The 57671-nt window shown below is 63.8% G+C and carries 48 protein-coding genes, 1 tRNA gene and 2 pseudogenes (1 of these 51 running past the window's edge); 24 read left to right on the top strand and 27 right to left on the bottom strand.

Features of this window, described 5'->3' with window-relative positions:
- The 5 genes and pseudogenes from CV102_RS14885 to CV102_RS14910 all read right to left on the bottom strand — a co-directional run.
- Window positions 1–458: pseudogene (locus CV102_RS14885) on the bottom strand (hypothetical protein); the annotation flags it as partial.
- A gap of 605 nt (window positions 459–1063) precedes the next feature.
- Window positions 1064–2560: a S8 family peptidase gene (locus CV102_RS14890; RefSeq protein WP_233710707.1), complete on the bottom strand. Its 1497-nt coding sequence runs from the start codon at window positions 2558–2560 to the stop codon at window positions 1064–1066.
- A 755-nt stretch (window positions 2561–3315) separates the two neighbouring features.
- Window positions 3316–4791, bottom strand: coding sequence for a hypothetical protein (locus CV102_RS14895; RefSeq protein ID WP_148858807.1), 1476 nt, complete (start codon window positions 4789–4791; stop codon window positions 3316–3318).
- A gap of 1077 nt (window positions 4792–5868) precedes the next feature.
- Window positions 5869–6483, bottom strand: coding sequence for a hypothetical protein (locus tag CV102_RS14900; RefSeq protein ID WP_148858808.1), 615 nt, complete (start codon window positions 6481–6483; stop codon window positions 5869–5871).
- A 354-nt stretch (window positions 6484–6837) separates the two neighbouring features.
- Window positions 6838–7287 (bottom strand): dCTP deaminase, encoded by a 450-nt coding sequence (locus CV102_RS14910; RefSeq protein WP_148858809.1) that lies wholly within the window; start codon window positions 7285–7287, stop codon window positions 6838–6840.
- A gap of 108 nt (window positions 7288–7395) precedes the next feature.
- On the opposite strand from CV102_RS14910, the gene CV102_RS14915 reads away from it, so the two are divergent.
- Complete coding sequence (locus CV102_RS14915; protein WP_148858810.1) at window positions 7396–8646, top strand: Zn-dependent hydrolase; 1251 nt, start codon at window positions 7396–7398, stop codon at window positions 8644–8646.
- A 34-nt stretch (window positions 8647–8680) separates the two neighbouring features.
- Here the strand turns inward: CV102_RS14915 and CV102_RS14920 are convergent, their stop codons facing one another.
- Window positions 8681–10153 (bottom strand): amidase, encoded by a 1473-nt coding sequence (locus tag CV102_RS14920; protein ID WP_148858811.1) that lies wholly within the window; start codon window positions 10151–10153, stop codon window positions 8681–8683.
- 77 nt (window positions 10154–10230) lie between these two features.
- Here CV102_RS14920 and CV102_RS14925 point away from each other — a divergent pair, with 77 nt between their 5' ends.
- Window positions 10231–10899, top strand: coding sequence for an O-methyltransferase (locus tag CV102_RS14925; protein ID WP_148858812.1), 669 nt, complete (start codon window positions 10231–10233; stop codon window positions 10897–10899).
- On the opposite strand, the gene CV102_RS14930 is transcribed toward CV102_RS14925, so the two are convergent.
- From CV102_RS14930 to CV102_RS14940, 3 genes and pseudogenes are all read right to left on the bottom strand, one after another.
- A complete protein-coding gene (locus CV102_RS14930; protein WP_148858813.1) occupies window positions 10884–11342 on the bottom strand; it encodes a hypothetical protein in 459 nt (152 codons plus the stop codon). The genes CV102_RS14925 and CV102_RS14930 overlap by 16 nt on opposite strands.
- Window positions 11343–11398: 56 nt before the next feature.
- Window positions 11399–11527 (bottom strand): annotated as a pseudogene (locus CV102_RS26645) (DUF1467 domain-containing protein); the annotation flags it as partial.
- A gap of 86 nt (window positions 11528–11613) precedes the next feature.
- Complete coding sequence (locus tag CV102_RS14940) at window positions 11614–12405, bottom strand: creatininase family protein (protein ID WP_148858814.1); 792 nt, start codon at window positions 12403–12405, stop codon at window positions 11614–11616.
- 145 nt (window positions 12406–12550) lie between these two features.
- Here CV102_RS14940 and nikR point away from each other — a divergent pair, with 145 nt between their 5' ends.
- The 4 genes from nikR to CV102_RS14960 all read left to right on the top strand — a co-directional run bounded on the left by nikR (window position 12551) and on the right by CV102_RS14960 (window position 15467).
- Complete coding sequence (gene nikR, locus CV102_RS14945; protein WP_148858815.1) at window positions 12551–12988, top strand: nickel-responsive transcriptional regulator NikR; 438 nt, start codon at window positions 12551–12553, stop codon at window positions 12986–12988.
- 348 nt (window positions 12989–13336) lie between these two features.
- Window positions 13337–13714 (top strand): cupin domain-containing protein, encoded by a 378-nt coding sequence (locus CV102_RS14950; RefSeq protein WP_148858816.1) that lies wholly within the window; start codon window positions 13337–13339, stop codon window positions 13712–13714.
- Window positions 13715–13877: 163 nt separating this feature from the next.
- Window positions 13878–14228: a hypothetical protein gene (locus tag CV102_RS14955; RefSeq protein ID WP_233710708.1), complete on the top strand. Its 351-nt coding sequence runs from the start codon at window positions 13878–13880 to the stop codon at window positions 14226–14228.
- Between the two features lie 87 nt (window positions 14229–14315).
- Window positions 14316–15467 carry an acyl-CoA dehydrogenase family protein gene (locus CV102_RS14960; RefSeq protein WP_148858818.1) on the top strand — a complete coding sequence of 384 codons (1152 nt, stop codon included), beginning with the start codon at window positions 14316–14318 and terminating at the stop codon, window positions 15465–15467.
- Between the two features lie 7 nt (window positions 15468–15474).
- On the opposite strand, the gene CV102_RS14965 is transcribed toward CV102_RS14960, so the two are convergent.
- Together CV102_RS14965 and CV102_RS14970 are read right to left on the bottom strand one after the other, a co-directional pair.
- A complete protein-coding gene (locus CV102_RS14965) occupies window positions 15475–16047 on the bottom strand; it encodes a HalX domain-containing protein (RefSeq protein WP_148858819.1) in 573 nt (190 codons plus the stop codon).
- Between the two features lie 199 nt (window positions 16048–16246).
- Window positions 16247–18226 (bottom strand): 3-hydroxyacyl-CoA dehydrogenase/enoyl-CoA hydratase family protein, encoded by a 1980-nt coding sequence (locus tag CV102_RS14970; RefSeq protein ID WP_148858820.1) that lies wholly within the window; start codon window positions 18224–18226, stop codon window positions 16247–16249.
- Window positions 18227–18341: 115 nt separating this feature from the next.
- On the opposite strand from CV102_RS14970, the gene CV102_RS14975 reads away from it, so the two are divergent.
- A complete protein-coding gene (locus tag CV102_RS14975; RefSeq protein ID WP_148858821.1) occupies window positions 18342–19493 on the top strand; it encodes an acyl-CoA dehydrogenase family protein in 1152 nt (383 codons plus the stop codon).
- 324 nt (window positions 19494–19817) lie between these two features.
- Here CV102_RS14975 and CV102_RS14980 read toward each other — a convergent pair whose 3' ends face one another.
- The 3 genes from CV102_RS14980 to CV102_RS14990 all read right to left on the bottom strand — a co-directional run bounded on the left by CV102_RS14980 (window position 19818) and on the right by CV102_RS14990 (window position 21809).
- Window positions 19818–20360 (bottom strand): hypothetical protein, encoded by a 543-nt coding sequence (locus tag CV102_RS14980; protein ID WP_148858822.1) that lies wholly within the window; start codon window positions 20358–20360, stop codon window positions 19818–19820.
- 85 nt (window positions 20361–20445) lie between these two features.
- Window positions 20446–21420, bottom strand: coding sequence for a hypothetical protein (locus tag CV102_RS14985; protein ID WP_148858823.1), 975 nt, complete (start codon window positions 21418–21420; stop codon window positions 20446–20448).
- The gene (locus tag CV102_RS14990) at window positions 21417–21809 is read right to left on the bottom strand and encodes a hypothetical protein (RefSeq protein ID WP_148858824.1); all 393 of its coding nucleotides are present in this window, start codon (window positions 21807–21809) and stop codon (window positions 21417–21419) included. The genes CV102_RS14985 and CV102_RS14990 overlap by 4 nt, the downstream gene beginning before the upstream one ends.
- A 139-nt stretch (window positions 21810–21948) precedes the next feature.
- Between CV102_RS14990 and CV102_RS14995 the strand changes: the two genes are divergently transcribed.
- The gene (locus CV102_RS14995) at window positions 21949–22710 is read left to right on the top strand and encodes a helix-turn-helix domain-containing protein (RefSeq protein ID WP_148858825.1); all 762 of its coding nucleotides are present in this window, start codon (window positions 21949–21951) and stop codon (window positions 22708–22710) included.
- A 58-nt stretch (window positions 22711–22768) separates the two neighbouring features.
- On the top strand, window positions 22769–25291 hold the full coding sequence (locus CV102_RS15000) for a heavy metal translocating P-type ATPase (RefSeq protein WP_148858826.1): 2523 nt from the start codon (window positions 22769–22771) through the stop codon (window positions 25289–25291).
- Window positions 25292–25306: 15 nt separating this feature from the next.
- On the opposite strand, the gene CV102_RS15005 is transcribed toward CV102_RS15000, so the two are convergent.
- Window positions 25307–26506 carry an MFS transporter gene (locus CV102_RS15005; RefSeq protein WP_148858827.1) on the bottom strand — a complete coding sequence of 400 codons (1200 nt, stop codon included), beginning with the start codon at window positions 26504–26506 and terminating at the stop codon, window positions 25307–25309.
- Between the two features lie 83 nt (window positions 26507–26589).
- Window positions 26590–27114 carry a metal-dependent hydrolase gene (locus CV102_RS15010; RefSeq protein WP_148858828.1) on the bottom strand — a complete coding sequence of 175 codons (525 nt, stop codon included), beginning with the start codon at window positions 27112–27114 and terminating at the stop codon, window positions 26590–26592.
- 215 nt (window positions 27115–27329) lie between these two features.
- On the opposite strand from CV102_RS15010, the gene CV102_RS15015 reads away from it, so the two are divergent.
- Window positions 27330–29186: an L-aspartate oxidase gene (locus CV102_RS15015; RefSeq protein WP_148858829.1), complete on the top strand. Its 1857-nt coding sequence runs from the start codon at window positions 27330–27332 to the stop codon at window positions 29184–29186.
- 15 nt (window positions 29187–29201) lie between these two features.
- Here CV102_RS15015 and CV102_RS15020 read toward each other — a convergent pair whose 3' ends face one another.
- On the bottom strand, window positions 29202–31283 hold the full coding sequence (locus CV102_RS15020; RefSeq protein ID WP_148858830.1) for a hypothetical protein: 2082 nt from the start codon (window positions 31281–31283) through the stop codon (window positions 29202–29204).
- Between the two features lie 222 nt (window positions 31284–31505).
- On the opposite strand from CV102_RS15020, the gene CV102_RS15025 reads away from it, so the two are divergent.
- Window positions 31506–32096, top strand: a complete 591-nt coding sequence (locus CV102_RS15025) for a DNA-3-methyladenine glycosylase family protein (protein WP_148858831.1) — start codon at window positions 31506–31508, stop codon at window positions 32094–32096.
- Between the two features lie 181 nt (window positions 32097–32277).
- Entirely contained in the window at window positions 32278–33609 is a 1332-nt protein-coding gene (locus tag CV102_RS15030) for a hypothetical protein (RefSeq protein WP_148858832.1), read from the top strand.
- 191 nt (window positions 33610–33800) lie between these two features.
- Here the strand turns inward: CV102_RS15030 and katG are convergent, their stop codons facing one another.
- From katG to CV102_RS15050, 4 genes are all read right to left on the bottom strand, one after another.
- Window positions 33801–36005, bottom strand: a complete 2205-nt coding sequence (gene katG, locus CV102_RS15035) for a catalase/peroxidase HPI (RefSeq protein WP_306438852.1) — start codon at window positions 36003–36005, stop codon at window positions 33801–33803.
- A 317-nt stretch (window positions 36006–36322) separates the two neighbouring features.
- Window positions 36323–37666: a RimK family alpha-L-glutamate ligase gene (locus CV102_RS15040; protein ID WP_148858834.1), complete on the bottom strand. Its 1344-nt coding sequence runs from the start codon at window positions 37664–37666 to the stop codon at window positions 36323–36325.
- A 70-nt stretch (window positions 37667–37736) separates the two neighbouring features.
- Complete coding sequence (locus tag CV102_RS15045) at window positions 37737–39206, bottom strand: oligosaccharide flippase family protein (protein WP_148858835.1); 1470 nt, start codon at window positions 39204–39206, stop codon at window positions 37737–37739.
- Window positions 39207–39661: 455 nt separating this feature from the next.
- Complete coding sequence (locus CV102_RS15050) at window positions 39662–40414, bottom strand: GNAT family N-acetyltransferase (protein ID WP_148858836.1); 753 nt, start codon at window positions 40412–40414, stop codon at window positions 39662–39664.
- A 137-nt stretch (window positions 40415–40551) separates the two neighbouring features.
- On the opposite strand from CV102_RS15050, the gene CV102_RS15055 reads away from it, so the two are divergent.
- From CV102_RS15055 to CV102_RS15085, 7 genes are all read left to right on the top strand, one after another.
- Complete coding sequence (locus CV102_RS15055) at window positions 40552–41643, top strand: succinylglutamate desuccinylase/aspartoacylase family protein (protein WP_394349489.1); 1092 nt, start codon at window positions 40552–40554, stop codon at window positions 41641–41643.
- A gap of 116 nt (window positions 41644–41759) precedes the next feature.
- Window positions 41760–42188 (top strand): succinate dehydrogenase, cytochrome b556 subunit, encoded by a 429-nt coding sequence (sdhC, locus tag CV102_RS15060; RefSeq protein ID WP_148858837.1) that lies wholly within the window; start codon window positions 41760–41762, stop codon window positions 42186–42188.
- The gene (locus CV102_RS15065) at window positions 42188–42553 is read left to right on the top strand and encodes a succinate dehydrogenase hydrophobic membrane anchor subunit (RefSeq protein WP_148858838.1); all 366 of its coding nucleotides are present in this window, start codon (window positions 42188–42190) and stop codon (window positions 42551–42553) included. Before sdhC ends, CV102_RS15065 begins: the two co-directional genes overlap by 1 nt.
- A gap of 1 nt (window position 42554) precedes the next feature.
- Window positions 42555–43445: a succinate dehydrogenase/fumarate reductase iron-sulfur subunit gene (locus CV102_RS15070; protein ID WP_148858839.1), complete on the top strand. Its 891-nt coding sequence runs from the start codon at window positions 42555–42557 to the stop codon at window positions 43443–43445.
- 1 nt (window position 43446) lies between these two features.
- Window positions 43447–45282 (top strand): FAD-binding protein, encoded by a 1836-nt coding sequence (locus tag CV102_RS15075; protein ID WP_148858840.1) that lies wholly within the window; start codon window positions 43447–43449, stop codon window positions 45280–45282.
- Window positions 45283–45367: 85 nt separating this feature from the next.
- Complete coding sequence (locus CV102_RS15080) at window positions 45368–45556, top strand: hypothetical protein (protein ID WP_148858841.1); 189 nt, start codon at window positions 45368–45370, stop codon at window positions 45554–45556.
- Window positions 45557–45658: 102 nt separating this feature from the next.
- The gene (locus CV102_RS15085; RefSeq protein ID WP_148858842.1) at window positions 45659–46963 is read left to right on the top strand and encodes a 5'-deoxyadenosine deaminase; all 1305 of its coding nucleotides are present in this window, start codon (window positions 45659–45661) and stop codon (window positions 46961–46963) included.
- Window positions 46964–46987: 24 nt separating this feature from the next.
- On the opposite strand, the gene CV102_RS15090 is transcribed toward CV102_RS15085, so the two are convergent.
- Window positions 46988–47182 carry a XapX domain-containing protein gene (locus CV102_RS15090; RefSeq protein ID WP_148858843.1) on the bottom strand — a complete coding sequence of 65 codons (195 nt, stop codon included), beginning with the start codon at window positions 47180–47182 and terminating at the stop codon, window positions 46988–46990.
- Between the two features lie 176 nt (window positions 47183–47358).
- Here CV102_RS15090 and CV102_RS15095 point away from each other — a divergent pair, with 176 nt between their 5' ends.
- The gene (locus tag CV102_RS15095; RefSeq protein ID WP_148858844.1) at window positions 47359–47583 is read left to right on the top strand and encodes a helix-turn-helix domain-containing protein; all 225 of its coding nucleotides are present in this window, start codon (window positions 47359–47361) and stop codon (window positions 47581–47583) included.
- A gap of 48 nt (window positions 47584–47631) precedes the next feature.
- Here the strand turns inward: CV102_RS15095 and CV102_RS15100 are convergent, their stop codons facing one another.
- A complete protein-coding gene (locus tag CV102_RS15100; RefSeq protein WP_148858845.1) occupies window positions 47632–48447 on the bottom strand; it encodes an HD domain-containing protein in 816 nt (271 codons plus the stop codon).
- A gap of 42 nt (window positions 48448–48489) precedes the next feature.
- Window positions 48490–48969 (bottom strand): redoxin domain-containing protein, encoded by a 480-nt coding sequence (locus tag CV102_RS15105; protein ID WP_148858846.1) that lies wholly within the window; start codon window positions 48967–48969, stop codon window positions 48490–48492.
- Window positions 48970–49125: 156 nt separating this feature from the next.
- Between CV102_RS15105 and tatA the strand changes: the two genes are divergently transcribed.
- Both tatA and CV102_RS15115 read left to right on the top strand, forming a co-directional pair.
- Window positions 49126–49455: a twin-arginine translocase TatA/TatE family subunit gene (gene tatA, locus CV102_RS15110; protein ID WP_148858847.1), complete on the top strand. Its 330-nt coding sequence runs from the start codon at window positions 49126–49128 to the stop codon at window positions 49453–49455.
- A 14-nt stretch (window positions 49456–49469) separates the two neighbouring features.
- A tRNA-Arg gene (locus CV102_RS15115) sits at window positions 49470–49542 on the top strand.
- Window positions 49543–49591: 49 nt separating this feature from the next.
- Here the strand turns inward: CV102_RS15115 and CV102_RS15120 are convergent.
- From CV102_RS15120 to CV102_RS15130, 3 genes are all read right to left on the bottom strand, one after another.
- Window positions 49592–49783, bottom strand: a complete 192-nt coding sequence (locus CV102_RS15120) for a hypothetical protein (RefSeq protein WP_148858848.1) — start codon at window positions 49781–49783, stop codon at window positions 49592–49594.
- A 112-nt stretch (window positions 49784–49895) separates the two neighbouring features.
- Window positions 49896–51212, bottom strand: a complete 1317-nt coding sequence (locus CV102_RS15125) for an MFS transporter (RefSeq protein ID WP_148858849.1) — start codon at window positions 51210–51212, stop codon at window positions 49896–49898.
- A 238-nt stretch (window positions 51213–51450) separates the two neighbouring features.
- A complete protein-coding gene (locus CV102_RS15130) occupies window positions 51451–52218 on the bottom strand; it encodes an SDR family NAD(P)-dependent oxidoreductase (protein ID WP_148858850.1) in 768 nt (255 codons plus the stop codon).
- 373 nt (window positions 52219–52591) lie between these two features.
- On the opposite strand from CV102_RS15130, the gene CV102_RS15135 reads away from it, so the two are divergent.
- A complete protein-coding gene (locus CV102_RS15135) occupies window positions 52592–56236 on the top strand; it encodes an ATPase, T2SS/T4P/T4SS family (protein ID WP_148858851.1) in 3645 nt (1214 codons plus the stop codon).
- Window positions 56233–57671, top strand: partial view of a type II secretion system F family protein gene (locus CV102_RS15140; protein WP_148858852.1) — the 5' portion only. Its footprint extends 619 nt past the window's final position; the window shows 1439 of its 2058 coding nt (coding positions 1–1439); its start codon is at window positions 56233–56235; its stop codon lies off the right edge, out of view. The genes CV102_RS15135 and CV102_RS15140 overlap by 4 nt, the downstream gene beginning before the upstream one ends.

Genomic DNA, 57671 nt, shown 5'->3' on the forward strand with positions numbered 1-57671 from the left:
GGTGCTTCCTCGTCAGCTTCCTCGAGTTCGTCAGCGAGCTGCTGCCAGTCTTCGACGGTGTCCGCGCCGTTGTTCAGGGCGTCAACGGCTTCCTGGGCTGCAGCGCCGTACTCTTCTTCGATCTCATCGGCTTCTTCGCGTGCCTCCTCGGGCGTGTCGACATCGTCGGCGATGTCCTCACCGAGGATCTCCTGGGACTGCGCGTTGATCTCGTCTACAATCTTGGTAAAGAGTTCATCCTGCAGGTCTTCCTGAATCTCCTCGTCGAACTCATCTATCTGTTCGATGTCTTCGACGTTTTCGAACTGCGGATTAATATCCTCGATATCCTCGTTGACCTGTTCGACTGCCTCGTCCTCGGTCGTCTGTGCCGCGACCGAGCCTACGCCAGCGAATGCTGACGTAATCATAAATGTTGCAAGTGCCAGTGCGATCAGTGTGTGTCGTGTTTTGCTCATGCGATCACTGCCCTCCTCGGGTGATTCCTTCGGAAGGCATCCGTCCGTAGACTGACTGCCTGGTTATAACAGGACAATAGTTCATAGTTTATTTCTTTTCTGAGACGGTCTTATTGCTTTTCTAAGGAGATCTCGATATTCGATGCAGCTGCGACACTAAAATATGTGTGCAACTATTATTCTTGATATACTCTCGTTCGGCGCTGAGCCGGCCAATATACGGCCTCCTGATAGTTTTCGTTCGATCGGCAGTCCGTTTTCGGCTCCGAACGTAACTGGTTTCCACGGACTCTATCATGAACGTCAGTTAAGCTCGATTTCAGTCGACCAGGCTACATGTTTCAGTAGCAACGGTGCCGAACGGATCGAACGGCTACATTCCACGTATGGAACAATATGAAAAGGGTGGGATAGTCCTGATACCCCTCAGTGCGGCTTCCAATCGGCCAGTCCAGGACGATCGGCCCGAATCCGACCCGGTAGCGAGTCCTTCGAGCGGGTCCCGCTGAGAAGCGCACGAGCACCCGCGAGAGCCCCACTGACGTGCGGCGAGAACGGCGCTCGACCGCCGTGCTTCGACTACAGACCCATCGTACCGTGTCCCGTCACCGGTCCCTATCAGGGGACGACGGCGAGACGTCTTCCGATTCCCCGGTATCCTCGTCGTCGCCCCCGCTGGGTGCGATCTCGGCCTCGCCGAAGCCCGCGAGATCGCCGTCCTCCGCGCGCTGAACCGCCGCGAGAGCGTCGACGTACCCAGTTCCGATGTTCTCCGCGGTGTACTCGTCCGCACCGTCGGGGTCGTCGACGTCGTCGATGGCGTCGAGATCGGCCGTCGCCTCGAGCGTGTTGAGGACGTCGATCGAGTCGGGTACCGTCCCGTGGGTTTCGACGTACGCGTCGATCACTAGCGTCGCACAGCCGGCGACGGCCGGGCAGGACATGCTCGTTCCGTCGAGTGAACCGTAGAAGAGTTCCGTGTCGTCCCCAACCGCCTGGAGTGGATGAGCCGGGTTCATCGTACTCAGCACGTCCGCGCCCTTCGCTCCGGTTCCGTTGCGGTACAATCCGAGCGGGCCATCGACGTCACCGTCGGTCCGGTACGTCTCGAGGTTCTCGTAGGCTTTCTCCCGATCGTAGTTCGACTCACCGTGGAAATCGTCGGATCGTCCGCGTGAGGAGAACGCCGCGACCGACTGGTCGGCGTGGGTGGCTGCGACACCGAGGACGTTCGGTGCCCGTGCGAGGGCGTTGAGCGTGTTCGTCTCCGGGCCGGAGTTACCGGCGGCGAACACGGGCAGAATGTTCTCCTGGAGCGCCTCCCAGGTGGCGACGTTTTCGGGCATATCGGGATCGAAGTCGCCGTCGTCGGTGATCCCGTAGGAATTCGAGACGACCTGCACGTCAGTTTCACCGGCCCGTTTTTGGCTAATCATGTGATCGTACGCAGCGACGACCTTGACCAGGAGAAGCGTCAATCCCGCCGAGTAGACCGTCAGGTCGGCGTCGGGTGCCATCCCGCTGAACTCGCCCTCACTCTGGGTGCCGTTCCCAGCGACCGTTCCCGAGCAGTGCGTCCCGTGGCCGTTGTCGTCGGTGTTGATCGGTCCCGCGTCGGCCCAGAGGGTGGTGTCACCGTCGTCGGTGAGCGGGTCACCGATCCAGCGCCAGTTCGCGACGAGGTTGTCGGTGAGATCGGGGTGCAGACCGTCGACGCCCGAGTCGATAACGACGCTGTGAACGTTCTCGCCGGTGTAGCCGTCTACTCCCTCGCCAGCCTGAACTTCCTGTGCGTTCGTGGTCGCGCGGGCGTCGTCGTTGTAGTACTCGAGTTCCCGGTTCGGAACGACGCTGACCACTTCCGGGAGGTCGGCGATCGTCTCGAGGAGCGTTCCGGGCGCTCTGGTGTACGCGATCGGCAACGTCTCGAACCCGAAGTATCCGTCCGGGAGCGAAAGCGTATCCAGGAGTGCGATGTCGTCGACCGTCTCGAGGACGACGAGAACCTCCTGCAGGGAATCAGTCGCAGTGTCCAGTGTCTCGTCGAGCGTCGTCCCGAGGTCGAGTGCTGTCGCGCTCCCGGTGGGGAGGACAGTTGCCACACCCGCGACGCCTATCGATTTGAGCACTCCCCGTCGGTGACGCGATGTCGCACTCGGGGTTTCGTCGTTCACGGTTCCGTTCGCTCTTCTCGATACTCTCTTCTGGGTATCTGACTTGCTCACGTTCTTTAATTATTTATCGTCATGCTTTATTATTTACAGCCATCATTTGTCTTGCATATGGAACTGGTGAGAGAGAAAATTTCGCGCTCTTGCAACAGTGAGTGGTAGTGAGACAGCGAGGGGTTTCGTGGATAGCCCTGTAGCCCACTCCACGAGTCGTGGTAGCGCTGCCGACAGAGTTGACGTGCTCGACGGGGGTCGTAGTATTTTCCACAACGACTCCGGCAAGAGCACGAACAGATACGATTCCAGTCGTTCCGTTCCGATACCGTTCTCTTCCAGAGACTGACAGCAGGGATCCTTCGACACTCTCTCCTCGGGATCAGCACGTCCCTGAATTCCAGCGTTCTGCGACCGAATCCCGTACGATCAACTGTTCGGGCGTCCGGCCTGCGACTCCGATCCGAACTCGAGGCGTCACGAAGACGACGCCCGTCACGTGGAGTTCAGACGGCACTGATAATGGGACGATATCAGATCCATCAGTTCACGATAACGCTCACAAAGATGGGACACTGCGCTCGGGCAAGGAACTCTTCTCCCAACTAATCGAAAAAGGTGAATGTCACATCGGCTGGGTTTACTGAGCCGCGCGATACTCGTTCTCGGCGTTCGAATTCGATGGGTGCCCGTTATGGGCAGTGTTCGTCGTCAGTGTCGTCGGCGGGTTCGTCGTCAGTTGGCTCGTCGACGGGTTCGTCATCGGTGGGGTCGTCCGGCAGCTCGTCGATGTCTTCGACGTCGCCGTCAACGACGACGAAGACGTTTTCGACGGTGAGTTCCTCGACGGTGAGCTCTTCGACGGTAAGCTCCTCGACGACGATCGTATCGACGTCGTCAGGGACGTCTACGTCGTCGTCATCGTCGACAGGTGCGTCATCGTCGTCGTCAACGGGAGCGTCGTCGTCATCGTCGACAGGTGCGTCGTCGTCGTCAACGGGAGCGTCGTCGCCATCGTCGACAGGTGCATCTTCGTCGTCATCGACGGGTGCGTCATCGTCGTCAACGGGTGCGTCGTCGTCGTCAACGGGAGCGTCGTCGTCATCGTCGACTGGGGCGTCGTCGTCATCACCGACAGGCGTGTCGTCGTCAACGGGACCGCAGTCGTTCGGATTCTCGAGCGTTTCGTCACCGATCTGAACGCTCACGATCTCGACGTCACCAGCCGTGGTGATCTGCAGATCGTCCTCGAGCGTCGCCTCAGCGATCTCCGGGTTCTCCTCGAGGTCTTCGGGCTCGCTCAGTTCGGAGGCGTCGATCGTCAGCGACTCGCTGGCCTCGGCTTCCTGGTTGAAGAAGTTCAGCGTCACGTCGCCTTCAGTGATCGATTCGATCTCGGCACCGGCCAGCACTACTTCGTTACAACCGACGAACTCGGCGTCGAGATTAGTGATCGGAAGTTCTTCAGCAGGAACCTCGTCACCGACTTCGTCACCCACGTCATCTACGGGGCTGTCCTCATCGTCTTCCGGGAGGTCGTCGTCACCGACGGAGACGTTCTCGTCGACTTCGACGGTTTCGTTGTCCTCGTCAACGTCGACTGGACTGTCCTCGTCATCGTCGACGGGCGCGTCATCATCGTCGACGGGTGCGTCGTCGTCATCGACAGGTGCGTCCTCATCGTCGTCGACAGGTGCATCTTCGTCGTCATCGACGGGTGCGTCATCGTCGTCGACAGGCGCGTCATCGTCTTCCGGTGCTTCCTCGTCAGCTTCCTCGAGTTCGTCAGCGAGCTGCTGCCAGTCTTCGACGGTGTCCGCGCCGTTGTTCAGGGCGTCAACGGCTTCCTGGGCTGCAGCACCGTACTGCTCTTCGATCTCGTCAGCTTCTTCGCGTGCTTCCTCGGGCGTGTCGACGTCGTCGGCGATATCCTCGCCGAGGATCTCCTGGGACTGCGCGTTGATCTCGTCTACGATCTTGGTGAAGAGCTCATCCTGCAGGTCTTCCTGAACCTCTCCATCGAACTCATCGATCTGTTCGATGTCTTCGACGTTTTCGAACTGCGGGTTGATCTCCTCGATATCCTCGTTGACCTGTTCGACTGCCTCATCCTCGGTCGTCTGTGCCGCGACCGAGCCGACGCCAGCGAACGCCGCTGACGTAGCCATAAGCATAGCTAACAGTACTGCAAGAACCTGGGTTTGCGTCTCTCTTTTCATTGGATGGTTACCTTTGCCCTCGTATTCGAAGGCAAGAGGATCGGCGGTGCCAGTTATAATTAAACACAGATACGGTTCAGAGTTTACACAACTCGATAATCATTCAGTTGAGAACGCTGCAACGGTCTGATTCACCGGCCACTCGAGTAACACTACTGGTGATAGGTCTGTACAAGATATTGGTCCGTGACGATCTGATCGAAAACTTCTGCCCCAGCAGACGCTCTATCCGGCGAATTTCATTCGCTAAACGATAGCTAAACACACGAGATAGTAGTTGCCGCTGGTAGATGTGTGGGTGTGGATCTATCGTTATCGTTGATGATTGTCGCGAACCAGTTTACGATCTAACAGCGTACCGAACAGTCTGCAATTATCGAAAAATGTGCTACTGTGGCATGGATCTGGCTTCGATCCCGCCTCGTTGCTTCCAGTAGAACTGATTTCCGTAGTTTGATACGCCCAATCCTCCCAGGAATCGCTCGTGAGTTGCTCGGCAGCGACGCAGAACGAGACACGTACTCACGAGCTCGGCCTTCGAAGATGGGTGGGAGTCGGTGCACCTCGAGACTTTCCGCCGGATCACTCGGACGGGTTCTTTTGGAGAGCAACTCACTGTCTGCTGATGCCAGTGAGTGCCACGAGCGTGCAGCGTCCCGCCACCGTCGAGAGACGGCCATGCCAGCACTGCCGCTCGGGTCGGGGACGACAGCGACCGTCCGATGACGACAGCGGACCTAATACCGTCGGGACCCTTCACGGAAGGCAGCGCTACACTGGCGACGCGAAGCGACTCTCGTTCCAGCGCCGGTACGTAGCCATCCCGGAGAGAAATGACCCATCGGATCCAGCACGCTGTAAAAAATCCAACACGCTGTAGAAGACCCAGATCGATTCGATCAGTGCCCAACTGACTGTTCGGCGTTGCTGTACTGAGAGGGCGTTTAGTGATGCAGATTGAGTCGACACCACGTCCGTAGCTAATCCGTCGTCTCGATCGAATCCGTCGACCGACTCTCGAGTCCGTCAGGTACTGTTCGGTTCGGAGACCGAGTCGTTCCGTGGAGCACGTGTGGCAAAGTAGGCAATGACGCCACCGATCGCACCGAATACGAGCGGGTAGAACGTCCCGGCGAATCCGATCGACAGGAGGAGGTTGGGTGCCATCGCTTCCTCACCCGGTGCGACCGTGAAGACGAACGTCCCCAGGATCACGAGTGGGAGGTAGCCGACGATGACGATCGACCCGGTGAGTGCAGCATCCGTTACCGATCCGCGGACCGTCTGTGTGTACCGCGTGACTATTGCACCAGCGAACAGCAGAACCAGTATCGGAACGGCGTACAGCACCAGGGTACTTCCTCCCTCCGCCAGGATGAAGTTGTGACGCGGATCGAGTGCTTGCAAGACGCTATACTGTGGCGCGTCGGCGGGGACGTTGTGCGCGTTGAAGAATAGCAACCCGATCATCTCGACCGCCAGGTCCTCCCCGGTCGCTGCTTCTAGCGACTCGAAATCCTCACTCGCTTGCACGTCGCCGATCGCGGCGGCGTAGGTGAGGATGTATCCGACTACCCACGCAGTCGCACCGGCCACTAACCCGACGGCAATCGTGATCTTTGATTCGCGATTAACTACCATAGCACGTGATTATCAATAATGATATTTAGTTCTTGGTGAACGATAAATAAACTCCACGTTTATTTCTGTGGACACACCGGGAACCGACTCGTTTGGCAGACAGTGGCCGGCAGGTCCGGGATATGGAAACTCTGCCGTTCGAAAGAACTGGGGTTCACGTTGCGCTGTGGGCAGAAGCGGTTACAGAGGAAACCAGAACAAGATCACCAACGCAATCGAGTTCGCGATGACGGACTCGTTCAGCAGCTACGCTGATCGCGCTGAACGATACGGCCGTTTACCAGAATCTCCGATCGCCTGGAACGGTACGTTTCGTCCAATCGACAGGTATCTGATTGGAGTCGAATCGGTGACTCACTCGAGCTGTCCGGCCCCCGACGGGGCGAGCGTCGAGACGCGAGCGTTCTCCTTGATTTCGAGCCCGCCGCCGGCGACGGTTAGCGGCATCAGCGGCAGGTGTGAGGCCACCTGCACCGTCGGATGAGAGCCGCCGCGGGCGAGCAGTTCGTTCGTCGGCTGGAGCAACAGCGGCGTCTCGAGATCGGTGAGGAACTCGTTGTGCTGGAAGACGTACTGGCCGCCGTCGAGTTCCCACCAGCCGTACTCGTCGTCGGGATCGCGAAGCTCCGTCGGAACCGGCTCGAGGTCGGCGTCCTCGAGTTCGTCGCCGCCGAAGTCGATGCGGCCGGGGGCAGCGACCTCGTAGATCGCGCTCACCGTCAGATCGATCCCGTGTTCGTGGACCTGTACCGGTTCGTACACCAGGTTGTCGACGTACTCCGCGAGCGGATGTTCGACACTCATCTCGGAGAAGACGACGGTTCGGAGCGGCAAAAAATGTGGCGTCGGGAGATCGACCGATGGACCGAGACGGAGCGAAACCATCTCTTTCCCCGCGCGAAACGAGGACGTATGGACGTCAGTCAGCAGCGACTCCGAACGGACATCGAGACGAACGCGACCTTCGGCTCGACCGAGTCCGAAACCGGTCACGGCCGAACCGTTCTCGTGGGTACCGAGGCGAACCGGGCGGCCCGAGATCGCTTCGTCGACCGATCCAAGGAAGCGGATCTCTCGGTCGAGGTCGACGCGGTCGGAAATATCGCGGCCACGTGGACGCCGCCGAGCGCCGACCCCGACGCCGCACCCGTCGCGGTCGGGAGCCACCTCGATTCGGTCCCCGAAGGTGGAATCTTCGACGGGCCGCTGGGCGTCTACGGCGCGCTCGAGGCCGTCCGCGGGCTCCAAGAGGAGGGAGTCGAACCCGCCAGACCGATCACGGTCGTCTGTTTCACCGAGGAAGAGGGCACGTGCTTTGGCGGCGGGATGCTGGGATCGGCGGTTGCGACCGGCCAGCGCGGCGTCGACGACGCGCTCGCGCTGACCGACGGCGAGGGGACGACTCTCGAGGACGCCCTCACCGGCATCGGGTACCGCGGCGAGGGCCGCCTCGACGCGAGCGCGTGGGACGCCTTCCTCGAACTGCACGTCGAACAGGACACGCGACTCGAGCGCGCCGACGTTCCGGTCGGCATCGTGACGACGATCACGGGAATCAGCCAGTCGACCGCCCGCGTCGTCGGCGAGGCGAACCACGCGGGCGCGACGCCGATGGACGAGCGACGCGACGCGCTGGCGGCCGCGAGCGAGTTCGTCCTCGAACTCGAGCGCGCGGGCCGCGACCACGCGCTTGCGGGCGAGAACACGGCTGTCGCGACCGTCGGCGGCTGCGACGTGCGACCGAACGCGACGAACGTCGTTCCCGGCGAGGTCGAACTCGGCGTCGACGTCCGTGACGTCGACTACGAGACGATGACGGCGATCCTCGAGCGCGCCGAACAAAGTCTCGGCCGGATCGGCGACGAGCGCAGCGTCGAGACGTCGTTCGCGCTCGAACTCGAACTCGAGCCCGCACCGATGAGCGATCGCTGCCAGCGCGCCTTCGAAGCGGGCGCGTCGGAGGCCGACGTCGAGGCCCTCTCGATGCACTCCGGGGCAGCTCACGACGCGATGCGCGTCGCGCGGGTCACCGACGCCGGCATGATATTTGCGCCCTCGCGGGACGGCATCTCGCACAACCCGCGGGAGTGGACCGACTGGGAGGACTGCGCGACCGCGACGCGGGTGCTCGCCGGCGCGCTGGCGGAGCTCTCGAGCGAGTAGCCACCGGGCTCGAAGGTCCGAAGACGACGAGCGACTACGTTCTCTCTTCGACCGCTCGAGCGATCTGCAGCGCCGTCGCCTCGTCGTGCCAGTCCGTGACGACCTGGAGCCCGACCGGCTTCGGCTCGTCCGCGTTAGTTTCCGCTGTCTCGCCACACGGGACCGAAACGGCGGGCGTCCCGGTCAGGTTGAACGGCGCGGTGTTCGCGATGGTTCGTAACAGCCCGTCCATCCCCTCGACGGAGCCGAATGGCGGGGCAGCCATCGGCGTCGTCGGCGTCACGAGCGCGTCGACTTCGGAGAGGTGTTCGCGGACGGTTGCCGTGAACCGACGGCCGAAATCCATCGCGGCGACGTACTGACGCCCCTCGAGGTGCTCGTTGAGCGCGCCGTGGTAGAGCAACTGTTCTTGGACGTTTGCCCCGAACTCGCTCCCCTCGGTCGCCTCCGCGAGCGCGTCGCGAAGCGGCGCCGTCGTTCCAGTTCCGACACCGTACGACACCCCGGCGTTCGCGACGAACGACGCGAACTCCGCCCCGGAGATCGTGCCGACTGCCGGTCCGACGAGGTCGTAGCCCTCGAGCGAGCGTCGCGTTACAGTCGCACCCGCGGACTCGAGGTCCGCGAGCGTCTCCTCCATCGCCCGTTCGACCGCGTCGTCCGCGGCGGCCATCGACTCCTCGACGACGCCGAGGGCGAGTCCGTCGACGCCGGCCTCGAGGTCCGCCGTGAGGTCGCTCGCCGCAACGTGGGGCGTCGCGTGCGTCGACGGATCGGCGACGTCCGGCCCCGCGACCGCGGCTGTGACCTCGGCGGCCGTTTCGACGTCGGGGGCCAGCGGCCCGACGTGATCGAGCGAGAGCGAGAGGTCGACGACGCCAAACCGAGACACCAGCCGGTGGGTCGGCTTGACGCCGACGACGCCGCAGAACGAGGCAGGAATGCGGATCGAGCCGCCGGTGTCCGTGCCGAGCGCGCAGTCGACCAGTCCGGCGGCGACCGCGGCCCCGCTGCCGCTCGAGGAACCACCCGGAACGCAGCCGTCGACGACGGGGTTCTCGGTCCGGCCGTGCGCGCAGGTCTCGCCGGTCGTGAAGAAGGCGAACTCGTCCATGTTCGTGGTGCCGACGATCGCGGCGCCAGCGTCCCGGAGTCGTTCGACAGCCGTCGCGCTGTACGGGGGCGTGTAGGTGAAGCCGGGCGACCCACAGGTCGTCTCGACGCCGGCGACGGCGACGTTTTCCTTGACCGCGATCTCGAGCCCCTCGAGCGCCCCCTCCGCCGTCGGCGAGAGCTCGAATCGGGTTCGGAACGCGTTGTGCGGATCGTCGCCGTCTCGGGTTTCGTTCGGCTCGTCGCTCGTCGGTGGCTCGACGTCGAAGGTATCCGCCGTCGCTGCCAGCGTCCTGGCGGTCTCGAGGTGCTCGGACCGCTCCTCGTCGGTAACGGAAATGCCGTATTTGTCGGCGGCACGCGCGAGCGTCTCGGCTGAAAGGTCCTCGGTCATAGTGTGATAGTTAGTCGCACGACTCAAAATTCGTTGCCGTCCCGGAACTCTATGTGGTCCGGTCCGTACGAGCCGGTATGACGGAGATCCTTTCAGACGAGATCGTTCGCTTCGTGCGCGCAGTCGGCCCGGATCCCGACGAGACGCTCCGAGAGATGGACGAGTACGCCCGCGACGAGGGGTTCCCCCACGTCGGTCCCGAGGTCGGCACCTTCCTTCGGTTCGTCGCCCGACTCGCCGACGCCGAACGGATCTTCGAGTTCGGCTCCGGCTACGGCTACTCGGCCTACTGGTTCGCCGATGCGCTTCCCGCGGACGGCGAGATCGTCCTCACCGAAGTCGACGAAGACGAACTCGAGCTCGCCCGCGAGTACATGACCGCCGGTGGGTACGACGCCCAGGCGCGGTACGAACGCGGCGATGCGCTCGAGACGATCGACGACTACGAGGGGCCGTTCGACGCGGTGTTGATCGACCACCAGAAACACCGCTACGCCGACGCCTTCGAGGCCGTTCGCTCGAAGGTGCCCGTCGGCGGCGTCGTCGTCGCGGACAACGCGATCACTGCGGGGCCGATAAACTTCGAGAAATTGCTCGCGATTGCAGAAGGGGACGATCCTGGCGAGGTGGACGAACACACGCAAGGGATCGCCGACTACCTCGAGCGCGTGACGGCGGATCCGGCGTTCGAGACGATCGTTCTCCCGCTCGGGGAGGGGATCGCGGTGAGTTATCGCGTGGAGTAATCGGAGGTCGTCTCGCCCTCGAGCACCTGCTCGTCGGACAGCTCGGTCCCCGTTCGCGCGTACTCGCGGAACCCGAGGAAGACCGTCGCCGAACACGACGAGAGCAACGACGCCCACGTGACGGCCATCAGCGAGTGCACGAGAACCGTCGTCGAGCCGGGAACGACCGACGCGACCGTTCCGAGGCCGGCGAGATGAAGGCCACTGATGGCGAGAAAGCCGATCCAGAGCCCGAGGGCGAGCTGGGCGAGTTCTTTTCGAGAGATGCGGTCGGCGTAGTGGGCGGTGCAGTAGACGCCGCCGACGGCGAGCGCGGTCGCGCCTGCGGTCAGTCCGAGGGTATCTCCGGCGGCGGTCGCCGCGCCGGCACCGGCGAACAGCGCGAACGAGACGGCAAGCAGGAGTCGATTCGAACGATGAGCTGTTGAGAGCACGGAAGGCACCGTTTTCGTGGGACCAGCACTCGCCCGTACAAATAGCTGTTGGCTGGCTACAGCCGCTACTCTTCGGGTCCGTCGACCAGGACGCGTTCCTCCGGAGACTGGCGTCCCGGATGGATTCCGTAGGTGGCGAACCCGTACAGTACCGTTATGGCCACCGCACAGCAGACTGTTGCCCCGGCGGTCGACGACTGTCTGTGCAGGATGAGACGTTCGGGAATAGACGATTGGCCGACGGCACCCGTCGTGTGCATGCCGAACACACGGACCCAGCTTATCCGCCGCTTCCGGGCTTGGGATCGAGATGCGGCTCCGGCATGAGACCGTCGAACGGCTGGTCGTCGAGCCACTCGAGCAGCGCGACGAGTTGGTCCGTCGCGGCCTCGAAGAGCCGTTCGCCGACCCTCGGCGTCGCGTCGGTCTGGTCGCCGAAGACGCCGTTCGGACTGTTCTCGATCGAATCGTAGAACGTCGTCGCGCCGTGGACGCGCTCGGCGTCGTAGTCGAAGACCGCGCCGCCGTCCCGGGCCTGCTCGAGGCGATCCTCGTGGACGAGTTCCTCGGCGATGTGCATGATCATCGCCGTCTCCTTCGGGCCGCCGTGGGGGCCGGGCGTTTCGAAGACCTCCTCGATGAGTCCGGGGATCGATTCGTCCCACATCCACTCGATGGCGAAGGCAGTCTCGTCCTCGTGCAGTCGGCGGCCGACCTCGCGGAGGTGAGCGACGTTTCCACCGTGAGCGTTGACGAAAACGATCCGGTCGATACCGTGGTAGGTGAGATTCCGCGAGAGATTCTCCACGTAGTCGCGAAACACCGGCGGGTCGACCCACATCGTCCCGTGGAACTGCCGGTGGTGAGAGCTAACGCCGATCGGAATCGGCGGCGTACAGAGGTGGCCGGTGCGGTCGGTCGCCGCTCGAGCGAGCGCGTCCGCGATCAGGTAGTCGGTACCCTCGGGCAGGTGAGGGCCGTGCTGTTCCGTCGAGCCGAGCGGAACGACCGCGAGCGACTCGCTCGAGACGTAGTCGGCGAGGTCGGGCCAGGCCTGGTGTGGCAAGAACATATCTCACCCTCGCTGTGGATTGCCAAAACGTTGTGTGGCCGATACACACTGTGAAGTCGGTTGCGGGTGAATCGGCTACCGATGGTTTCGGCCAGCCCCGGATGCGATGGTAAACCTTAATAGTTGAACGCCTTCGAGTTATTATATGGCAGTTGTCAGCGTCTCGATGCCGGACGAACTCCTCGAGCGACTCGACCAGTTCGCCGACGAACACGGCTACACCGGTCGCAGTGAAGTCGTCAGGGAGGCCTCCCGAAACCTCCTCGGCGAGTTCGAGGACACTCGACTCGAGGACCGCGATCTGATGGGGATCGTCACCGTGCTGTTCGACTACGAGACGACGAGCGTCGAGGAGCGAATGATGCACCTGCGTCACGAACACGAGGACCTCGTCGCCTCGAACTTCCACAGCCACGTCGGCGACCACTACTGTATGGAACTGTTCGTCCTCGAGGGCGAACTCGAGGATATCTCGACGTTCGTCGGAAAGATTCGGGCGACCAAGGACGCACTGACGGTCGACTACTCCGTGACGCCGGTCGATAGCTTCGATCCGATCTCGCAGGACGGCAGCGGACAGTAAGGTCGGCCAGCGAACGTAGGACAGGCTCAGTGATTCGTTCTGGAGGGGCGCCCCGTAGAGAGTCGGAAACGCACAGTCAGTTTCGAACAGTACCGGCTGAACACGGGACTGATACTGTCGGACAGAAGTCAATGAGAAGTCGATCGCGAAGTAGCGGCCGTCGCCGCTGGAGACGACCGCGTCCGAGCGATCGATCTTCAAATAGTTCTGTCCGGCAGTATGATCGACGAGCCAGTTTTCACCTACCCGTGCCGGACGCCGCTTCTACGGGTAGTCGGGACCGATCAAGACGAGTTCCTCTTTTCAGAGAACGCGTGGTTTTACTATTGCCCCGACGTACTATCAGCCATGTCTTACCGGAAGGTCAATTACGAGGACGTCGATCAGGTCTCGAGTGCGATGCACTTTTTGAGCGACCCGCTCGAGACCGAGCAGGTTGGCGTGACGGTTGCACGCTGCGATCCGGGCTGGAACAGTCAGCCACACGACCACGCGGACAACGAACACGAGGAAGTGTACGTCCTCATCGAGGGCGAGGCGACGGTCATCATCGACGACGAACCCGTCGAGATGGAGACCGGTGACGCGCTGTGGATTCCACCGGAGTCGACGCGCCAGATTCGCAACGGGGATCACGAGAGTGCCTTCGTCCTCGTGAGCGCGCCGGGAATCGCCGACGAGGAGCGCGAGGACGGCGACTGGCTGCTTTCAGGATTCGCCGGGTGAGGACTGGGAGACCATTTAGTGGCTCCGCGTCGTCGCTTCTCTCGGGTGAGACTCGATCTATTCGAAACACCACGCGGCCGTTTCGCTCGTCGTCTCCGCAGCTTTCGTCTCCGTACTCGAGCCAGTCGAAGTCGGTGGAACGACCGTTCCCGGCCTCGCCGTCGTGGTCTACGGCACGGCTCTCGGCGTGTTCATCGACCTCGACCACTTCCTCATCGCTCGTTTCAAGACGGGGACCTGGAACGCCCTCCGGTTCTGTTTCGTCAATCCACTCGCCGCCTTCACCGAGCAGGATCGAATCTTCAGTCGGGGTGACGTCGGCGCGCTCACGCGACTGTTGAGCCACCTGTTGCTCACCGGCATCCTCGTTCCAGCGCTCGCGCTCACGAGCCTGCCACTCGGCGTCGTCACGGCCGCCGTACTCTACGCCCACATCGTTACCGACGTCGCCTGGGACATCCAGCGACTGCGAGGAACGGACCTCCATACGGACGACCAGGCGCAGTCGCTCTGATGGCTCTCTCGAACCGGCTCGAGTCGGCGTCGCTCGGCGTATCACGCCAGCCCTGCCTATTTGGGTGTTGATATCGATCGACACGATATGGAGTTGCTGGACCAAAGCGTCGTTCCGGAGCACGCACACGCGATAAAATCCGAGGCTCGCGAGTTCGCCCGCGAACAGATCGAACCCAACGCCCAGGAGTACTTTCAGTCGGGCGAGTATCCCCACGAGATCCTCGAGGCGGGCCAGGAAGCGAACCTCGTCGCCCAGGATATCCCGGAAGAGTGGGGCGGCCGGGGACTCGACCTCCCGCAGCTGCTCGCGCTCACCGAGGAGTTCTACCGTGCGGACGCGGGCATCGCCCTCACCCTCCAACTGGCGAGTTTCGGCTGCGAAATCACCTACGAGTACGGCTCCGACGAGCAGTGCGAAGAGTACATCCGCCCGGTCGCGGAGGGCGACCAGATCTCCGGGCTCGCCGTCTCCGAGCCCGAGACGGGGAGCGATCTTGCGGGAATGCAGACCCGTGCGGAGAAAGAGGGAGACGAGTACGTCATCAACGGCGAAAAGTACTGGATCGGCAACGGGGTCGAAGCGGACTGGGTTACGCTGTACGCACGAACGGGCGACGACGAAGACAACCGCTACGGAAACCACTCGATGTTCATCGTGCCGACCGACACCGAGGGGTACGAGGCCGAGCACATCCCCGAAAAGATGGCGATGCGCGCCTCCAAGCAGGCCCACATCACGTTCGACGACTGCCGCATCCCCGAGGAGAACCTGATCGGCCACGAGGGAGCCGGGTTCATGATGCTCGCCGACTTCTTCAACCACGGTCGCGTGATCGTCGCCGGCCACGGCCTCGGCATCGCCACCGCTGCCATCGAGGAAGCCTGGGAGTTCACCCACGACCGCGAGGAGTTCGGCCGGACGATAAACGAGTTCCAGGCGGTCCAGCACGGCCTCGCGGACATGCTCATCGAGTTCGAGAGCGCTCGGACGCTCACCTGGCGCGCCTGCGAGAACGTCGAGAACGGAACCCAGGCCGGCTACTGGGCAGCGATGGCGAAGACGAAGGCAACCGAAGCGGCCGTCGACGTCTCGGAGCAGGGGATGCAGTTCCACGGCGGCCGATCGGTCCTCGACGAGCGACGGATCGCCCGCGCCTACCGGGACGCTCGGATTCCCGTCATCTACGAGGGGGCAAACGAAGTCCAGCGCAACCTGATCTACGGGCAGGCACCGTAGCCGAGAGTCAGTACTCGGACTCGAGGTCCTCGAACGCGCCGACGAAGTCGTCGTGCGTCGCCAGTTCGTCGACCGTGTCCTCGAGGCGATGTTCGAGATCCTCGACTCTCTGACGGAGATCCTGGTACCCGTCGCTGTCCGCGAGTTCGTGGTCTCCCTTCTCGGACTCGAGTAACGCCTTCTTCGAGACGAGCGCGTAGTAGTCTCGGATCGTCGACTCGTACTCCGAACGGCCGGCGACTTCCGTGACCAGTTCGATGAGTTCGTCCTTCGAGACGGGTTTGACGAGGTAGTCGTCGAACCCCATCTCGATGATGTCGAAGTCGGGATCGACCGCCGTCACCATGATGACGCGGCAGTCGTATCCCTCCGCACGAATCTCCTCGAGGACGTCGTCACCGGATCGACCCGGCATCCGCCGGTCCAGGAGAACGACGTCGACCGACGCGTCCATTTTTTCGAGTGCTTCCGTCCCATCGTAGGCCGTTTCGGTCGTCCACTCCGAAGTGAGCCACGTCGCGAAGAGATCTGCAAGCTGCGACTCGTCGTCGACGACGAGCACGGTTTGCCCGTTACTCATCTGATCGCCCTCCGTTTTCATCATCTGTTACAGTCACGGTTTATATATAATCTCGAGCTGTGATAAATTTCGCGACCACTTGTAATCTGAGTAACGAGAGGGCGATTCGGTGCGCCGTGGATAGGGGAGGTGAATCCAAGCCTGTTCTCGACCCGATGTCGTCACCTGCGAACCACTCGGGCGGAGCGCCGTGGGCCGTTCACTTCCCCTCGAACTCCGGATCCTCGTCACCCATGAAGGCCGTGATACCCTCCATGAGGTCGTCAGTCGCCATCAGCTGGCCGAACGCGGCGGCCTCGTACTCGAGGCCGGCGTCGGTGTCGTGGCGACCGGCGAGCATCGCGCGCTTGGTGTACTTCGTCGCGATCGGTGGGCCGCCCGCCAGATCGGCTGCCAGTTCGAACGCTCGCTCCTCGAGGTCTGCGTTGTCGACGACGTCGGTAACGAAGCCGAATCGCTTCATCTCGTCGGCCTCGTAGCGGTCGGCGGTGAGGATGATCTCCTTCGCCGGCCCCTCGCCGATGACGTTCGCGAGTCGCTGGGTCCCGCCCCAGCCGGGGATCAGACCGAGGTCGAGTTCGGGCTGTCCGAACTGCGAGCGCTCGCTCGCGACGCGGATATCCGCGCAGGTCGACAGCTCCATCCCGCCGCCGAGACAGTAGCCGTCGATGCCCGCGACGACGGGAATATCCGCGGCCTCGAGTTTGCCGAACGTGGACTGGCCCTTCTTCGAGAGTTCGACGGCGCCGAGCGGATCCGCACCGCCGGCGGCCATGCTCTGGACGTCGGCCCCCGCGGAGAAGGCACGGTCGCCCTCGCCGGTGATGAGGATCGACCGAACCTCGTCGTCCTCCTCGAGGATGTCGACCGCCTCCGACAGCTCGTCGAGGAGTTCGCCGCTGATGGTGTTCATGCGGTGTGGTCGGTCGAGCACGATGTGGCCGACCATCTCGCCGGGGTGCTCGATGCGGATCGCCTCGAACTCGACGCCCCCGTCTTCGTCCTCGTCGGCCTCGTAGAACGAGCCGACTTCCTCGGCGCGTTCCTGTAGATAGTCGGCGGGCTCGTAGCGCTCGTGGCCCGTCTTCTCGTGGGCCTCCTCGAGCGCCTCGAGAACCGTCTCGAGGCCGAACTCGTCGGCCAGCTTGACCGGTCCGTCGGGGAAGCCGGCACCGAGCTTCGTCGCCTCGTCGATCGACTCCGGCGGGGCGACGTCGCCGCCGATCAGCTTGGCGACCTCGTTCGCCATCGTGGCGGTCAGTCGTTCCTTGACGAGGTCGGACTGCTCGTCGGTCGGGATCTCGGCGCCCTCGCCGTCCTCGTAATCGTAGAACCCCTTGCCGGTCTTCTTGCCGAGTTCCTCGTTCTCGACCTTCTCCTCGAGCAGCGGACACGGCTCGTAGGCGTCGCCGAGCACGTCGTGCATGTAGTCGAGCACGTGGTAGCTGATGTCGTTACCGACCTGGTCGCCGAGTTCGAACGAGCCCATCGGCAGGCCCATATCGTATTTCGTCGTCGAATCGACCTCGGCGATCGTCGCCTCGTCCTCGTGGACGAGCCAGCAGGCCTCGTTCATCAGCGGGACGAGAATGCGATTGACGATGAAGCCGGGCGAGTCCTTGTGGACGCGCACGGGCGACTTGTCGAAGTCTGCGGCGAGGTCTTCGATCAGGTCGAGCGTCTCCTCGTCGCTCTCGGCGCCCGAGATCACTTCGACGAGCGGCATCCGAACCGGCGGGTTGAAAAAGTGCATCCCGCAGAACTGCTCCGGTCGGTCGGTGAACTCGGCCAGATCCGTAATCGAGAGACTCGAGGTGTTCGTCGCGAAGATCGCTCGGTCGGGCGCGGCCGCCTCGAGCTCCTCGTAGACGTCCTGCTTGATCTCCATCTTCTCCGGGACGGCCTCGATGACGACGTCGGCGTTCCCGCAGGCTTCCTCCATGTCGACCAGCGGCGTCACGCGCTCGAGGGCGGCGTCGGCTTCCTCCTCGGAGAGCTGGTCGTTCTCCGCGAGTTTGTTCAGCGACCACTCGATCTGGTCGTAGCCGTCCTGGACGAACTCCTCTTTGATGTCGCGCATGTTGACGTCATAGCCGGCCATCGCGGCGACCTCCGCGATACCGTGACCCATGTTACCCGCTCCAAGAACTGCTATGGTGTTGATATCGTCTAGCTCCATGGACGTCTATGCAATGTGCACCCGTTTGAACGTTTCCCTCTCTGGTAAATAAAACTATAGTTCCGTTTATTCACGGTTACAAACCTCTTTACCGCTCCATAGATAACGATCGTCTATGGAATTCGGTCTCACCGAAGAACAAGAGCAGATCCGCGACGAAATCACCCGATTCGCGGAGAACGAAATCGTCCCCGTCGCCCAGGAGTACGACGAGGAAGAAAAGTATCCCCACGACGTCATCGACAAGGCCGCCGAGATGGGGCTGACCGGTGCCTACATCCCGATGGAGTACGGCGGCGCCGGCTACTCCATCCTCGACACCGCGATCATCACGGAAGAGCTGTTTTCTTACGATCCCGGCATCGCACTCTCGATCGTCTCGACGTCGTTCGGCTGCGAAGCGATCATGAACTTCGGGACCGAGGATCAGAAGGAACGCTTCTTAGAGCCCGTCGCGATGGGCGAGAAGATCTCCGGCGCGGCGATCTCCGAACCCGACACCGGCTCCGACGTCTCGTCGGTTTCGACGCAGGCGGAGAAGGACGGCGACGAGTGGGTGATCAACGGCAACAAGATGTGGATCACCAACGGCTCGATCGGCGACTTCTTCGTCGTGCTCTGTGAGACCAACCCCGACGCCGAGGGTCGGTACAACGGCTTCAGCCAGATCGTCGTCGAGTCCGACCGCGACGGCTTCGAGGCCGAGAAGATCACCGGCAAACTCGGTATCCGCGCCTCCGACACCGCCGAACTCATCTTCGACGACGTCCGCGTCCCCGAGGAGAACCTCATCGGCACCAAAGACGCCGCCTTCATGCAGCAGATGCAGTTCTTCGACGAGACCCGTACTGCAGTCGCGGCCCAGGGCGTCGGCATCGCGAAGGGGGCCACCCGCGCCGCCCTCGAGTACGCCGAGGACCGCGAGCAGTTCGGCCAGTCGATCTCGGAGTTCCAGGCCATCCAGCACAAACTCGCCGAGATGGCCACGAACACCGAGGCCGCCCGCAACCTGACCTACAAGTCCGCCTGGAAGGTCGATCAGGGCGAGGACATCACGAAACTCGCCTCGATGGCCAAGGAGTACGCCTCCCGCGTCGCCGTCGACGTCGCCGACGAGGCCGTCCAGATCCACGGCGGTGCCGGCTACGTCAACGACTTCCCCGTCGAGCGGTTCTACCGCGACGCCAAGATCACCCAGATCTACGAGGGCACCACCGAGATCCAGAAGAACGTTATCGCCCGCGAGATGCTCGGAAAAGGTTTCTAAGGAACGAACTTTTGCGCTGCGCTCGGGCGAGACGGCGCCAGCTTTGCTGGCGTACGTCTCGCCGACGCTCGGCAAAACTTCGATGAAAAGCACTCCTCCTTCCGTTCTCTCGCTCCTTAGCTCACGGCTTCGCCGTTCGCCTTTCCGCGGCGCTTCGCGCCGCGCAGTCGCTCGTTCACATCAGTCGTCGGCCCGCTCGCGCCTGCGGCGCTCGCGGCGATTATAGTGTAACTGCCTGCCTTTCCCCGGATCCCGCGGTCGGCGAATTTCGCCGACCGCGCTCCCGGCCATTTATTTCAGTCCGCTCTCGAGCGTCCCCCTCGTTCAACTGTCGCTGTCAGAATCGGTATCACCGTCGTCGCTATCCGAGTCAGTATCGCCGTCGTCACGATCTGAATCGGTGTCGCCGTCGTCGCTGTCCGAGTCCGTATCCCCGTCATCGCTGTCGAAGTCCGTGTCACCGTCGTCGTGATCCGAATCCGTATCGACGCTCTTGCGCTCGTCGGCCAACCTGCTCTCGTCGGCGGGCGTGGACCGATCCGTCTCGCCTGCTCCGCCGTCCGTCGTCGTCTCCCCGGCGAGCCTCGAGGCGTCTCGAGCCAGCATCGCTTCTGCCGAACTCTCGTCTGCGTCCGCCGGGCGCTCGTCTCGGACGTACTCGTCGATCGGATCGTCCGCGAGGACGTACATGACCACCGGCGGGAGGACGTAGGAGGCGATAGCCAGAGCGGCGAACAGCGGGTCGACGAAGACGAGCAGTCCGAAAATAGCGAACGCCGCCGCCGTCGCCGCGTGGAGACGCGTCTGAGTGTACTCGAGGTAGAACCGCCACAGTCCCCGGAGCCACTGGATCACGGCCGAACTCACTGTCGGAACTACGCGAGCGACCGGGAACCCTCTTTCGCGTGCCCCTGCAGAACCGGTATGAGTGCGTTCGTCTTCCCCTCGAGGGTCAGTAGCGCAGGATGTCCAGCCACCACGCTTCCCAGGACCTGCTCGGCGTGCCCGCGGGCGGCGACGGCTCGTCGACGTCGTACTCGTACTCGGTGACGATCCGGTAGTGGACGCGCTGCTCGAGTTCGTGATCGTCGCCGCGGCCGATGCTGTCAGTGTCCGCCTGAGTGACGACGCGATCCTCTTCGATCCGTGTGATGTATCCGCTCTCCGCGTCGACGTGGACGCGCACGCGGCTCTCGTCGTGTATCTCGCGGTGGGTTTCCAGCGGGGACATTTGTACGGCGTCGTAGTAGTCGTCCGGATCGCTCAGTTCGAGGAGGACCCGCTCATCCGTACGGTCAACGACGGTCCAGGGCTGGCGCGGATCGTGGAACTGGTAGACGAGGTCGTCGTACACGTTCTCGTAGGGGACGCCGTCGTCGGCCGGCTCGCGGCGGGGTTCGTCCCGCCAGGGTTCGTCGACGACGATGCTCGCGTCGTCCGCGTACATGGTCGCTGCGCCGGTCTCTACGCCTCTCGGTCGGAGGAGAAACTCCATTTGCCACCAGACGGCGCCGCCGGGAGGACCGACGTGGACGAGCCGATCGTCGACGGACGGATCGTGTTGCGTCCGGTAGTCGACGCGGAACTGCCGCGTTTCGTGGTGGATCGTCAGTTCTTGCTCGAGCACGACGCCGTCGGCCGGGAGCGTCGACTCGGGGTCGGCGGGGAGGTCCTGCGTCGAGTTCGTCGTCTCGACATTACGGACGGTCGTCGTCCGCTCGGCGGCGAAGTCCGTCGTGTGAAAGCGCTGAGCCGCGTCGACGATTATCTCCTCGGGATCGCCGTCGGTGTCGACCGGCGGCTCGCCGCGGTCGAGCATCACGCGCTGGTCCGCGACCCGCACGCCGACGACCGCCGCGCCGATCAGCACGAGGCCGACGAGGGCGATCAGGGCGAGCCGACGGCGACTGACGCCGCGCCCCGTCACGGCTCGACCTCGACGTGCTCGAGCACGACCCTCGCCAGTTCGTCGTCGGACTGATCGACGGCGAGCGCGTAGCGGCCCTTTCGTCCGACGTCCACGACGAACGACGCGCCGTCTTCGACGAGCGGTTCGTCGCCGTTTCCGTCCTCGGCCGTCACCCAGACCTGTCGGTCGCCGTCGGGGGTTTCCACGTACACTTCGTCGACGAGATTCGGCCGGAGCCCGGTGCTCCGCCGAACGGTGAACCTGACGACGTCCGCCTCGGCGTCGTGGTCCGCGCTCACGACGGCTTTCACCTCGGGTGCGTCCGGCCGGCGATCCGGCGAGCGGCGGACCGTCCCACAGCCGGCGAGCGCGACGAATAGCGCTGCGAGAAACGGACGACGTGTCATCGAAGTTGAGTTAACATATAGTAAGTAAATAATTTTCGGTGTGACAATACGCAACGACGCAGACGGTTCGAAACCGGCGTACACCCGACGCTGCGAGACGCCGGGAGCGTTTTGCCTCATCGGACCGTACCGGCCGGTAATGAGAGAATTCGTCTTCACCCTCGAGTACGATCCGGGAACGAACCCGGTCGCGGACGTGCTCGCAGCCCACCCCGACACGTCGGTCCGGTCGCTGTCGTGTCACGTCTCCGCCGACAGCCTCTGGCGGGTCGACCTCGCGACGGGGTCCGAGGAGGCGCTCGCGGAGCTCGAGGCGGCCTACGAGACGGCGGACTACTTCGCTGACTGCCTGGTGAAAGACCACTGCGGCGCCGAGGTCGAGACGCAAGTGCTCGACCGCTCGAGCGACACGCTGGTCGTCTACACCTACTGGGACCGCACGGAGGTCTGTACGTCGGTCCCTCACGTTGCGCTCGAGTACCTCGGCGACGGCCTGCTGTTCGAGACCTACCGCGAGGGCCGGCGCTACCGCTGGCGGATCGTCCTCGCCAGCGACGCGCCGATCCACGACTTCTTCGACGCGCTGAGCGACGAGGTCGGCGAGTGTACGGGTATGGAGATGCTTCGACTGACGGAACTCGATCCGGACCGCCACAGGACGGATCCCGACGACTCGGTTCCCATCGAACAGCGCGAGGCGCTGCGGGCGGCCGTCGAACACGGCTACTACGAGACGCCCCGACGGATCGAACTCTCGGAACTCGCTGACCGACTGGACGTCCCGCGATCGACGCTCTCCTACCGACTTCGCCGCGCCGAGTCGGCCCTCGCGACGGCGTTCGTCGCCGAGAACGAGTCGATCGAGACGCTGGCGGCCGCCGGCGCGAACGGCACGCTCTGATCGTCGTTTGGCGCACGCCAAATAACCCGTATACTATCCGAGGAACTACGAGGTGGTGATGAGCGAGCCCTCCACCGAACGGCCGGGCTCGAGTCGCACGCTCGAGTTGCGGGTCCCCGAGATGGACTGCCCCTCCTGTGCCGGCAAGGTGAAAAACAGCGTCGAGCGACTCGACGGCATCGACCGTCTCGAGCCGCGGGTAACGAGCGGCCGCCTCGTCGTCGAGTACGATCCGACGCTGACGAGCGAGTCGGCGATCCGCGAGCGCGTACAGGCGGCGGGCTACGGCATCGAATCGGCGGCGTCCGAACTCACGGTCTCCGTCCCCGACATGGACTGCCCCTCCTGTGCGGCGAAGGTCGAGAACGCGCTCGACGGCGTCGAGGGCCTCTCCAAAATCGAGACTCGACCCGCGACGGGACGGGTTACCGTGACGGGCGTCGACGGAACCGACCCCGAGACGATCACCGGAGCGATCGAGTCCGCCGGCTACGAAGCGACACCGATCGCCGACGAACGCGACTCGATGGCCGAAACGGAGGCGGTCTGGCGAAGCCGCCGAGCCGTCGGCACGGGGATCGGTGCCGTCTTCCTTGTCGTGGGGATGGTCCTCGAGTTCGTCCTCCCCGCGCTCGATCCCGCCCTCGCCACCGCCGCCGGCCGCACGTACGAACTATCACACCTGCTGTTCATCGCGGCCGTCGTCGTCGCCGGCGCGCCGATCCTCCGGAACGGTTACTACTCGGCGCGAAACCGGAGCCTCGACATCGACTTTCTGATGAGCGTCGGCATCGTCGCCAGCGTCGCGGCCCACCACCCCTTCGAGGGCGCGATGCTCGCGGTTCTGTTCAGCGTCGCTCAGTTGCTCGAGCGGTTCTCGATGGACCGCGCCCGCGACTCGCTGCGAGAGCTGATGGATCTCTCGCCGGACACCGCGACGGTTCGACGCGAGGACGGGACCGAGGAGACGATTCCGGCGGACGAACTCGAGATCGGCGACCTCGTCGTGGTCCGGCCGGGCGAGAAGATTCCGGCCGACGGCGTCGTCGTCGAGGGGACGAGCGCGGTCGACCAGTCGCCGATCACGGGCGAGAGCGTCCCCGAGGACAAGACCGCCGACGACGAGGTCTACGCCGGGACGATCGCCGAGTCCGGCTACCTCGAGGTCGAGGTCGAGAGCGAGGCCGACGAGTCGACGATCGCCCGGATCGTCCGCATGGTCGAGGACGCCGAGCGCGAGCAGACCGAGCGCGAGCAGTTCATCGACCGCTTCGCGAGCGTCTACACGCCGATCGTCGTCACCCTCGCAGTCGCGGCCGCGCTCGCGCCACCGCTGCTGTTCGGCGCGTCCTGGAGCTACTGGTTCGTCGTCGGGCTGACGCTGCTCGTGATCTCCTGTCCCTGCGCGCTGGTCATCTCGACGCCCGTCAGCGTCGTCTCGGGGATCACCAGCGCCGCGCGAAACGGCGTCCTGATTAAGGGTGGGCGCCACCTCGAGGCCGTCGGCGAGAGCGACGTCCTCGCGGTCGACAAGACGGGGACGCTGACCACCGGCGATCTCTCCGTCACTGACGTCATCCCGCTCGAGGGCGCCGACGAGGAGGACGTCCTCCGCCGCGCCAGCGCCGCAGAACGGCGGAGCGAACACCCGATCGGGCAGGCGATCGTCGGCTACGCCGAGGAGCGCGGGCTCGACCCCGACGACCCGGACGTCTCCGGATTCGAGGCGCTGACCGGGAAGGGGGTCCGCGCCGATATCGACGGCACCACCCACTACGTCGGCAAACCCGAGCTCTTCGAGGGGCTGGCGGACCTGAAACACGTCCACGCGACGACCGACGGCGGGCTGACGCTCGAGTCGATGGGCTACGAGGCTGAGTCCCAGTGCGAGCGCGAGGCGTGTCTCGACGTCCTCGCGGAGGTCGTACCAGATCTCCAGGCCGAGGGGAAGACCGTCGTGATCGTCGGCACCGAGGACGGACCGATCGGCGTCGTCGGCGTCGCGGATCGGGTTCGTCCTGAAGCGAAGTGGGCCGTCTCCAAACTGCAGGAGCAGGGCGTCCGCGTCGTGATGCTCACCGGAGACAACCAGGGGACCGCGCGAGCCATTGCCAACCAGGTCGAGATCGACGAGTACCACGCCGAGTTGCTGCCCGACGAAAAACTCGAGTTGATTCGGAAATTGGAGAACGAGCACGGCGACGGCCGGGTCGCCATGGTCGGCGACGGAATCAACGACGCGCCCGCGCTCGCGACCGCCACCGTCGGCATCGCGATGGGCGCCGCGGGGACCGACACGGCGCTCGAGACGGCCGACGTCGCGCTGATGGGCGACGATCTCACCCGCCTGCCGTACCTCTATGCCCTCTCGGGGAAGGCGAACGGCGTCATCCGACAGAACATCTGGTCGAGCCTGGCCGTCAAGGCCGTGCTCGCGGCCGGCGCGCCGTTCGGAATCGTGACCGTGATCCACGCGGTCGTCATCGGCGACATGGGGATGAGCCTCGGCGTGACGGGTAACGCGATGCGACTCGCAGGCGTCGAACCCGAGACGCCAGAGACGCTCGAGGCGGACGAGTAACGCTCTCACGCGGCGTCACTGTTCTGGAAGAAATCGCGAGAGGAGGATCGCCACGCCGGCGAGCACCGCGAACAGGAAAAAGACCTCGTCGAAGAAGCCGCGATCCGCGAGCGCGCCGGCGACCGCCGGACTTCCCGCACCGAGAACCATGAACCCGGTCCGGACGACTCCCAGTCCCGTTCCCTGGATGTCCGTCGGGAGCGACGCGGTCAGATACGGCATCGTCATGGCGGTCACGCCGAGGAGTCCGCTGGCGAGGATCGTCACCCCGACGATCGAAACCGGCCCCTCGAGCAGGGGCAAGAGTCCCAGCCCGACCGCGACGACACCCATGACGACGGGAACCGACCGTCTGATCCCGAACCGATCGTAGGCCGCGCCCGAGAGCGGTTGAACCAGAACACCCAGCGCGAAGAACGCGCCGAACAGCACGGTGGCGAACGCTGGAGAGAACCCCTTCATCTCGATCAGATACGTCGGGTAGAACCCCGTAAACGCCTGCCAAACGCTAAACCCGAGGAGCTGAATCAGCGTGGCGAGCACGATCGGCGGTCTGCTGATTTCGCCGAGAACGTAGCGACCGGTCTCGAGCGAGAGCGAGTCGACCGCGCTCGTGGGTCCGGACGTCCGCGCGGGGACGGTCACCCAGAGGAATCCCGACGCCACGAGAAAGAGCGGGACGGCGAACCCGAAGCCGTACTGCCAGGCGATCGCACCCGCGATCAGCCCGGCGACCGGCGGTAAGACCGCGTTGCCGACCTCGCCCGCCGCCAGCGTCACGCCGATCGCAGCGCCGTCGTTGTCCGGGAAGACGTCCGAGAGCGCGGTGTAGCGCGCGACGCCGTACAGCGCCGTTCCGAAACCGAACAGGGCCGTCGCCGCGAACAGCAGTGAGGCCGACGTCGCGGTCGCCACCAGTGCGATCGTCACGGTCGAGAGGGCCGTACTTACCACGAGGATACGTCCCTCGCCGATCCGGTCGGCGAGGATCCCACCGGGGAGCTGCCCGAGCGCGTACGCCACCCAGAGCACGGTCAACAGGAGGCCAGCGGTCGTGAGGTCGAACCCATAGGCCGCTCGCAAGTGCGGAAGCAACACGGGATAGACGAGTCGAACGCCGATCGAGAGGAACCAGCCCGACGCGATCGCGATGAGAATCGGACTGCGTTCGTCACGCCACAGCGTCCGTAGTCCACGACGAATCTCGGAGTTCACGACGACCGAATCACTGTCCGAGAGTTATCTCGTGTGTCTATATTCCTGGCGGCTGCAGCAACCAGGTTGCGAACAGGGGGCGATCACGTGACTCGATTTCGGAGCCATTCGACTCCCGGCCGTCCGTCGATCCACCACAGCGCGACGCCGGCAAAGAGGACGACAGCCTCGAGCCAGAGCGTCGTGATCTCGAGGCCGGCGACGGTTCCGAGCGGTTTCGTGCCCGTATACTCCGGCATGTGCGTAACCGGCCAGAGCAGGAAGCCGAGTTCGTCGTAATCGCCCGAGAGCAGGTGCCAGGGAACGTCGGTCGCGACGTGCGAGAGGTAACCGATGGCGAAGGCGACGCCGAGCACTCGCCGTTCGCGCGCTCGCGCGACCAGCCAGACCGCGACGACCAGCGGGATCGCGAACAGCAGCGAGTGGCCGATCGTTCGACCGACTGGGACGACCCCCGCGGCGTGCAGCGGCTTGTCGAGCAGATCCGGAAGCGCCGCGCCGAAGATCGCGACGATGGCCGGCGTTTCGGCGGGCGGTTCGCCACGACTCCAGCGCGTGTACGCCGCGTAACAGAGGTAGCCGACGGCGAGGTGGACGACAGGCTGCATCTCGGACTCGGCTACGACCGTGAGACTTCTAAGTGTCAGGCTGTCGGCTGCTGGCGGGGACTGTGTTCAGGTACTACTGTGAGTAATCAACGTGCGGTGGTCGATTCTCTCGGCGAGTCGGTGTACTCTGAATATCGTCGCTGGCGTGGTTCGGTCTGCCACCATTGCACCGTTTGGGACGATACCTAAATCCGCTCGACACTAAGCTCATACTGATGACAGAAACACCGATAGACGACCGTCAGGAGCCGACGACCGGCACCGACGTCGCGGGCGTCGAGAACCGTATCGACGGCGGGGACGCGGCCTCGGTAGACGGACTCGAGTACGAGGTCGTCACCACGCCGGTGCTCGTCATCGGGGCGGGTGCGGCAGGTGCTCGCGTCGCGATCGAACTCGCCGAGTCGGGGATCGACCCCCTGGTGATCGGCAAGCGCGACCACGGCGACGCGCACACGACGTGGGCGGCCGGCGGCGTCAACGCGGCGCTCGGTTCGCTCGATCCGGACGACGACTGGACGATCCACGCGGCGGACACGCTGAACGAGGGTCATCACCTCAACGATCCCGAAGCGGTCGAACTGACCGCGAAGCACATGCCGGACCGGATCCGCGAACTCGAGGAGTGGGGAATGCCGTTCGATCGCACCGACGGCGGCAAAATCAACCAGCGCTACTTCGGCGCACAGTCGTACCGCCGCACCTGCTTCATCGGCGACCGGACTGGCGAGGCGATGCTCGAGACGCTGATCGAGAGGGCCCGCGAACTCGAGATCCCCTACCGCGACAACGTGATGATCACGCGGCTGCTCTCGGACGGGCGGCGCGTCTCCGGCGCGGTCGGCTTCGACATGGAGACCGGCGACGGCCTCCTCTTTCGGAGCGACCACGTCGTGCTGGCAGCCGGCGGCTTCTCCGCGTTCTATCGGCGTCACTCCTCGCGGGACGACGAGAACAACGGCGACGCACAGGCGCTGGCGCTCGGGGCCGGCACGCGGCTGCTCGACCTCGAGTTCGTCCAGTTCCACCCCACCGGGATGGTCGGCGACCGCTACGGCGAGGAGTGGGATGGCCGCCTCGTCACCGAAGCGGTTCGCGGCGAGGGAGGACGGCTCTACAACGAAGACGGGGAGCGATTCATGGAGCGCTACTCACCCGATCAGATGGAACTCGACGCGCGTGACGTCGTCGCGCGAGCGATCGCCCAGGAGGTCCGCGAGGGCCGCGGTACCGACAACGGCGGCGTCTACCTCGACATCTCTCACCGCGATGCCGACTACGTTCGCGATCGGCTGCCGTCGATGGTCGAACGATTCGAGTCGCTCGGAGTCGACATCACCGAGGAACCGATGGAAGTCGCGCCGACGGCCCACTACACGATGGGCGGCGTCGACATCGACTTCCGGACCGGTGAAACCGGCGTGGAGGGACTGTACGCCGTCGGCGAGTCGGTCGCGGGCGTCCACGGCGCGAACCGCCTCGGCGGGAACTCGCTGGCCGAGACCGTGGCGATCGGCAAACTCGTCGGCGACCACGTCGCGGACGCGGTGACTGACGACGATCGGCAGCCCGCCGTGACCGGCGATCAGCGAGCGCTGGCCGAGCGAGAGTTCCGGGCGCTCGAGGGGCTCGCCGCCGCCGACGGCGACCTCACGCCGCGAGCGCTCCTCGACGAACTCGGCGAACTGCTGTGGGACCACGCGGGTATCCTCAGGGACGAGGAGAGCCTTCGCGAGGGGCTGTCGAAACTCGAGTCGCTGCGAGAACGGACGGCTGACCTCCGCGTCGACGGCGACCTCACCTCGCGCTCGTTCGAGTTCGCCGTGGACCTCTCGTTCAGCCTCACGGTCGCCGAGGCGATGTTCCGGGCGGCCCTCGAACGGACCGAATCTCGGGGCGCGCACTACCGGACGGACCACCCTGACACGGATCCCGACTGGCGCGTCAACCTCGTGCTCTCGGTCGAGGAGGGCGAACTCTCGATCCGCCGCCGCGGCGTCGGCGAACCCAGCGAACCGGTGCAGGACGCGCTCGAGGAGGGGTACGAACTCGACTACCACCACCTCGAGTGAGCGCTGGGGGTTCGATCAGGTCTCGAGCCCGACGACGGTCTTCGTGACGGTCTCGCCGTTCTCCTTGCGCCACAGGAAGTTGTTCGCGCTGACGCCGCCGCCGTACTCGCCCGCGGCGTCGGGACGGGCGTACTCCACCGGACCGACCGTGTACGAACCGGTGTCGGCCAGTTCCGACGGAACCTCGACGAAGTACCGAACCGTGTCCGACTCGACCGTCTCGTCCGCGGTGACGACCGTGCGGTCGCCGCCGCTGATCTCGTCGACGGTCACGTCGCCGCCGACGACCGCCCAGTCGCCCGGGATGCGGTCGCGTACCTGCACCGGTTCGTCGCTGTCGACGTGGATCCGGACCTGACTCGTCTGGCCCGCGGTGAACAGCGAGGCGTCGGCTTCGCGCTCGACGTCGGCGTCGATCGGCGTATCCTCGCCGACGGGCACGTCGTCGTGCGCGATGGCCTGCGGGCCCTCGTTGATCCCGCTCGAGAACGTGACGCCGTTGCGGACGACCGCAGACCAGTGGAACGGCGTTCCCGTCGACAGCGCCTCGAGCGACGCATCCTCCGGAATGTCGGCGCCGACGCGGCTGTAGCCGGTCGGCTCGAGGGCGAAGTCGTCGGTGATCTCCAGGAAACGGGTGCCGGCGTGGTAGTGGCCCGCCACGACGGTGCCGTCGGCGTCGATGTCGAGGTTGTGGGCGCTCAGGTTGAAGTCGTCGAACCCCTCGTACTCGTGGTCGTCGTCCGCCGCTTCTGCCTCGAAGCCGGGCGTCTCGTCGAACGTCTGCTCCGTCGACTCGAACAGGATCCAGTAGTCCAGTTCCGTCTGGCCATTGTCTTCGTACATCTCGAAGGCCGTACGGGTCGCAGGCTCGACGTCGTCGTCTCGCAACGTCGAGGAGGCACCCAGGTAGACCGGCTCGTCGCGCTCGCCGCTGAGCACGTCGTCGATCGGATCCGCGTCGACGAGGTAGTAGTGGCCGGACTCGCCGTCGTTGCGGACGTGACCCTCGTCCTCGTGGCTCGAGGGGTTCTCGTGGCCCGCGACGAACACGCGCTTCCCGTTCTGGAGCGTCGGCGCCGGCACCGAGTGGTGGGCGCGGTCCTGCTCGAAGACGCCGAGTTCCTCGATATCTTCCGGATCGCTCACGTCGAGCAGACGCGTCCCCGCGTTCCAGTTCGCGAGGTAGGCGACGGGCGTTCCGAAGCGCGGGTCATCCTGGACGACGATGTCGTGAGCGTAGGCTTCGCCGCCGTCGGTGTCCGTCTCCGTTCCCGGCTGGGCGAGTTCCGCCGAGTAGTTCCACCAGTTGACCAGTTCTAGCGTTCCGGACTCGCGGTCGAACTCGAAGATGTTGATGCCGCCCGTCACGCCGTCCTCCCCGTGGGTCGTGAAGACGTACTCGGCCCCGCCGATCTGGTGGTACCAGGCGTTGTGCGGCCCGAGCGTCCACACCGATAGCGACGTCTGCGTGACGAACTCGGGATTGCCCGGATCGGAGATGTCGACCACCTCGAGCGCCGCCGCGTCCGCGCCGCCGCTGTCCGCATCGTCGTCGTCGAGGTCGAGCTCGGTCTCGTCGAACAGCGCGGTGAACGGCTGCTTCGAGATGAACGCGTACTGCCCGTCGTCCGAGAGCTTGACGTCCATGCAGGCGGCCCCGTCGTTCTCGTTGCCGTAGAACGAGAGGACGGTGAGTTCGGCCGACTCGAGCGCCTCGCGGCTCTCGGCGCGGGTGAACTGGCCGATATCGAGGACGGCCATGCCCCGCCCCGGCGTCTCGTCGCGCGAGGAGAACGCCGAAATTACCGCGATGTCGTCGTGTACTCGAAACTCGCTGAGCCCGCCGTAGTGCGGTTCGTCGGGGGAACCGGCGAACGACGCCGAACCGATCCCGCCGAGGCTGTGGTAGCCGACGACGTCGGTGTTCGCCCCGGCATCGGCGCGGTTGCCGTCGAACTGATCGCCGTGGGGACCGTCCGTCGTGTACTTGTGCGCGCTCGCGACACCGCCGAGCGCGCCGACGCCCAGCGCGCCCGCGGCCGCCTTCAGGACTGCACGCCTCGTCGACTGTGTCAGTGAGTCACTGGTGAACATACGGATGACCTGAATCTCGGTACCAGTGACTGCTTTTAGAATGTTTTGACAAATTTATCCAATTATTATGTAATAATACTACTAGATGACGTTAAGAGGTCCTCGAGCACGACAGTGGACGCGGTTCCGCGTTCGCTCGAGCACACCCGCCGACGGTCGGTACCGGCCCAACCGAGACGCATATCCGTTTTCGGAACTGTAACCGTGTATCCACAGTTGCGTATGATAGAAGAGGCACACCCCGTCCTCCGCCAGGATCCCGTGATGGCGGAGCTCGTCGAGCGACACGATCCCTACGTCGAACCGAACTGGAACGAGTACGAGCGACTCTGCATCTCGATCATCAACCAGCAGCTCTCGACCGCGAGCGCGGCAGCCGTCCGCGAGCGAGTGTTCGACCTCCTCGAGGACGACGTGCGGCCGGAGACCATACTGGCCGCGGACGAGGCGGCGCTCCGAGACGCGGGACTCTCCCGTAGCAAAGTCGAGTACGTCCAAAACGCTGCGCGAGCCTTCCAGCAGAACGATTACACGCGAGAGGGGCTGTCCGCCCACTCCAACGACGAGGTGATCGATACCCTCACCGAAATCAAGGGGATCGGTGCGTGGACGGCACGCATGTACCTCCTGTTCGTCCTCGAGCGACCCGACGTGCTCCCCCTCGGCGACCTCGCCGTTCGCCGCGGGATCGAATCGCTGTACGGGAACGGCGAAGAACTGACTCGCGGGGAGATGCGCGAGATCGCCGAGCCGTGGCGACCGTACCGAAGCGTCGCGACGCGGTACATCTGGGCCGAATACGAGTCGGACTGAACCCGTTCGGCGGTAATCGATCACTGCGAGCGCTCGAGTCGGGAACCGATCTCACCCGAAACCGGATAACGACCGATTACGACCCCGATACTGCAGGCTTTCGCCGGTGTCGAAAGAAATGGAATACTGATCGCCAAGACGGCCACGCCGACTAAAGTACGGCCCCGTTTTAGCGCCTTCGATGGCAAACGACGCTCCCCACAACATGGCCAGCGAACGGCGAATGACCACTGATCCCGGACGGATCAGAGAGTGGGCCGAAACCCGCAACGCCGTCCCCGTGACGGTCCACGGCGGCGAAGGGCACGGCTTCTCGTTTGCCCGGCGAGACGAGATCGGAGACGAGCACGACGAGTACACCTGGGACGAGTTCGCCGAGGCGTTCGAAGACGAGAACCTCGTGTTCGTCTACCACGAGGAGGCGGAGGCGACGGGTGAGGGACTCGGATCCTTCGAACTCCTCGAGCGTGAGCGGGCGTTCGAGCGGGCCGACCTCGGCCGGGACGAACTCGAGGACTCGCTCCGACGGGGTGAGACCGTGACGACCGAAATCGTCGAGACGCAGGTCATCGAGCGCGAAATCGTCGAGCGGGACACGATCGAGAGCGAGGTGGTCGAGTCGAACATCGCCGAGCGAAACCTCGTCGACTCCGAACGCTTGAGCCGGGAGGTCGTCGAAACCGAATTCCTGGACGACGAGACCATCGAGGTCGTCGTCGACGAGACGCGCCTCGACACGGTCGAGGAGATCGAACGCTACACCGTCGAGAGTCGCGTGGTCGACGTCGACGTCGAACAGCACGACGAACTCGAGCGCGACGAGATCGAGACGAACATCGAACTCGAGAGCGTCCAGCGGTCGATCCTCGAGAGCGACGTCGTCCGCTCGGACGTCACGCCGGACGACGTCCTCGAGCAGGAAGCAATCCGCAGCAACCGCACCGAAGGCGACACCGTCCAGAGCGAACTCATCGAACGGCGGACGATCGAGGAGGAGATCGACGAACGGCGGCGACTGCGGTTCGTCCTCGAGGAGCGCGAACTGGTGTCCTCCGAGGTGATCCGGAGCGACATGCTCGAGGGCGAGATCATCGACATCGAGGAGTACGGCGCCGCGGAACCGACGGCCGCCGAAGCCGGGGCGGAGACGGACGTGCCTGCCGAGAGCGCCGAGTCGGACATGGACGTCGCCGCCGGCGGTGCCGAGTCTGAGATGGAGACGGCCGAATCGACGGAGACGGTGAACGCCGAAGCGGGAGCCGCGATGGACGAATCCGCCATCGAACTCTCGGCGGACGACCAGGGGAAAGACGTCGTCGACGAACGCGGCGAGACGGTCGGCATCGTCGCGGAGGTCGAGGGGCAGACGGCGTACATCGATCCCCAGCCTGGGTTGACCGACCGACTCAAGGCTCGGCTGAACTGGGGCGGCCACGGCGACGACGATTATCCGGTCGAGGCCGCGCAGATCTCGGACATCACGGACGACGAGATCGTTCTCCGTGGCGAGTGATCGCTTGCAGAGCAGACGGCCTCTCGTGGATCGAACGAACGCGAAGAAATCGAACGGCGAAGTTCGAGGTTCGAGGCCGGACCGCGAGGTGTTACTCGACGGCGCCGTCGACGACGTCGGCGTCGAGGATCTCGTCCTCGTCGGCCAGCAGTTCGTCGTCGACGGTCTCCGGTCCGGACGTTCTGCGACGCTTACTCGAGGTCGAACCGATCGAGCGTCATCACTTTGCTCCACGTCTCCACGAAGTCGTGAACGAACTTCTCCTCGTTCTCGTCGGATGCGTAGACTTCCGCGATGGCCCGAAGTCGCGCGTTCGAACCGAAGACGAGATCCACGCGGGTACCCGTCCACTCGACGTCGCCCGTTTCGCGGTCGCGCAGTTCGTAGATCTCCTGGGCCTCCGAGGACGCTTCCTGCTCCATGATGTCCTTGGACTCCTCGGAGCTCTCCCACTCGTAGTCCATATCGAGCAGGTTCACGAAGAAGTCGTTGGTCAGCGTCTCCGGCTGGTCGGTGAAGACGCCGAGGTCGGTGTCCTTGTAGTTGGCCTTCAGCGCGCGCATGCCGCCGACCAGCGCCGTCATCTCGTGAGCCGTCAGATCGAGGAGGTCCGCCCTGTCGACCAGCAGCTCCTCCTCCGAGCGGTCGCTGTCGAGTCCGAGGTAGTTACGGAACCCGTCGGCCTCCGGCTCGAGCGCCTCGAAGGACTCGACGTCGGTCTGTTCCTGCGAGGCGTCGGTTCGGCCTGGCTCGAACGGAACGTCCACATCGTACCCGGCGTCCGCCGCGGCCTTCTCGACGGCTGCGTTGCCGCCCAGAACGATCAGATCGGCGAGCGAGACTCGCACGTCGTCGGATCGGGAGCCGTTGAACTCCTCCTGAATCTCTTCGAGGGTCGAAAGCACGGTCTCCAGTTGCCCCGGCTCGTTTACCTCCCAGCTCTTCTGGGGTTCGAGGCGAAGGCGCGCGCCGTTCGCTCCGCCGCGCTTGTCGCTGTTGCGGTACGTCGATGCCGCCGCCCAGGCGGTCTTGACCAGCTGGGAGACGGACAGCTCCGAAGCGAGGATTTCCTCTTCGAGTTCGGCGATCTCCTCGTCCCCGATCAGTTCGTAGTCGGCGTCGGGGAGGGGGTCCTGCCACAGCATCTCCTCGTCCGGAACCTCCGGGCCGCGGAACCGGATCGGCGGGCCCATGTCGCGGTGGATCAGCTTGTACCACGCCTTCGCGAAGGCTTCCTGGAACTCGCGCGGGTTCTCCTGGAAGCGCTCGATGATCTCCCGGTAGTCGGGATCCTTCTTCAGGGCGACGTCCGTCGTCAGCATCATCACGTCTTCTTTCTCCGAGGAGTCCTCGGTGCCCGGTGCGACGCCCTCGAGCGCGTCGTCTTTCGTGGTCCACTGCCACGCACCGCCGGGGCCCTTCTCGGGCTCCCACTCGTGGTCGAGCAGGTTATCGAGGTAGCTGGTGTCCCACATCGTCGGCGTGGCGTTCCACGGCCCCTCGATTCCGCTGGTGATCGCATCGGAACCCTTCCCGGAGCCGTGACTGCTCTCCCAGCCGAGGCCCTGCTGGTCGATGGGGGCCGCCTCGGGCTCGGGACCCATGTGCTCGTCGGGGTCGTCGGCGCCGTGGACCTTCCCGAAGGTGTGTCCGCCGGCGATGAGCGCGGCCGTCTCTTCGTCGTTCATGGCCATCCGGCCGAACGACTCCCGAATCCGCTCCGCCGACCACTCCGGATCCGGATTGCCCTCTGGTCCTTCCGGGTTCACGTAGATGAGGCCCATCACGGTGGCGGCGAGCGGGTGATCGAGTTCGTCGTCCTCGTCGAACCGGTTGGCGGTCTCCCACTCGTCCTCGGGGCCCCAGTCGACGGCCTCGTCGGGCTCGAAGGCGTCCTCGCGTCCGCCGGCGAACCCGTACGTCTCGAATCCCATCGACTCGAGGGCGACGTTCCCGGCCAGGACGATCAGGTCGGCCCACGAGAGTTTGTCGCCGTACTTCTGCTTGACCGGCCAGAGCACTCGGCGAGCCTTGTCGAGGTTCGCGTTGTCCGGCCAGCTGTTGAGGGGCGCAAAGCGTTGCGTGCCGCCGGTCGCGCCGCCGCGACCGTCGCTGGTGCGGTACGTGCCGGCGCTGTGCCACGCCATCCGAATGAACAGCGGCCCGTAGTGGCCGTAGTCCGCCGGCCACCACTCCTGGGACGTCGTCATCACGTCTTCGATGTCCGCCTTCAGCTCGTCGAAGTCGAGTTTCTCGAATGCTTCACCGTAGTCGAACTCCTCGTCCATCGGACCAGCTCGGCGAGCGTTCTGGTCGAGGATCTTCAGGTTCAACTGATTCGGCCACCAGTCTTGGTTGGACCTCGTCATCGTTGGGCCGTTGCTGCTTTCGCATATTAAGATTACCTACTTCGCTAAGGAACTCTTCGCCATCGGTCAAGAATTTTTTCTGGTTTGCGAATTATGCCAGTGATGGATTCGCGCCGCGTGTACAGCACAACCGCTGACTCCCCTCACTAATCGGGGGTCGACGAATTCAACTGGGACCTCTTCTCGAGGGAGCGATAGTCGTCTCCCAGCGGCGGCTCTCGCGGGTCGGCGCTGGGAGTTCCGGTCGGCCGGCTAGGGCGCCGGAGTTGGTCGTCAGCGGCGTTCGATCCTCCTCGGCGTCGCTCGAGTCGCCGTCGGCCGCCTTCGACCCGGCTAAACGGGTGTTACTCCTCTTCCTCGGGCGTATCGGGCGCGTCCGCGTCCGACCGGCGGCTCACGTCGACCTGGTAGTTCCCGAGGATGTCCCGGCCGAGGATGACCGGGTAGTCCATATGGCTGCGATCCTCGACGCTCGCGGTGACCGTGTGCTGGTTGCCGCCGACGCCGACGACGACGTCGACGACGGGACGGCTCTTCGAGGTCTTGCTGCTGCCGGATCGAATGCGCGTGATGGATTTGATCGGTCCGGCACCGATGTCGGCCGCGAGGCTGGTGTCGATGCTCGTCCGTGTCGCACCCGTGTCGGACTTTGCCAGTACGGATTTCGAGCCGCTGGTTCCCGAGAGAACCACTTCCTCGGTGTAGCCGATCACGGACGGCTCCGCGTCCGCCGACGCCGCCTCGACGGGCTGGGCAATCGGTCTGGAGTCGTCGAGGACGTTCGAGAGATCCCGGACGCGCTCCTCGTCGACCTCGCCGCCGGCGCGTTCGATCGCGAGTTTGGCGATGTACGGTGCCGGACTGATCTGGGTCGCCTCGTAGAGTCCCTTGAATCCCGCCGTCGGGTTGACCTCGAGGACGAACCAGCCCTCGTCACCCTCGACGAGGTCGACGCCAGCGTAGTCGAGGCCGATCGCGTCGGCCGCACGGCGAGCCATATCCCGGGCTTCTTCGGAGAGGTCGTCGGTCGCATCCTCGACGGAGCCGCCGAGCGCGACGTTAGTTCGCCAGTCGTTGTCGGGCGCGTAGCGGTACATCGCACCGATAACTTCGCCGCCGACGACGTAGACTCGGACGTCGTGGTGGCGAACGTCGTCGCGGTCGATGAGTTCCTGCAGGAAGGCGTACCGGTTCCCCACCTTCGCGTTGATCGGATCGTCGGCACCGACCTTCCACGTTCCGCCGCCGTGGGTCCCGATCGCCGTCTTGTAGACTGCCTCCTCGCCGTACCGATCGCGCGCAGCGTTGAGTTGTTCGCTGTTGAGCGCGAGCGTAACGTCGGGCGTCCGGACGTCGTTCGCCGCGAGCGTCGTCGCTGTCGAGAGCTTGTGGATCGCCGTCAGTACCGTCGACGGCTCGTTGAGCATCGGGATGAGCTGTGAGAACGTGTTCGCGAGCCCGAGTTCCTCGGCGGGCTGTTCGGTGTTCGACAGCAGCATCCGGTTCGCGATCACGTCGACCGACGGTTCGATGGTGACGCTGCCGTCAGTGACGCTGACCGACGTATTTTCCGCACGCAGCCACTCCGTATCGTGGCCCAGTTCGTCGACGGCGTTGAGTATCGCCTTTGTTTCCTTGCTAGTGTGTAGGCTCAGCACCCCGACGGTAACGGGTTCAGTAACGGCCATATCAGCTAGACACGAACAGTGTTGATAAACGTTCATAGGCGACTGCGACCGGCAAAACGTGCGGCTCGTTTCACGTGATCACCGACCGAACCTCCTGAACGTCGATCATCCCGGTCGTGACGGCGAGGACGGACCACGTGAACGCGCCGATCGCAACGGCGCCGATGAGCATCACGAAACTCGAGATCAACGGCGTGACGAGCAACACGGCGACGGCCATCACACCCGTAATCGCACAGATGCGCCCGATCGTTCGCCCAAGCTGCTCGAGCCGCAGGGAGAGTTCGCTGTGGACGATGTACAGGTTCACCGCGACGTAGACGGTGTGGGTGACGACCGTCGCTGCGGCGGCGCCGACGACGCCGAACGTCGGAATCAGTACGAGGTTCAGCCCGAAGTTCGCGACCGACGTTCCTCCTTTCGCGATCGCACGGGACCTCGCGCGGCCGAGGTAGTCTAGGCTGTCGCTCGTCAGATTCGTGATCGCCTGCAGGAGAATGAACCCTGCGAGGATCTGCAAGACAGGAACCGCGCCCGCGTAGTTGCTCCCGAAGACCATCGTTATGAACGGCTCGGCGACGATCACGAGGCCGACCGTCGCAGGAATGTACAACAGGAGGACGTTCGTCAGCGAGGTTTCGTAGATTTGACGGGCCTGCTCGAGCTGGTCGGCGGCCTTCTGCTCGCCGAAGTTCGGCGAGATCGTAAAGCCGAGCGCCTCGGCGGGTGCGAGCACGAAGTCGGAGATCTGTTTGCCAACCTGGTAGAACGCGACCGCCAGGGGGGTAAGGAAGATGCCGACCAGCACGACGTCGATGCGCTTGTCGATCACGTTCGCGCTCCGGGTGGCCGTCAGGGGGACGCTGTACTCGACGAGGCGGCGCGAGAGTCCGGACTCGTACTCGTCCGCAGGTTCGTGTTTGGTGTAGAACTCGAGGTAGAGGACCGTCAGGCCGACGGCGGCAGCGATCGTGTAGCCGACGACGTAGCCGAAGAAGGCGCCGAGTGCACCCATGCCGAGAAGGACGAAGGCGATGGCGAACACCAGCCGAGCGAAGCCGCTGATCGCCTGAACGGCCGCGCTGTAGCCGAGGTGGTTGAACCCCTGGAGCGAGATCTGCGAGAAGCCGCTAAACGAGAAGGCGACGACGTAGAGCGCGCCTGCCGCGAGAAACGGAGCGACCCCCGGATCGCCGAGGGTGGCGGCGAGCCACTCGTGGGACAACAGGAGCGCGGACGAGACGAGCGTGAGGAGGACGATCTTTAGCGCGATCGTCGATCTGATCAGGTACGGAATCTGGCCGGGATCTTTCTCTCGGTACTCCGAGAAGTACCGTGCTGCGGACTTGCCCAGCCCGAGGTCGGCGACCAGTTGGACGACTGCGAGGATACCGATCGCCCAGTAGAGCGCGCCGTACCCCTCCGGCTCGAGGAGATAACGCGTCAGGAGCAGCATGAGCAGCGCGCTCGAGAGCATGTAGATCGCTCGCGCGACCAGCGTTGCTTTGAAACCGTGGATGATGTGAGACTGTCTGTTCATACGACTGGAGAGTACGTCAGTTACGCACTGCGGCGACGGATACCGGCGGAGACCGGGATCTGATCGGAATCATCGAGTGAACGGGCAATTGTAATGCAGCGACAACTCGCGTAATGCAGCCACAACAGTGACGGTGCGAACAGTAACGTGGCTCAACAGGACCGAGGCCGTTCAGTACGTGTCCAGTAACGGTTCGAGGACGGGCATCAGGAACGGGATTACCGAACGATTCCAGAACGGATCGCGTGGTCGACGGACGCTCTCGTCGTTCCACCGCTCGAAGCGGTCACAGTCCGTTAAGGCCGGCCTACGCTCCGATTCGGGTCGGATACCGTTCCGTACGACCGTTCCGACTCACGGTTGAGTACGCTCGTTCGAAAAAAAAGCCGCTCGAGTCGGACTCGTCGCACTGCCGAGCCGTGAGCGCTGACCCGTTCCTCTTTCGGGAACACGACTCAGAGGTACGAGGAGTCCCACCGCGTCGCCTTGCGCCGGTTGCCACAGGCGTTGCACTCGATTCGACCCATGGAATCCATGGCGTTGTCGATCGAGTCACAGTGACCGCAGAACCAACCGTAACGAGAGGACTGATCCTCGGTCTCGTAGGCGCTGTAGAACGGTGCCTGCGAGCCGCGGACGGCTTCGCCGTAGCTAACGTAGACCGTCTCGTCGTCGAGTTCGAGTTCGTCGATCGCGTTCCAGTCGTCGTCGCTTTCGATCTCGCTCTCGACGTAGACGTTTTCGGTGAACGTCTCGTCGCCGATCTCGACCTCTCGCTGACCGGCCTGTTCGAAGCCGTGTGCCGCGTAGAACTCGTTACCGCCCTCGTTGTCCTCGAGGACGAAACACTGGACCTGATCGGCGCTCTCCTCGAGGAGTTTCTCCCGAGTGCGAACGAGCAGTCGGACGCCGGTTCCGCCCCCTCGATCGTCGGGATCGATGTGGAGCCACTGCAGTTGTCCGGTCTCGTACTGCTGGCCGACCAGTTCGCTCTGAGAGAAGCCGATGATCTCGCCGTCGCGTTCGACGACCAGGATCAGCAAGTGATCGTCGGCGAGGTCGTCGGCGAACCCGTCCCCGTACCACTGGTCGATCGCGGTGTCGATCGTCTCCTCGTCGAGGAAGTCGGTGTAGGTGGATGCGAGTGAATCGTGGGCGATCGAGCGAATGGCGTCGACGTCCGATTCGGTAGCTTCGCGAATTTCCATGCTCTACCGTACCATTCCCTCGTACAAAACGTATGCCCTGAAAGCGAAATTCTCCCTCTCATTCGTCTGGATAGTTGAGGGGTTCGAGACGACCGGCCAAGACAAAGATTCACGTTCGTGCCGACGAAAACTGGTGTATGAGCGGTGACGATGCGATGGTCGGTTCCACGAGTGAGCCGTCCGACGCCGACGCCATGGACGACGCGTTCACGTACAACGGTGGACGGGTCGATCCCGGCGAATCGGCGAACATCCGATACGGAATCAGCGAGACGTATCTTGGGGATCCGGTCAGAATTCCGGTGACAATTATCAACGGGGAACACCCCGGCCCGACGGTCTTTCTCTCGGCAGCGGCCCACGGCGACGAACTCAACGGTATCGAGGTCGTCCGCGAAGTGGCTCACGACTGGGACCACTCCGACCTCCACGGAACGCTGGTCTGCCTGCCCGTAATGAACGTTCCCGGCTTCCTCGCCCAGGAGCGGTACCTTCCGATCTACGACCGCGACCTCAACCGCTCGTTCCCCGGACGCGAGGGGTCGACGAGCGCCAGGCGGATGGCACACCGGATCTTCACGAACTTCATCGAACCCTGTGATCTCGGAATCGACTTCCACACGTCGACGCGGGGGCGGACGAACATGCTCCACGTCCGGGCGAACATGGACGACCCCTCGGTCGCCCGACTCGCGAACGCGTTCAGTTCTCACGTTATCATCGCGGGCGAGGGTCCCTCCGGGACGCTCCGGCGCGAGGCGACCGAGGCCGACGTCCCCACCGTGACGGTCGAGATGGGCGAGGCTCACCGCTTCCAGCGGAAACTGATCGACCGCGCGCTTACTGGCGTTGCGAGCGTCCTCGCGGAGTTCGGCGTCCACCGAGAGTCGGCGGTCCACTGGCCCGGCTGGCGCACCGTCATCGCGGCCGACGACGAGAAGACCTGGCTGCGAGCGGACGCCGGCGGGATCGTCGACATGAAGCGCGGCCGCGGCGCGCTCGTCAGGGAAGGGGAAGTGATCTGTACGATCACCAACCCGTTCAAGGAAGAAGACGACATCGTCACCGTCGAAGCGCCCTTTACCGGGCTCATCGTCGGCGTTCTCGAGAACCCGGTCGTCTACCCGGGGAATCCGCTCTGTCACCTCGTCGGCCTCTCGCCGGACACGCGTACGGCACTCGAGAACGAGCGGACGAAAACCGAGTCACAGTCGCAGCTTCGAATGTAGTCTTCCCTGCAGGCCAGATCTGTCCCTGTATCGACAGTCGTCGCTGCAGAACACGGTAAGCAAATACGATAAAGGTAACTTCTATACCCTCACGGTCAAACCCTCCACATGAGCGTATGAGTCAGTCTTACAATCGCGGTCTCATCGAGGACTTCGGTCGCTGGAAGGAGTTCTCAGCCGGGATGTGGGCGTGGATCTTCCACAAGTTCACCGGGTGGATGCTTATCGGCTACCTGTTTACCCACATCGCCGTGCTGAGTACGGCTATCGGTGCTGCAGCCGGTGATCCCACTCTCATCCAGCAGGAAACGGACGTGTACACGACGACGATTCAGGGACTCGAGTCGCTGTTCATCGTTCGCGTACTCGAAGTTGGGTTGCTCGCCGTCGCCGTCTTTCACATTCTGAACGGCCTCCGTCTGCTGATGGTCGACCTCGGTATCGGCCTCTCGGCACAGGACAAGAGCTTCTACGCCTCGCTGGTGTTGACCGGCGTCATCACCGTCGCGAGCGTGCCCACGTTCATGCACGGGGTGGGCTTCTAATGGCGGAACGCTACTCTTCGTTCGCGCCTGGCGGGACCGCGTGGCTGCTCCAGCGGATCACGGCGGCGTTTCTCGTCGTCGTTCTCGCCTTCCACTTCTTCCAGTTGCACTTCGTCAACCACGCCGCAGAAGTTACGTTCGCTGGGACACAAGCCCGAATGGAGAACGTTGGATACTTCGTGACGATGGTGCTGTTCCTGATCACGGCCACGTTCCACGGCGTCAACGGCGTCTACAACGCCCTGGTCAACCAGGGCCTGAAGGGGACACAGAAGAAAGTCATGCTCGCGGTCCTCGTGATCGCCGGGCTCGCACTCGTCGTCCAGGGAATCTACGTCGCGATCGCTATGGCGGGATGGACCTAATATGAGTACGCAACAACAAGAACCCGAACCGCAAGAACCGGAATCACAGGAATCGCCTGAAGACCCGGAGATGAAAGGCGCGGAGTCGCCGCAGAATCAGCGACTCAAGGAGAAAGAGCAGGGACTGGCCCAGGAGGAAACCGTCGACGAGTCCGACCTCGAGGGAGAGACGGTCCACATCAAGGTGTTCCGATACGATCCCGAGGTCGAAGGCAAGCAAGAGCCGCGCTTCGACGACTTCTACGTCCCCTTCGAGAAGGGGATGACCGTCCTCGACGCCGTCATGTATGCCCGCGACGAGTACGACTCATCGCTGACGTTCCGTCACTCCTGTCGGCAGGCCGTCTGCGGCTCCGACGCCTTCTTCGTCAACGGGAAACAGCAACTGGGCTGCAAGACCCAGATCTCCGACCTCGAGCAGCCGATCCGGATCGAACCGCTGCCCCACCAGGAGGTCGTCAAGGACCTGGTCGTCGACATGGACCACTTCTACGACCAGATGCACGCAGTCGAGCCCTACTTCCAGCAGGAAGACCTCCCCGACGGCGACCTCGAGGAGCAGCGCCAGTCCCGGGAGAACCGCGAGAAGGTCAAGATGTCCACGCGCTGTATCTGGTGTGCCGCGTGTATGTCCTCGTGTAACATCGCAGCGGGCGACAACGACTATCTCGGGCCCGCAGCGATCAACAAGGCCTACCGGTTCGCGATGGACGAACGCGAGGACGAAGAGATCAAGGAGCACCGACTCCGCATCGTCGAACAGGAACACGGCGTCTGGCGCTGCCAGACCCAGTTCTCCTGTACGGAGGTGTGTCCGAAGGACATCCCGCTCACCGAGCACATTCAGGAGCTCAAGCGGGAAGCGGTCAAGAAGAACCTGAAATTCTGGTAATATGTACGAACACGACGTCATCGTGGTCGGCGCCGGCGGCGCCGGCCTTCGCGCCGCGATCGCAGCGCACGAGGCGGGAGCCGACACGGCTATCGTCTCGAAACTTCACCCGGTCCGCAGCCACACCGGCGCGGCCGAGGGCGGGATCAACGCCGCCCTCCGCGAGGGCGACGACTGGGAGCTTCACGCCTACGACACGATGAAGGGGTCGGACTACCTCGCCGACGCCCCCGCCGCCGAGACGCTTGCGCAGGACGCCCCCGAGGAGACCATCGAGCTCGAGCACTGGGGGATGCCGTTCTCCCGCGAGGAGGACGGGCGCGTCTCCCAGCGGCCGTTCGGCGGCCTCTCGTTCCCGCGGACGACGTACGCCGGCGCCGAAACCGGCCACCACCTGCTGCACGTGATGTACGAGCAGGTCGTCAAGCGCGGCATCCAGGTCTACGACGAGTGGTACGTGATGAACCTCGTGACGGGCGACGACCCCGACCCCAACGACCGGGAGTGTGAGGGCGTCGTCGCGTACGACGTCCAGACTGGCAAGGTTGAAGGGTTCAAGGCGAACCAGGGCGTCATCCTCGCGACCGGCGGCCCCGGCCAGGCGTTCGACCACACAACCAACGCCGTCTCCTGTACCGGCGACGGCCACGCGATGGCCTACCGTGCGGGCGCGCCGCTCGAGGACATGGAGTTCATCCAGTTCCACCCGACCTCGCTGCCGTCCACGGGGGTTCTCATCTCCGAGGGTGTCCGTGGCGAGGGTGGAATCCTCTACAACAACGACGGCGAGCGGTTCATGTTCGAGTACGGCTACGCGAACAACTCGGGCGAACTCGCCTCGCGAGACGTCGTCGCCCGCGCCGAACTCGACGAGGTCGCCGAGGGTCGCGGCGTCGAGGACGAGTACGTCCACCTCGACATGCGCCACCTCGGCGAGGACCGCATCCTCGACCGCCTCGAGAACATCCTCCACCTCGCGGAGGACTTCGAGGGCGTCAACGGACTCGTCGAGCCGATGCCGGTCAAACCCGGCCAGCACTACGCGATGGGTGGGATCGACGTCGACGAGAACGGCCAGACCTGTATCGACGGCCTCTACGCGGCCGGCGAGTGCGCCTGCGTCTCCGTCCACGGCGGGAATCGCCTGGGCGGCAACGCACTGCCGGAACTCATCGTCTTCGGCAAGCGCGCCGGTCGCCACGCCGCCGGCGACGACCTCGGCGAAGCCGAAATCAAGACCGGATACGGCGACGACGTCGAGGACGAGACCGAGACGGAACTGCCCGTCGCCCCCGGCGAGGCCGGCCTCGATAGTTCGGGTGGCGTCGCCGCCGACGGCGGAGTTGCAACAGAGGCTGAGGGACTGCTCGAGCGCGCCGTCGAACAGGAACGGGCCCGCGTCGACCACCTGATGGACAAAGAGGACGGCATCCAGCACGCCGAGATCCGCGCGAAGCTTCAGAAGGCGATGACGGACTACGTCAACGTCTTCCGCACCGGCGACGGTATCAGGAAGGCGCTGAAGATCATCCGCGAGTGCCGCGAGGAGTACCAGGACGTCTACGTCGATGACCCCTCGCGCACGTTCAACACTGACCTTCAGATGACCTACGAGACGCGGAACCTGATCGACGTCGCCGAGACGATCGCACTTGGCGCACTCGTGCGCAACGAGTTCCGCGGCGCCCACTGGCGCCAGGAGAACCAGGAGCGCGACGACGAGAACTGGCTCAAACACACGCTCATCTCGTGGGACGACGGTGAGCCCAACATCTTCTACCGACCCGTCATCCTCGAGGGCGAGAAGACCTACGAGCCGAAGGTCCGCAGCTACTGACGCCCGGGAGCCTTTTCGAGCACGTCTTTTTTCCCGACGCCGAGACCAGCAGGGCTATACGTCGCGTTCCACTTCCCTCGCGTAAATGGGACTCGAGCGATTCGTCAGACTGAACCTCGTTCTCGTCCCGGTGCTCGTGCTCGTCGCCTACCTGTTCGCCGACTACCTGCCGTTGCTCGTGTTGCCCCTCGGCGTGGCGTATCTCACGTTCGCTACCGCCATCTGTCTCGTGTGGCTGCTCTCGAAAGCGTCGCTGCAGTTCCGCTCGTCCTGAGCGTATTCGGGGACGAACGGGCGCCTACGATGGGTAGCGCCGACGATACCGCAGGACGATATCCACAGAAATAAGGTACCACACCGGCTATCGAGGGAAGGTATGTTGTTGTCGGGGACAGTCGTCGCTGATGCAGACACCGTGATCCACGACGGTGCCGTCGTCGTCGAGGACGACGTGATCGTCGCCGTCGGAGACCGTTCGACGTGTCTCGAGCAGTATCCGGACCACGAGCGCCACGCCTGCGATCTGCTCGCGCCGGGAACCGTCGGCGCGCACGTCCACTCGGTTCAGAGTCTCGGTCGCGGTATCGCCGACGACACCGAGTTGCTCGACTGGCTCTTCGAGTACGTCCTCCCGATGGAGGCGTCGCTCTCGGCCGAAGAGATGCACACTGCCGCCGAACTGGGCTACCTCGAGATGATCGAGAGCGGGACCACGACCTGTGTCGACCACCTCTCGGTTGCCCACGCGGAGGAGGCGTTCGAGGCCGCGTGTGACCTCGGCATCCGGGGCCGACTCGGAAAGGTCATGATGGACAAGGACTCCCCGCCGGGGCTACTCGAGGACACCGACGAGGCGCTCGCCGAGAGCGAGCGGCTCATTCGCGAGTACCACGGCGCCGCCGACGGCCGGATTCGGTACGCCGTGACGCCCCGCTTTGCCGTGAGCTGTACCGAAGCGTGTCTCCGCGGGACCAGGGAACTCGCCGACGAGTACGACGGCGTGACGATCCACACCCACGCGAGCGAGAACCGCGGCGAGATCGAAACCGTCGAGAAAGAGACCGGCCGGCGGAACATTCACTGGCTCGACGAGGTCGGGCTGACCGGCGAGGACGTCGTGCTCGCTCACTGCGTCTGGACCGACGAGTCCGAACGCGAGGTGCTCGCAGAAACTGGGACCCACGTGACCTACTGCCCGTCCTCGAACATGAAACTCGCCAGCGGCGTCGCGCCGGTGCTCGACTACCTGGATCGCGGGATCAACGTCGCGCTGGGCAACGACGGGCCGCCGTGTAACAACACGCTCGACCCGTTCACGGAGATGCGCCAGGCGAGCCTGCTCCAGAAGGTCGACCGCCTCGAGCCCCAGGCGCTGCCGGCCCGGACGGTGTTCGAGATGGCGACGATCAACGGTGCCAGGGCCGCTGGCTTCGATCGCGTCGGAAAGCTTCGCGAGGGGTGGAAGGCCGACATCGTCGGCCTCGAGACCGATATCACTCGCGCAACGCCGATCCACGACGCACTCTCGCACCTGACGTTCGTCGCACACGGCGACGACGTCCAGTTCACGATGGTCGACGGGGAGGTACTGCAGCGCGAGGGCGAGGTCGTCGTCGCAGACGCTGCCGCGATCAGGTCGCGCGCTCGCGAGTTCGCCGCCGATCTGGACGTCGGTTCCTGACGACCCCCAGTTCGACAGTCGACGTCAGAATCCGATCGACTCGAGGACGTCGAGACTGGCGCCCGACATCTCGACGAGCTTGTAGCCGAGGTAGATGCCGACGATTCCCATGAGTCCGGGGAGTTCGGGCGGTGCCGGGATCGGAACGTCGAACAGAGCGAAGAACGCGCCGGTGAGCGCGCCAGTCAGCAAACCGAGCACGACGAGCTGGATATTCATACCGATGGAACGGCGAGCGACGACAAAAGCGCCCTGACTCGAGACGGGATCGCCGGCTCGGCGAACTCGTCGCATCCGTTCGCACCGCTCCCTGCCGTTCTGATCCGTATCGTGCTGCAACTTTCGACAGATGACGACACCGAGTTTTAATATCGTCGAACTACGGAGAGTGTAGTATGAAACTCGACGGACAATCGAGAGCTACCGTGTCAGTACCCGACGATTTCGAATCGGCACAGGCGAAGCTGGTCTACCTCTATCTCCGCGTCCGATCGGAGTCGACCGCCGACGAGATCTGTACCGCACTCGACGTCGACAAGGGCGCGGTGCTCTCGATTACGCGGACCCTTCGCAATCGCGGGCACCTCGAGCGAGTCGACGGCCGCTACAGGCTCTGCTGAAGGGTCGATTGCGCTCGTAGACAGAGACGGATAGAACGCGGATCCGCCCTATAGTTCGATCCGTTCGACCAGTTGTTCGCGGTTCTCGTTCGTGTTGACGGCGACGATCCGGATCTGATCTTCGAGCCCGGAGTCCTGGAGTTTGGCCTTCAGCAGGTTGTCGACCTGGTAGACGCCGGCAGCGTTGGTCATCGCGATCTCGACCATCACCGGACGGGAGTCGCCCTCGTGAAGCGAGACGCGGCTGATCGCCTGGCTCGAGAGCGTGTTGATCCCGCGGCCACCCTGCTCGTAGGGAATCCGCGACCGACCGCGCTCCATGTCGAGCGCGTCGGAGACCCGGATGACGCCCGCCTCGGTCGTCAGCGGCGTCTCGGCGGTGTGATGACAGAGGATCGCGTGGAGGACCTCGCCTCTCATCCGGACGGTGTCGGCGACGTCGTAGAACTCGGGGAGCACTCGGTCGAGAATGTCGGCGGCCAGCGGAATCGAGTAGTAGGCGTGCTGGTCGCGGTGGACGACGTGGCCGACGTCGTGGAGGGTCGCCGCGAGTGCGACGATGACTCCCTCGTCGGCCTCCTCGAGGCCCTGCTCGCTGGCGCCGTTGAACTGAACGTTGCCCGCCTTCAACAGATCGTACAGACAGAGTGCACGGTTGCGAACGATCTCGATGTGTTTCTCGCCGTGGTCGTTGTACCGCATCCGGTCGACGGCGTTGATGTTCTGGGCCTCGAGGTAGGTTTGAATCTCTTCGTCCTCCTCGATGAACTCGAGAACCTGATTGAGCTTCTGATCGGGAAAGTGGTGGTCCGCATCAGGAATATAGACGCGTCCGTCCTGGTCGTCAGCCGTAGAATCGCTCATACTGGAACGTCGACTCGGGGCTAAAAAAGCGCTGCGGGTAGGTTACGCTGCGTCCGCAACCGCGTCTTCGACTTCCGCATACTCGGGTTCGACGCCGGGGTCGTCGCTAACCCACGCGTACGTGACCTCGCCGTCGGCGTCGACGACGAACACCGAGCGTTTGGCGACGCCGTAGACACCCAGGTCGTCGAAGTCCATCTCGACGTCGTACTCCTCGACGAGTTCCTTGTTGAGGTCGCTGAGCAGACCGAACTCGAGGTCGTTCTGCTCGCGGAACTCGTTGAGCGTGAACGGCGAGTCGCGGCTGACGCCGTAGACGCTGGCGTCGACGTCCTCGAACGCCGAGAGTCGGTCCTGGAACGTACACATCTCGGTCGTACAGACGCTCGTGAACGCGCCGGGGAAAAAGGCGAGGACGACGGGTGCCTCGTCTTCAAGCCGTTCGGAGAGCGTGAAGGAGTCGATGTCGCCGTTCGCGAGCGGTGCCGTAAAGTCCGGTGCGGCGTCTCCAGTTTCTACCATCGGACGTGAGTTACGTCCATACGGGAAAGACAGTTTCGTTCCCGGTAGTCACGACCCATCCGAGAGCTCTTTCTCCAGTGGCCGAAACTCTGTGTCACGAATTTACCGTCCGGTCCAAAAAGATTATAATTGCCAGCCGGTAAGCCACGCATAGAGATGGCATTCGAAATTGCACCGCTGTTTGCCCCTATCCCAGGGGGTCCGGAACTACTGATCATCCTTTTCATCGCCATTCTGCTCTTCGGGGCGAACAAGATCCCGAAGCTGGCACGGTCGACGGGCGAGGCCATGGGTGAGTTCCAGAAGGGGCGTGAAAAGGTCGAAACCGAACTCGAGGAGATGCGCGAAGCAGGATTCGAAGAGGGCGAAGAAGAGGAGTTCGCCGCCGCGAAGGCCGAGGGCGAACTCGACACTGATGACGACGACGACTTCGTCGAGACGGAACCGGTCACCACCGAGGAAGAGACCGAAACGGAATCGAACTAGCGCTTTTTTCGACGGGGCGTGTGGCCTAGCGGATAGGGCAGGAGGTTCCTAACCTTCTGATCGTGGGTTCGAATCCCGCCACGCCCGTTGCGGTCGCGAACGAACGTGAGTGACCGCAACGGGCCCGGGATTCGAATCAGGGAGTGGAGCGAAGCGGAACGACCGTGGTTCGAATCCCGCCGCGTCCGAGTCCCGCCGTCTCCGAGTCCCGCCACACCCGTCCGAGTCCCGCCACACCCGTCCGAGTCCCGCCACACCCGTCCGAGTCCCGCCACACCCGTCCGAGTCCCGCCACGCCCATCTCGAGCACGAGACGAGTTCGCGTCATAATCTAAGAAGTCGCGCCGCTTGTCTGTTAGCGGTCGGCCAGCCTAGACGAGTGTAACGATGAGTGGGTAGCCCACTGGGGCAACTCAGTCGACGGAACTTCCGAGGCTGCCCTACTGGTATGCTTCGAACTCCTGGCCGAACACTGCGTAGTAGCCGACGCCGATCATCCCGATGATCGAGGCGATCGTAAACGAGATCTCCGGGGTGACGAACTCCCAGAGGAATCCCCCGAGCACGCCGCTCGGGATCACGACCGCGCCGCGGATGAAGTAGTACGAACCGGTCACCCGACCGCCCGCGCCTCGTTCGGCCGGGCCCACGATCAGGGCCTTGTGGGCCGGCAGTCCGGCGAAACGCAGTCCCGAGAAGGCGAACAGTGCGACCAGGATCCAGACGTTCTCCGGCGCGAAGATTAGCATGATCGGGAAGATGGCGTAGACGAAGAAACCGAGTCCAACGATCGGCTTGAGGCCGGTGTATTCGGCGATTTTAGCGGCGGGAGCCATCGTCAGTAGCGCAATGAACATCTCGATGCTCAGGAGCACGCCGAAGAACGCGGCGGGCGAGAGGTCGATCGCTCCGACGACGGGGAGGGTCGCCGTCAACCCGATTCCCATCAGCCGCGTGATCACCAGGATGAAGAACGCGTACACCATTCCGTTAGCGAACCGGACGAAGGTATCCGCTACCAGCAACGGACGGAGCGGATCCGGGAGCGCCCGGATGTCGTCGACGATCTGTCCGAACCCCTCGAACTCCTTACCGACGGAATCCTCGTCAGCCTCGTACAGCAGATGCTGGGCGAGGGTACCGAGGAGGGAGAAGACGATAGCGATCACGAGCACCCACAGGAAGCCGGGCATGAGCTGGTCGGCCACGAGGACGGCGACGATCAGCGGGGCGATCAAGAAGGCCGTCCGTCGGAACGTTTCCGTGCTGGCGAAGCCGCGAGCCAAACGACTGGGTTCGGTGGCCTGCTTGACGATCGCGTAGTGCCCCCCGATCCCGAACGACTTCCAGCACTGGGCCAACAGCAGTCCGACGAAGACCCAGACCCACGGCTCGAGCGTCGTCACGCCGAGATCGATCGCCGGAACGTAGGCCGAGGCCAGCCAGATTGCGAATCCAAACGTCGAGAGAAAGCCGAAGACAGTCAGCGCGTACCGCGAGCCGACGCGGTCGGAGACGATCCCACCGTAGTACGGATAGACCGCTCCGATGACGTTCCCGAGCGTGGCGAACAGACCGACGATGAACCCGGTCGCACCGAGAAAGACGAGATAGTCCGGAAGGAACCGGTTGGTCATCTGGAAGCCGAGGCTGAACGCGAACATCGCCAGCGAGAGGACCAGAACGTCCCGCTGAAGGGAGAAGAACTGCCGGAATGCATCGACCGGCCCGGTAACTTCGACTTGCTGCTGTGTCATGAATGTAGTTCAATCAACATCAGATAAAGTTCCCGCGAAACCGACAACTCGAGGCGATCCGAGGCTTCGAAACGGGCCACGGTCGAATCGATCGATGAACGATTCGCGATCGTTCTCGTAGCGCTCCCGCATCGCCGTCCGTTTCGCCCTCCGGGAGGTGCATCTCTACTTCGCCCGCCGCTGCAGCGGAGGATCACTGCGGGCGAGCACCCTTCCCACCGACAGAACACCGGACGAGTCACCGCGCCGTCCAGCCGCCGTCGACCGAGAGACAGGACCCGGTGACGAAACTGGCGGCGTCGCTCGCCAGGAAGACGACCGGACCGGCGATCTCTTCGGGATCGGCGAACCGGTCTAACGGCGTTCGGTCGAGGATCGACGCTCGAAGCTGTTCGTTCTCCTGGAGGTCTTCGGTCAGGTCTGTCGCGACGTAGCCCGGAGCGACGGCGTTGACTCGGACCTCGGGCGCCCAGTCCAGTGACATACTCTTCGTTAACCCGACGAGTCCGTGTTTCGAGGCGACGTAGGGATGCTGGCGCGGCAGGCCGACGATCCCGCCGACACTCGCGACGTTGACGACCGATCCACCCCCGTTCTCGTGAAGGGATTCTGCCGCCGTGGTCGTCACTTCGTAGGCGCCGCCGAGGTTGACCTCGAGCGTGCGGCCGAACCCGTCTCTGGAGACGTCTTCCGGCCGGCCGAGCGCGTCCTCCGGGTTCATTCCTGCGTTGTTGACCACGACGTCGAGGTCACCGAACGCGTCGACGGCCCGGTCCACCGCGTCGGCGACGGCGTCCGGATCGGTCACGTCGGCGGGAACGGCGAGTGCGTCGCCGCCCTCCGCTTCGATCTCTTCGGCGACCGCTTCGATTTCGGTCGTCGACCGAGCGGTCGGGACGACCGCGGCGCCGGCGTTCGCGAGTTCGATCGCGATCGCTCGACCGATACCGCGTCCGCCGCCGGTTACCAGCGCGACTCGCCCGTCGAGATCGAATAGCTCCGTCATCGTTTCCTCTGTCGAGTGCGGTGCTACCAAGTCCTTTCCCCGGTGGTTCTCGCAATCGGAACGACGCTCACAGAACCGACCCGTCACCCGAACGAACTGTCTGTTCGATCTAACATTTCATCGAAGCATTCGGTAACGCATCCAGTTTCTTTCGTCCGGAGACCGCCGACTCCACAACCGAAATATGTCAATCTAAGATAAATTAAATAGGTGCTGATTCTATTGCCGTATCCGAAGAAAATTAGCCCAGAGGGACCGGTATCAGCCGGACGAGCGTTTCGCTCGAGACATGGCGAATCATAACGGATGCGAGATTATCAGAAGTGGTAATGAGTGGATGAGTTTTTTGAAGGGTGAACGAGAGGTCGCGATAATGGCTATTGACGAGACCGACAAGTCAGACGCCGGACGGTTTTCTGACGGCGAGGCGTCTGGTCCTGTGTCGGAGGCGGATCGATCGACGGAGGTGGAATCAGCGCCGGACGTTCGCGTCGGCGAGTACACCTGGGCCGAGTTTATGGAGGAGCACGGGCACGGAAGCGAGGTCTCGGCGCTGTATCCGGACGAATCCGAAACCGAGGATCAACTCGGACTCGACACGGACGAACCGGTCGAGCCGTCGGTTCCCAGCGGTGACGACTGGGAGCAGGTCGACTTCGATCCCGAATCCTACCTGGGGTACCATCCTGACGATCTCGAGGATCTGATTACGGACATCGCCGGAGCGAACGGGAACGTACTCAACGATATCTTTCTCGAGTACGTCGACCCGGAGACGACGCCGGTTACCAAGGACGTCTGGACCTGGGAGCACTACAAGTGGGAGTACTACTACGACGAGGACGGGAATCGGCCACGCGACGACGACGGGGAGATCGTTCGCCACGACAGGGAGGACGCGCTCGGGTTCGACCCGGAGACGCTCGAGCGGCGACTCGCCGCCGGCGACGACGCCGCGATGGAACTCGACGACGTCATCGAGGAGCGGACGGTCGACGTCCAGGAGGATCTCGACGAAGACGAGTTCTTCTCGACGGTGGCGGGGAACACCACCGTCACCAACCGCTACGACCTCGAGAAGGCCGTCCCGATGGAGAAGAAGACCCACTTTCGGGAAGTCGAGCGCTACTGGGTGAACAAACCCTACGCCTGCGTCGTCATCTTCCACTCCGAGAAGGAAAACGAGAAGAAGTACTACATGATCGAGCCGTACCGAAACGAGATCGAGACGGAACTCCAGGAGTTCCTCTCGGGCAAACTCAGGACGGCGATCAAGTACTCAGACGAGGGGGTCAAGGAGAAGGCCAGCGAGGAGGGGCGGCGCACGGTCATCGAGGAGGAGACGCGAAAGCTGCTCGAGCGCTACGACCTCTTCGAGAAGACGTCGGGGAGCACCGAAGCCGGGTTGCTCGAGTCCATCACGACGCTCCTCGACGAGGACGACGAGGACGACGAGGATTCGGGGCCGAGCCAACTCGAGGGAATCGCCGTCCGACCGGAGCCGGCGATTCTCGAAGACGACCCGGACACGATGAGCGAGTACCAGGTCGAGAAACTGCTCTATCTGCTCAAGCGAAACTTCATCGGCTACGAGCGCATCGACGGTATCAAACACGACATCAACGTCGAGGACATCTCCGTCGACGGCTACAACTCGCCCGTCTTCGTCTACCACTCCGAATACGAGCAGATCATCTCCAACATCTATCACGGCGAGGACGAACTCGACGATTTCGTCGTCAAACTCGCCCAGCGCTCGGGGAAGGGGATCAGCAAACGGCTCCCGCAGGTCGACGCGACCCTGCCGGACGGCTCCCGCGCTCAGTTGACACTCGGCAAGGAAGTCTCCGACCACGGGACGAACTACACGATCCGGCAGTTCAAGGACGTCCCGTTCACGCCGATCGACCTCGTCAACTGGAACACCTTCAGCCTGGAGGAGATGGCGTTCCTCTGGCTCGCGATCGAGAACCACAAGAGCCTGATCTTCGCCGGCGGTACCGCGTCCGGGAAGACGACCTCGCTGAACGCGGTCTCGCTGTTCATCCCGTCCAGTGCGAAGATCGTCTCCATCGAGGACACCCGAGAGGTCGAACTCCCGCAGCGCAACTGGATCGCATCCGTGACCCGGCCGTCGTTCTCCGACGATTCGCAGGGTGACGTCGACGAGTTCGATCTGCTTGAAGCCGCGCTCCGACAGCGACCCGACTACATCGTGATGGGCGAGATCCGCGGTGAGGAGGGGCGGACGCTGTTCCAGGTGATGTCGACGGGACACACCACCTACACCACGTTTCACGCCGACTCCGTCGACGAGGTGCTCAAACGGTTCACCACGGACCCGATCAACGTCTCGAAGACGATGTTCACCGCACTGGATCTCGTCTCGATCCAGACCCAGACCAGGGTCCAGGGCCGGAAGGTCCGCCGGAACAAGTCGCTCACCGAGATCAACCACTATGAGGCCGAACACGACGAGATCAACGTCCAGGACGTCTACCAGTGGCAGGCCGAGACCGACGAGTACCTCAGGATGGGGGACTCGAACACCATGGAGGCGATCCAGTTCGACCGGGGCTGGAGCACGGAGAAACTCGAGGAGGAACTGTTCAAGCGCGAGGTCATCATCGCCTACCTGATCAAGAACGGGCTGAACACGTACGCCGAGGTCGCGGCGACGGTCCAGGCGTTCATCAACGATCCCGACACGATCCTCACGCTCATCGCGAACGGGCAACTCGAGGACAGCCTCGACGACCTCCGCGAGATGGAGAGCGTGCTAATCGACGTCGACCAGGAGAAAGAGGAACTCGTCCCGCGACCGGAGGCGACCTCCGAGACGTACAACCTCTCGATGGACCTCCTCGAGCGAGCCGAGGAGTCGCTGTTCGAGGAGTACCGCGGACAGGTGCCGAGCGGTCTCGCGAGCACACTCGGCGACGTCGAGGCGGAGTCGACCATCGAAGTCGACGGCTCCGACAGCGAACCGGTCGACTTCTCGAGCAGTATCGACGACTGGGAGTTCGACGACGACGGCGACGGCTTCACGACAGCGACGAGCGATGCGACGGATGCACCGTCGTGGCTCGAGGACGACGATGGGTTCGACGTCAGCGCGGAGGCTGGCACTTCGTCCGGCGACGCTTCGTCGTCGGCCCCTGCCGAGACGGCCGAAAGCGAGAGCGAACCCGACGGACAGCCGACGGAGACGACCGCTGCGACGGGCGACGTTCCCGCCATCGGCGACGGCAGCGAGACGGCGACCGAAGACGACGACCCGGGGACGAACTCCGACGACAGATCCGATCCTGACGGCTCCGAGACCGGGCCGGAGATACTGCCGACGGACGACCCCGACGAGAGCGACTTCGGCGGCCTGTTCGACGACATGAACGAAACGCTCGAGCAACTCGAGGCGGGCGATCCGCCCGACGAGAGCGACGAGAGCCACGAGACTAGCGCGTCCAGCGCGACCGAGACGGAGTTCACGGAGACGGACTTCGATTCGATCTTCGATCCGAGCGCTCCCGACGAAGAGTCGACTGCAGCGTTTAGCGGCGAGTTTCAGCAGGCGGCCGCGGACGACGCTTCGGGCGAGTCGGAACCTGAGGCGCCGCCAGCGTCCGAGTCGGAGGGAGACCGTGACGCACCGTCGGAGACGGGCGACGCGACGGAGACGAACGAGGCAAGCGAGACGGACAGGACGGCCGAGACGAGTGACACAACAGCGGCGGCTGAGACGGCCGAGGGCGACGCAGAAGTCCCGAGCATCGATGTCGGGACCACCGACAGTCCGGAGACCGAGACGCCGGCACCTCCGACGATCGACGTTGGGGGAACCGACGAGACGGCGAGCGACGGGGAGTCGATCTTCGAGACTGACGCCGGCGAAATGGACGAGGACGACGCTGCGTCCGACGCCGGTGATGGTGACGGTGATCCCGACGGCTCGATCTTCAGAACGGAAGGAGCCGCCGAGAACGACACAGCAGACACCGACGAGGAGCCGGACGCATGAGCCTCGAGACCGACAGCAGTGGGGGATCCGGATCCCTCTCGGGGAGCGCCGACTCGTTCGGCGACTGGTTCTACCCGCTGTACGCGCGGCTGTTCAGCGAGGAGAGCGATTTCGTCGCCGACGTCGAGACGAAACTCGCGCAGGCGCGGATGACCGATACCGTCGAACTCTATCTCTCGCGTGCGCTCGGTATCGGCGTCATCACCGGGCTCTGTCTGTGGATCGTCGGGACGATCATCGGCTACGCTCTCTTCGCCACCGGACTCATCCACGTCGACGAGATTCTCGGGTTCCCCGTCCAGAGTCAGACGGTCCTCACGATCATCGAACTGCTCAGAATTCCGGCACTGGTTACTGTAACGGGGATCGTATTCGGCTCGATCGGCTTCGCGATCGGCTTCGGCTCGCTCGTCTCGATTCCCTACTCGCGTGCGTCCGCCCGGAAGCGCCAGATCAACATGCTCCTGACCGACTCCGTCTCGTTCATGTACGCGCTGTCGGTCGGGGGCCTGAACCAACTCGAGATTATCGAGGCGATGGCCCAGGCCGACGACACCTACGGCGAGGTCGCAAAGGAGTTCCAGAGCATCGTCAAGGAGTCCGACTATTTCGACACCGACTACCGGACGGCAATCCGCAAGCAGGCACTCGAGACGCCGAGCGACGAACTCTCGCAGTTCCTGACGGACATGCTCTCGATCGTCAACAGCGGCGGTGACATGGAGAGCTTCCTCGAGGACAAGAAAGAAAAGCACATGCGAACCGCGAAGCAGGAACAGGAGATCACCCTCGAGACGCTCGAACTCTTCGGGGAGATGTACATGACGCTCTCGCTGTTCCCGCTGTTGCTGATCATCATCATGGTCATCATGCAGATGATCCCGGACGCGGACGTCTCGAACCAGATGCTCTATATGACCGTCTACGGGCTGATTCCCCTCATCGGAATCGGCTTTCTCGTCATGCTTTCGACGGTGAAAGGCGACGAGCCCGGTGACGGCTACCTCTCTCTCGGTGGCGACGACCGCCGCGTCCAGAGCGCACAGGAACAGAGTCTGCTCAACCTCGGTCTCGTCGAGCAGTTCACGGGCGACCACAGCGTCTTCGACCGGATCAAGAACCGCGAGGGGACCCACGAAACCGTGTCGGTGTTGCGACAGCCGCACATTTTCTTCCGGGACAACCCGCTGTACACGCTGGCGCTTACCGTTCCGGCGATGCTCGTTATCGTCTCGACGGCCATCATGACCGGCTCCGCGCCGACCTCCTGGGACGGACTACTCGAGAACGCCATCTGGGGGACGTTCGTCTACATCTACCTGCCGCTGTACGTCGTCGCGATCCCGCTGGCGATCTTCCGCGAGTGGAACGTGCGACACAGAACCGCCGTCGTCAACAACCTCTCGGAGGACTTGCGGAAGCTTTCGAGTGCGAA

The sequence above is a fragment of the Natronococcus pandeyae genome (assembly GCF_008122205.1).
Classification (GTDB): domain Archaea; phylum Halobacteriota; class Halobacteria; order Halobacteriales; family Natrialbaceae; genus Natronococcus; species Natronococcus pandeyae.

Excerpts from the sequence above, each read along its gene's own strand:
- CV102_RS14895 (WP_148858807.1), bottom strand. The coding sequence starts at position 4,791 with ATGGCTACGTCAGCGGCGTTCGCTGGCGTCGGCTCGGTCGCGGCACAG.
- CV102_RS14900 (WP_148858808.1), bottom strand. The coding sequence starts at position 6,483 with ATGGTAGTTAATCGCGAATCAAAGATCACGATTGCCGTCGGGTTAGTG.
- CV102_RS14910 (WP_148858809.1), bottom strand. The coding sequence starts at position 7,287 with ATGAGTGTCGAACATCCGCTCGCGGAGTACGTCGACAACCTGGTGTAC.
- CV102_RS14915 (WP_148858810.1), top strand. The coding sequence starts at position 7,396 with ATGGACGTCAGTCAGCAGCGACTCCGAACGGACATCGAGACGAACGCG.
- CV102_RS14920 (WP_148858811.1), bottom strand. The coding sequence starts at position 10,153 with ATGACCGAGGACCTTTCAGCCGAGACGCTCGCGCGTGCCGCCGACAAA.
- CV102_RS14925 (WP_148858812.1), top strand. The coding sequence starts at position 10,231 with ATGACGGAGATCCTTTCAGACGAGATCGTTCGCTTCGTGCGCGCAGTC.
- CV102_RS14940 (WP_148858814.1), bottom strand. The coding sequence starts at position 12,405 with ATGTTCTTGCCACACCAGGCCTGGCCCGACCTCGCCGACTACGTCTCG.
- nikR (WP_148858815.1), top strand. The coding sequence starts at position 12,551 with ATGGCAGTTGTCAGCGTCTCGATGCCGGACGAACTCCTCGAGCGACTC.
- CV102_RS14950 (WP_148858816.1), top strand. The coding sequence starts at position 13,337 with ATGTCTTACCGGAAGGTCAATTACGAGGACGTCGATCAGGTCTCGAGT.
- CV102_RS14960 (WP_148858818.1), top strand. The coding sequence starts at position 14,316 with ATGGAGTTGCTGGACCAAAGCGTCGTTCCGGAGCACGCACACGCGATA.
- CV102_RS14965 (WP_148858819.1), bottom strand. The coding sequence starts at position 16,047 with ATGAGTAACGGGCAAACCGTGCTCGTCGTCGACGACGAGTCGCAGCTT.
- CV102_RS14970 (WP_148858820.1), bottom strand. The coding sequence starts at position 18,226 with ATGGAGCTAGACGATATCAACACCATAGCAGTTCTTGGAGCGGGTAAC.
- CV102_RS14975 (WP_148858821.1), top strand. The coding sequence starts at position 18,342 with ATGGAATTCGGTCTCACCGAAGAACAAGAGCAGATCCGCGACGAAATC.
- CV102_RS14990 (WP_148858824.1), bottom strand. The coding sequence starts at position 21,809 with ATGACACGTCGTCCGTTTCTCGCAGCGCTATTCGTCGCGCTCGCCGGC.
- CV102_RS14995 (WP_148858825.1), top strand. The coding sequence starts at position 21,949 with ATGAGAGAATTCGTCTTCACCCTCGAGTACGATCCGGGAACGAACCCG.
- CV102_RS15000 (WP_148858826.1), top strand. The coding sequence starts at position 22,769 with ATGAGCGAGCCCTCCACCGAACGGCCGGGCTCGAGTCGCACGCTCGAG.
- CV102_RS15010 (WP_148858828.1), bottom strand. The coding sequence starts at position 27,114 with ATGCAGCCTGTCGTCCACCTCGCCGTCGGCTACCTCTGTTACGCGGCG.
- CV102_RS15015 (WP_148858829.1), top strand. The coding sequence starts at position 27,330 with ATGACAGAAACACCGATAGACGACCGTCAGGAGCCGACGACCGGCACC.
- CV102_RS15020 (WP_148858830.1), bottom strand. The coding sequence starts at position 31,283 with ATGTTCACCAGTGACTCACTGACACAGTCGACGAGGCGTGCAGTCCTG.
- CV102_RS15025 (WP_148858831.1), top strand. The coding sequence starts at position 31,506 with ATGATAGAAGAGGCACACCCCGTCCTCCGCCAGGATCCCGTGATGGCG.
- CV102_RS15030 (WP_148858832.1), top strand. The coding sequence starts at position 32,278 with ATGGCAAACGACGCTCCCCACAACATGGCCAGCGAACGGCGAATGACC.
- CV102_RS15040 (WP_148858834.1), bottom strand. The coding sequence starts at position 37,666 with ATGGCCGTTACTGAACCCGTTACCGTCGGGGTGCTGAGCCTACACACT.
- CV102_RS15045 (WP_148858835.1), bottom strand. The coding sequence starts at position 39,206 with ATGAACAGACAGTCTCACATCATCCACGGTTTCAAAGCAACGCTGGTC.
- CV102_RS15050 (WP_148858836.1), bottom strand. The coding sequence starts at position 40,414 with ATGGAAATTCGCGAAGCTACCGAATCGGACGTCGACGCCATTCGCTCG.
- CV102_RS15055 (WP_394349489.1), top strand. The coding sequence starts at position 40,552 with ATGAGCGGTGACGATGCGATGGTCGGTTCCACGAGTGAGCCGTCCGAC.
- sdhC (WP_148858837.1), top strand. The coding sequence starts at position 41,760 with ATGAGTCAGTCTTACAATCGCGGTCTCATCGAGGACTTCGGTCGCTGG.
- CV102_RS15065 (WP_148858838.1), top strand. The coding sequence starts at position 42,188 with ATGGCGGAACGCTACTCTTCGTTCGCGCCTGGCGGGACCGCGTGGCTG.
- CV102_RS15070 (WP_148858839.1), top strand. The coding sequence starts at position 42,555 with ATGAGTACGCAACAACAAGAACCCGAACCGCAAGAACCGGAATCACAG.
- CV102_RS15075 (WP_148858840.1), top strand. The coding sequence starts at position 43,447 with ATGTACGAACACGACGTCATCGTGGTCGGCGCCGGCGGCGCCGGCCTT.
- CV102_RS15080 (WP_148858841.1), top strand. The coding sequence starts at position 45,368 with ATGGGACTCGAGCGATTCGTCAGACTGAACCTCGTTCTCGTCCCGGTG.
- CV102_RS15085 (WP_148858842.1), top strand. The coding sequence starts at position 45,659 with ATGTTGTTGTCGGGGACAGTCGTCGCTGATGCAGACACCGTGATCCAC.
- CV102_RS15090 (WP_148858843.1), bottom strand. The coding sequence starts at position 47,182 with ATGAATATCCAGCTCGTCGTGCTCGGTTTGCTGACTGGCGCGCTCACC.
- CV102_RS15095 (WP_148858844.1), top strand. The coding sequence starts at position 47,359 with ATGAAACTCGACGGACAATCGAGAGCTACCGTGTCAGTACCCGACGAT.
- CV102_RS15100 (WP_148858845.1), bottom strand. The coding sequence starts at position 48,447 with ATGAGCGATTCTACGGCTGACGACCAGGACGGACGCGTCTATATTCCT.
- CV102_RS15105 (WP_148858846.1), bottom strand. The coding sequence starts at position 48,969 with ATGGTAGAAACTGGAGACGCCGCACCGGACTTTACGGCACCGCTCGCG.
- tatA (WP_148858847.1), top strand. The coding sequence starts at position 49,126 with ATGGCATTCGAAATTGCACCGCTGTTTGCCCCTATCCCAGGGGGTCCG.
- CV102_RS15120 (WP_148858848.1), bottom strand. The coding sequence starts at position 49,783 with ATGACGCGAACTCGTCTCGTGCTCGAGATGGGCGTGGCGGGACTCGGA.
- CV102_RS15125 (WP_148858849.1), bottom strand. The coding sequence starts at position 51,212 with ATGACACAGCAGCAAGTCGAAGTTACCGGGCCGGTCGATGCATTCCGG.
- CV102_RS15130 (WP_148858850.1), bottom strand. The coding sequence starts at position 52,218 with ATGACGGAGCTATTCGATCTCGACGGGCGAGTCGCGCTGGTAACCGGC.
- CV102_RS15135 (WP_148858851.1), top strand. The coding sequence starts at position 52,592 with ATGGCTATTGACGAGACCGACAAGTCAGACGCCGGACGGTTTTCTGAC.